At 71.8% G+C, this 54,506-nt stretch carries 55 protein-coding genes (2 of these 55 running past the window's edge); 27 read left to right on the top strand and 28 right to left on the bottom strand.

Translation table 11 applies throughout. The annotated features are described in order from the left end of the window. Positions 1-761, top strand: the 3' portion of a protein-coding gene (locus ACWV17_RS12955) for a class I SAM-dependent methyltransferase (protein ID WP_455359791.1). It extends 31 nt beyond the left edge of the window; only the last 761 of its 792 coding nucleotides appear in the window; the start codon falls outside the window, past its left edge; it ends in the stop codon at positions 759-761. On the opposite strand, the gene ACWV17_RS12960 is transcribed toward ACWV17_RS12955, so the two are convergent. The 3 genes from ACWV17_RS12960 to ACWV17_RS12970 all read right to left on the bottom strand — a co-directional run bounded on the left by ACWV17_RS12960 (position 762) and on the right by ACWV17_RS12970 (position 3,231). After that, positions 762-1,121: an STAS domain-containing protein gene (locus ACWV17_RS12960; protein ID WP_455354801.1), complete on the bottom strand. Its 360-nt coding sequence runs from the start codon at positions 1,119-1,121 to the stop codon at positions 762-764. 75 nt (positions 1,122-1,196) lie between these two features. Beyond that, positions 1,197-2,315: a PP2C family protein-serine/threonine phosphatase gene (locus ACWV17_RS12965; protein ID WP_455359887.1), complete on the bottom strand. Its 1,119-nt coding sequence runs from the start codon at positions 2,313-2,315 to the stop codon at positions 1,197-1,199. Between the two features lie 130 nt (positions 2,316-2,445). Next, entirely contained in the window at positions 2,446-3,231 is a 786-nt protein-coding gene (locus ACWV17_RS12970) for a pentapeptide repeat-containing protein (protein WP_455359888.1), read from the bottom strand. Positions 3,232-3,506: 275 nt separating this feature from the next. Between ACWV17_RS12970 and tgmA the strand changes: the two genes are divergently transcribed. Then, positions 3,507-3,698, top strand: coding sequence for a putative ATP-grasp-modified RiPP (gene tgmA / locus ACWV17_RS12975; protein ID WP_455354803.1), 192 nt, complete (start codon positions 3,507-3,509; stop codon positions 3,696-3,698). Positions 3,699-3,716: 18 nt separating this feature from the next. After that, a complete protein-coding gene (gene tgmB / locus ACWV17_RS12980) occupies positions 3,717-4,646 on the top strand; it encodes an ATP-grasp ribosomal peptide maturase (RefSeq protein ID WP_455359792.1) in 930 nt (309 codons plus the stop codon). A 34-nt stretch (positions 4,647-4,680) separates the two neighbouring features. On the opposite strand, the gene ACWV17_RS12985 is transcribed toward tgmB, so the two are convergent. After that, positions 4,681-5,043, bottom strand: coding sequence for a cupin domain-containing protein (locus tag ACWV17_RS12985; protein ID WP_455359793.1), 363 nt, complete (start codon positions 5,041-5,043; stop codon positions 4,681-4,683). 42 nt (positions 5,044-5,085) lie between these two features. Further along, positions 5,086-5,592, bottom strand: a complete 507-nt coding sequence (locus tag ACWV17_RS12990; protein WP_455359794.1) for a MarR family winged helix-turn-helix transcriptional regulator — start codon at positions 5,590-5,592, stop codon at positions 5,086-5,088. Positions 5,593-5,652: 60 nt separating this feature from the next. Between ACWV17_RS12990 and ACWV17_RS12995 the strand changes: the two genes are divergently transcribed. Beyond that, on the top strand, positions 5,653-6,555 hold the full coding sequence (locus tag ACWV17_RS12995) for an EamA family transporter (protein ID WP_455359795.1): 903 nt from the start codon (positions 5,653-5,655) through the stop codon (positions 6,553-6,555). A gap of 233 nt (positions 6,556-6,788) precedes the next feature. Continuing rightward, positions 6,789-7,442, top strand: coding sequence for a DUF4360 domain-containing protein (locus ACWV17_RS13000; RefSeq protein ID WP_455359796.1), 654 nt, complete (start codon positions 6,789-6,791; stop codon positions 7,440-7,442). Between the two features lie 58 nt (positions 7,443-7,500). On the opposite strand, the gene ACWV17_RS13005 is transcribed toward ACWV17_RS13000, so the two are convergent. Further along, on the bottom strand, positions 7,501-8,229 hold the full coding sequence (locus ACWV17_RS13005) for a class I SAM-dependent methyltransferase (protein ID WP_455354809.1): 729 nt from the start codon (positions 8,227-8,229) through the stop codon (positions 7,501-7,503). A gap of 161 nt (positions 8,230-8,390) precedes the next feature. Between ACWV17_RS13005 and ACWV17_RS13010 the strand changes: the two genes are divergently transcribed. Further along, positions 8,391-9,614, top strand: coding sequence for a phospholipase D-like domain-containing protein (locus tag ACWV17_RS13010; protein WP_455359797.1), 1,224 nt, complete (start codon positions 8,391-8,393; stop codon positions 9,612-9,614). Between the two features lie 42 nt (positions 9,615-9,656). Here the strand turns inward: ACWV17_RS13010 and ACWV17_RS13015 are convergent, their stop codons facing one another. Next, a complete protein-coding gene (locus ACWV17_RS13015) occupies positions 9,657-10,247 on the bottom strand; it encodes a TetR/AcrR family transcriptional regulator (protein WP_455359798.1) in 591 nt (196 codons plus the stop codon). Positions 10,248-10,442: 195 nt separating this feature from the next. Here ACWV17_RS13015 and ACWV17_RS13020 point away from each other — a divergent pair, with 195 nt between their 5' ends. Both ACWV17_RS13020 and ACWV17_RS13025 read left to right on the top strand, forming a co-directional pair. Further along, entirely contained in the window at positions 10,443-11,822 is a 1,380-nt protein-coding gene (locus ACWV17_RS13020) for an FAD-dependent oxidoreductase (protein WP_455359799.1), read from the top strand. Positions 11,823-12,155: 333 nt separating this feature from the next. Beyond that, positions 12,156-13,163 carry a trypsin-like serine peptidase gene (locus tag ACWV17_RS13025; protein WP_455359800.1) on the top strand — a complete coding sequence of 336 codons (1,008 nt, stop codon included), beginning with the start codon at positions 12,156-12,158 and terminating at the stop codon, positions 13,161-13,163. A 10-nt stretch (positions 13,164-13,173) separates the two neighbouring features. Here ACWV17_RS13025 and ACWV17_RS13030 read toward each other — a convergent pair whose 3' ends face one another. Together ACWV17_RS13030 and ACWV17_RS13035 are read right to left on the bottom strand one after the other, a co-directional pair. Beyond that, complete coding sequence (locus ACWV17_RS13030; protein WP_455359801.1) at positions 13,174-13,797, bottom strand: helix-turn-helix transcriptional regulator; 624 nt, start codon at positions 13,795-13,797, stop codon at positions 13,174-13,176. Beyond that, entirely contained in the window at positions 13,794-15,005 is a 1,212-nt protein-coding gene (locus ACWV17_RS13035) for a threonine synthase (RefSeq protein WP_455359802.1), read from the bottom strand. Before ACWV17_RS13035 ends, ACWV17_RS13030 begins: the two co-directional genes overlap by 4 nt. Positions 15,006-15,645: 640 nt before the next feature. On the opposite strand from ACWV17_RS13035, the gene ACWV17_RS13040 reads away from it, so the two are divergent. Continuing rightward, on the top strand, positions 15,646-16,548 hold the full coding sequence (locus ACWV17_RS13040; protein WP_455359889.1) for a S1 family peptidase: 903 nt from the start codon (positions 15,646-15,648) through the stop codon (positions 16,546-16,548). Between the two features lie 75 nt (positions 16,549-16,623). Here the strand turns inward: ACWV17_RS13040 and ACWV17_RS13045 are convergent, their stop codons facing one another. The 5 genes from ACWV17_RS13045 to ACWV17_RS13065 form a co-directional block, all read right to left on the bottom strand. Next, positions 16,624-16,869: a DUF5133 domain-containing protein gene (locus ACWV17_RS13045; RefSeq protein ID WP_455359803.1), complete on the bottom strand. Its 246-nt coding sequence runs from the start codon at positions 16,867-16,869 to the stop codon at positions 16,624-16,626. A 118-nt stretch (positions 16,870-16,987) separates the two neighbouring features. Continuing rightward, complete coding sequence (locus ACWV17_RS13050) at positions 16,988-17,284, bottom strand: YkvA family protein (RefSeq protein ID WP_455354818.1); 297 nt, start codon at positions 17,282-17,284, stop codon at positions 16,988-16,990. A gap of 105 nt (positions 17,285-17,389) precedes the next feature. Next, on the bottom strand, positions 17,390-17,926 hold the full coding sequence (locus tag ACWV17_RS13055; RefSeq protein ID WP_455359804.1) for a GNAT family N-acetyltransferase: 537 nt from the start codon (positions 17,924-17,926) through the stop codon (positions 17,390-17,392). A 10-nt stretch (positions 17,927-17,936) separates the two neighbouring features. Then, complete coding sequence (locus ACWV17_RS13060; RefSeq protein ID WP_455359805.1) at positions 17,937-18,728, bottom strand: GNAT family N-acetyltransferase; 792 nt, start codon at positions 18,726-18,728, stop codon at positions 17,937-17,939. 54 nt (positions 18,729-18,782) lie between these two features. Next, entirely contained in the window at positions 18,783-18,977 is a 195-nt protein-coding gene (locus ACWV17_RS13065; protein WP_455359806.1) for a hypothetical protein, read from the bottom strand. Between the two features lie 146 nt (positions 18,978-19,123). On the opposite strand from ACWV17_RS13065, the gene ACWV17_RS13070 reads away from it, so the two are divergent. From ACWV17_RS13070 to ACWV17_RS13105, 8 genes are all read left to right on the top strand, one after another. After that, positions 19,124-19,522 carry a hypothetical protein gene (locus ACWV17_RS13070; protein ID WP_455359807.1) on the top strand — a complete coding sequence of 133 codons (399 nt, stop codon included), beginning with the start codon at positions 19,124-19,126 and terminating at the stop codon, positions 19,520-19,522. Positions 19,523-19,618: 96 nt separating this feature from the next. Beyond that, entirely contained in the window at positions 19,619-19,846 is a 228-nt protein-coding gene (locus ACWV17_RS13075) for a hypothetical protein (protein WP_455359808.1), read from the top strand. A gap of 55 nt (positions 19,847-19,901) precedes the next feature. Continuing rightward, positions 19,902-20,435, top strand: a complete 534-nt coding sequence (locus ACWV17_RS13080) for a DUF6584 family protein (protein WP_455359809.1) — start codon at positions 19,902-19,904, stop codon at positions 20,433-20,435. Positions 20,436-20,672: 237 nt separating this feature from the next. Next, entirely contained in the window at positions 20,673-23,123 is a 2,451-nt protein-coding gene (locus ACWV17_RS13085; protein ID WP_455359810.1) for a SpoIIE family protein phosphatase, read from the top strand. A 294-nt stretch (positions 23,124-23,417) separates the two neighbouring features. After that, positions 23,418-23,918, top strand: a complete 501-nt coding sequence (locus ACWV17_RS13090) for an XRE family transcriptional regulator (RefSeq protein ID WP_455359811.1) — start codon at positions 23,418-23,420, stop codon at positions 23,916-23,918. A 139-nt stretch (positions 23,919-24,057) separates the two neighbouring features. After that, entirely contained in the window at positions 24,058-24,672 is a 615-nt protein-coding gene (locus ACWV17_RS13095; RefSeq protein WP_455354827.1) for a hypothetical protein, read from the top strand. 8 nt (positions 24,673-24,680) lie between these two features. Beyond that, complete coding sequence (locus ACWV17_RS13100) at positions 24,681-25,934, top strand: MAB_1171c family putative transporter (RefSeq protein WP_455359812.1); 1,254 nt, start codon at positions 24,681-24,683, stop codon at positions 25,932-25,934. Next, positions 25,931-26,548 carry a hypothetical protein gene (locus ACWV17_RS13105; RefSeq protein ID WP_455359813.1) on the top strand — a complete coding sequence of 206 codons (618 nt, stop codon included), beginning with the start codon at positions 25,931-25,933 and terminating at the stop codon, positions 26,546-26,548. Before ACWV17_RS13100 ends, ACWV17_RS13105 begins: the two co-directional genes overlap by 4 nt. Positions 26,549-26,589: 41 nt before the next feature. On the opposite strand, the gene ACWV17_RS13110 is transcribed toward ACWV17_RS13105, so the two are convergent. Beyond that, positions 26,590-26,772 carry a hypothetical protein gene (locus ACWV17_RS13110; RefSeq protein ID WP_455354830.1) on the bottom strand — a complete coding sequence of 61 codons (183 nt, stop codon included), beginning with the start codon at positions 26,770-26,772 and terminating at the stop codon, positions 26,590-26,592. A gap of 108 nt (positions 26,773-26,880) precedes the next feature. Here ACWV17_RS13110 and ACWV17_RS13115 point away from each other — a divergent pair, with 108 nt between their 5' ends. The 3 genes from ACWV17_RS13115 (at position 26,881) to ACWV17_RS13125 (ending at position 32,484) form a co-directional block, all read left to right on the top strand. Then, complete coding sequence (locus ACWV17_RS13115) at positions 26,881-29,598, top strand: SpoIIE family protein phosphatase (protein WP_455359890.1); 2,718 nt, start codon at positions 26,881-26,883, stop codon at positions 29,596-29,598. Between the two features lie 37 nt (positions 29,599-29,635). Then, positions 29,636-32,143, top strand: a complete 2,508-nt coding sequence (locus tag ACWV17_RS13120) for a SpoIIE family protein phosphatase (protein WP_455359814.1) — start codon at positions 29,636-29,638, stop codon at positions 32,141-32,143. Positions 32,144-32,244: 101 nt separating this feature from the next. Beyond that, a complete protein-coding gene (locus tag ACWV17_RS13125; protein ID WP_455359815.1) occupies positions 32,245-32,484 on the top strand; it encodes a DUF6296 family protein in 240 nt (79 codons plus the stop codon). Positions 32,485-32,705: 221 nt separating this feature from the next. Here the strand turns inward: ACWV17_RS13125 and ACWV17_RS13130 are convergent, their stop codons facing one another. From ACWV17_RS13130 to ACWV17_RS13140, 3 genes are all read right to left on the bottom strand, one after another. Next, the gene (locus ACWV17_RS13130; protein ID WP_455354833.1) at positions 32,706-33,140 is read right to left on the bottom strand and encodes a hypothetical protein; all 435 of its coding nucleotides are present in this window, start codon (positions 33,138-33,140) and stop codon (positions 32,706-32,708) included. A 78-nt stretch (positions 33,141-33,218) separates the two neighbouring features. Then, positions 33,219-33,902, bottom strand: a complete 684-nt coding sequence (locus ACWV17_RS13135; RefSeq protein WP_455359816.1) for a hypothetical protein — start codon at positions 33,900-33,902, stop codon at positions 33,219-33,221. Positions 33,903-34,022: 120 nt separating this feature from the next. Continuing rightward, positions 34,023-34,850 (bottom strand): hypothetical protein, encoded by an 828-nt coding sequence (locus ACWV17_RS13140; protein WP_455359817.1) that lies wholly within the window; start codon positions 34,848-34,850, stop codon positions 34,023-34,025. A gap of 139 nt (positions 34,851-34,989) precedes the next feature. Between ACWV17_RS13140 and ACWV17_RS13145 the strand changes: the two genes are divergently transcribed. The 3 genes from ACWV17_RS13145 to ACWV17_RS13155 all read left to right on the top strand — a co-directional run bounded on the left by ACWV17_RS13145 (position 34,990) and on the right by ACWV17_RS13155 (position 38,170). Further along, positions 34,990-35,460, top strand: coding sequence for a cation:proton antiporter regulatory subunit (locus ACWV17_RS13145; protein WP_455354836.1), 471 nt, complete (start codon positions 34,990-34,992; stop codon positions 35,458-35,460). 2 nt (positions 35,461-35,462) lie between these two features. Beyond that, a complete protein-coding gene (locus tag ACWV17_RS13150; protein ID WP_455359818.1) occupies positions 35,463-36,677 on the top strand; it encodes a cation:proton antiporter in 1,215 nt (404 codons plus the stop codon). Positions 36,678-36,805: 128 nt separating this feature from the next. After that, positions 36,806-38,170: a cytochrome P450 gene (locus tag ACWV17_RS13155; RefSeq protein WP_455359819.1), complete on the top strand. Its 1,365-nt coding sequence runs from the start codon at positions 36,806-36,808 to the stop codon at positions 38,168-38,170. A gap of 19 nt (positions 38,171-38,189) precedes the next feature. On the opposite strand, the gene ACWV17_RS13160 is transcribed toward ACWV17_RS13155, so the two are convergent. Next, entirely contained in the window at positions 38,190-38,648 is a 459-nt protein-coding gene (locus ACWV17_RS13160; RefSeq protein ID WP_455354839.1) for a (2Fe-2S)-binding protein, read from the bottom strand. Positions 38,649-38,667: 19 nt separating this feature from the next. Continuing rightward, positions 38,668-40,875: a molybdopterin cofactor-binding domain-containing protein gene (locus tag ACWV17_RS13165; RefSeq protein ID WP_455359820.1), complete on the bottom strand. Its 2,208-nt coding sequence runs from the start codon at positions 40,873-40,875 to the stop codon at positions 38,668-38,670. Between the two features lie 177 nt (positions 40,876-41,052). Here ACWV17_RS13165 and ACWV17_RS13170 point away from each other — a divergent pair, with 177 nt between their 5' ends. Next, positions 41,053-41,304 carry an SCO4226 family nickel-binding protein gene (locus tag ACWV17_RS13170; protein ID WP_455354841.1) on the top strand — a complete coding sequence of 84 codons (252 nt, stop codon included), beginning with the start codon at positions 41,053-41,055 and terminating at the stop codon, positions 41,302-41,304. On the opposite strand, the gene ACWV17_RS13175 is transcribed toward ACWV17_RS13170, so the two are convergent. The 7 genes from ACWV17_RS13175 to ACWV17_RS13205 form a co-directional block, all read right to left on the bottom strand. Further along, positions 41,292-41,861, bottom strand: a complete 570-nt coding sequence (locus ACWV17_RS13175; RefSeq protein ID WP_455359821.1) for a GNAT family N-acetyltransferase — start codon at positions 41,859-41,861, stop codon at positions 41,292-41,294. The two genes, ACWV17_RS13170 and ACWV17_RS13175, sit on opposite strands and share 13 nt — an antisense overlap. A 32-nt stretch (positions 41,862-41,893) precedes the next feature. Next, positions 41,894-42,478: a helix-turn-helix domain-containing protein gene (locus tag ACWV17_RS13180; RefSeq protein ID WP_455359822.1), complete on the bottom strand. Its 585-nt coding sequence runs from the start codon at positions 42,476-42,478 to the stop codon at positions 41,894-41,896. After that, positions 42,475-43,368 carry a DMT family transporter gene (locus tag ACWV17_RS13185; RefSeq protein WP_455359823.1) on the bottom strand — a complete coding sequence of 298 codons (894 nt, stop codon included), beginning with the start codon at positions 43,366-43,368 and terminating at the stop codon, positions 42,475-42,477. Before ACWV17_RS13185 ends, ACWV17_RS13180 begins: the two co-directional genes overlap by 4 nt. Before the next feature lie 114 nt (positions 43,369-43,482). Continuing rightward, positions 43,483-44,472 (bottom strand): methylmalonyl Co-A mutase-associated GTPase MeaB, encoded by a 990-nt coding sequence (gene meaB, locus ACWV17_RS13190; RefSeq protein ID WP_455354845.1) that lies wholly within the window; start codon positions 44,470-44,472, stop codon positions 43,483-43,485. Between the two features lie 4 nt (positions 44,473-44,476). Then, positions 44,477-46,732 carry a methylmalonyl-CoA mutase gene (gene scpA, locus ACWV17_RS13195; protein ID WP_455359824.1) on the bottom strand — a complete coding sequence of 752 codons (2,256 nt, stop codon included), beginning with the start codon at positions 46,730-46,732 and terminating at the stop codon, positions 44,477-44,479. Beyond that, positions 46,732-48,618, bottom strand: a complete 1,887-nt coding sequence (locus ACWV17_RS13200; protein WP_455359825.1) for a methylmalonyl-CoA mutase family protein — start codon at positions 48,616-48,618, stop codon at positions 46,732-46,734. Before ACWV17_RS13200 ends, scpA begins: the two co-directional genes overlap by 1 nt. Before the next feature lie 110 nt (positions 48,619-48,728). After that, positions 48,729-49,616: an ABC transporter substrate-binding protein gene (locus tag ACWV17_RS13205; protein ID WP_455359826.1), complete on the bottom strand. Its 888-nt coding sequence runs from the start codon at positions 49,614-49,616 to the stop codon at positions 48,729-48,731. Positions 49,617-49,775: 159 nt separating this feature from the next. Here ACWV17_RS13205 and ACWV17_RS13210 point away from each other — a divergent pair, with 159 nt between their 5' ends. Together ACWV17_RS13210 and ACWV17_RS13215 are read left to right on the top strand one after the other, a co-directional pair. Continuing rightward, a complete protein-coding gene (locus ACWV17_RS13210; protein ID WP_455359827.1) occupies positions 49,776-50,567 on the top strand; it encodes an SAM-dependent methyltransferase in 792 nt (263 codons plus the stop codon). Positions 50,568-50,739: 172 nt separating this feature from the next. Further along, a complete protein-coding gene (locus ACWV17_RS13215; protein WP_455359828.1) occupies positions 50,740-52,188 on the top strand; it encodes a PP2C family protein-serine/threonine phosphatase in 1,449 nt (482 codons plus the stop codon). A gap of 58 nt (positions 52,189-52,246) precedes the next feature. On the opposite strand, the gene ACWV17_RS13220 is transcribed toward ACWV17_RS13215, so the two are convergent. After that, entirely contained in the window at positions 52,247-53,752 is a 1,506-nt protein-coding gene (locus ACWV17_RS13220) for a DNA-binding protein NsdB (RefSeq protein WP_455359829.1), read from the bottom strand. A gap of 233 nt (positions 53,753-53,985) precedes the next feature. Here ACWV17_RS13220 and ACWV17_RS13225 point away from each other — a divergent pair, with 233 nt between their 5' ends. Then, positions 53,986-54,506, top strand: the start of a protein-coding gene (locus ACWV17_RS13225; RefSeq protein WP_455359830.1) for an aminoglycoside phosphotransferase family protein. The gene runs 622 nt beyond the window's last position; 521 of the gene's 1,143 nt are visible here — the first part of the coding sequence; it begins with the start codon at positions 53,986-53,988; the stop codon falls past the right edge of the window.

Genomic DNA, 54,506 nt, shown 5'->3' on the forward strand with positions numbered 1-54,506 from the left:
AAGCCGAGTCCGTTTCCGTGGACGGCTGGGACTTCTCCTGGCTGGAGGGCCGGGCCACCGAACAACGGCCGTCCTGGGGCTACCAGCGGCTGATGGCCGAAAGGCTCGGCCGGGTGTCCGCCGCCCTGGACATCCAGACGGGCGGCGGCGAAGTGCTCGCCGGGGCCGCGAAGCTGCCCAAGGTGATGGTGGCCACCGAGTCGTGGCCGCCCAACCTCGCGAAGGCCACCCGGCTGCTGCACCCGCTCGGGGCGGTGGTTGTCGCGGACGAGGACGAACCGCCGCTGCCGTTCGCGGACGAGGACGAACCGCCGCTGCCGTTCGCGGACGAGGCGTTCGACCTGGTGACCAGCCGCCATCCGGTGACCGTGTGGTGGCAGGAGATCGCCCGGGTGCTCCGGCCGGGCGGCACGTACCTCTCCCAGCAGGTCGGCCCCTCCAGCGTCTTCGAGCTCGTCGAGTACTTCCTCGGCCCGCAGCCGGCGGAGGTCCGCCGCGCGCGCCATCCCGACGATGCCCGTAAGGAGGCGGAGGCGGCGGGTCTGGAGGTGGTCGACCTGCGGTTCGAGTCGCTGCGGACCGAGTTCTCCGACATCGGCGCGGTGGTCTACTTCCTGCGGAAGGTGGTCTGGATGGTCCCCGGCTTCACCGTCGGGCAGTACCGCGACCGGCTGCGCGACCTGCACGAGAAGATCGCGTCCGAGGGCCCGTTCCTCGCGCATACGACGCGCTTCCTGATCGAGGCCCGCACGCGCGGGTGATCAGACCATGTCGGCGAGGCTCGCCGGCGCCGCGGGCAGGTTGCGGCTGAGTTCCACCAGCCTGCGGGGCTGGTGGAGCCAGTTGACGGCGGCCACCGGAATCCGGCGCGAGCGGCCGAAGTCGTCCAGCCGCTCCAGGAAGTGCAGTCCGGCCGAGTCCATGAAGGCGCACTCCGCCATGTTGAGGACCACGCTGTCCGTACCGGCGGGCAGGGTCGCCAGGGCCGCGTCGAGGTCCCGGACGGATTCGTGGTCGATGTCTCCGCACGGCGTGAGGACGGCGCTGCCGCCGCTGCGGCGGGTGCGTACGTCCAGGGCGTACGAGCAGTCCGGGTGGGACGGTGCTGTCCTTTGCGACATGCCTTCACCGTGTCAGTGACAGACAGGTCTGTCCATCCACCCGCACAAGACCGCACGGGGCACCCGCCGGGCGGTTCAGGAGCCGGCCGGTGCGGGGGCCGGGCGGTACCGGAAACGTGCCGCGAGGACGGCGACGTCGTCCTCGGCGTGATACGCGTCGAGCCGGGTCAGTACCTCGTCCAGGATCTCGTCCACACCGGCTCCGGCGGGCATGCGCAGCCCGGCCAGCCGGGACAGGGACTCGTCGATGTCCTCTCCGCGCCGCTCCACGAGACCGTCGGTGAACATCAGCAGCGTCTCCTCCGGCGTGAGCCGGCGGGTGACGGGTTCGTACCCGCCCAGCCCGGTGCCCAGGGGCGGCCCCACCGGCACGTGCAGTACGTCGGCGGTGCCCTCGCTCGTGAACACCACGGGCGGCAGGTGTCCCGCGCTGGAGAACGTGGCGATGCCGCGCGCGGGATCGGCGCGGACGAGCAGGCAGGTCGCGGGGCGCCGGACGCCGTCCTCGGACACCGCGGCGTCGAGCTGGCGCAGCACGCGGTGCGGCGGCAGATCGGTCGAGGCGACGTAGCGGAGCATGGAGCGGTACGCGTTCATGTCGACCGCGGCGTCGATTCCGTGCCCCATGACGTCGCCCATGACGAGCAGGGTGCGCCCGTAGTGCAGGCGTACGGTCTCGTACCAGTCGCCACCGACGAGGGTGCTGGAGCCGGTCGGCAGATAGCGGGTGGCCAGTTCGAGGTTGGGGTGCGGGCGGCCCGGTTCGCTCAGCAGCGCCCGCTGGAGGTTCAGGGCGGTGCGCTGCGCCGCCGCGTGCCGGCGGGCGTGACCGAGGTGGACGGCCGCCAGCCGTGCCGCGTACTGGACGGTCGCCGTCTCGTGGTCGGTGAGGGGGTCGCCCGCCCGGACGGTGAGCAGGACACCGTAGATCCGGCCGTGGGCGACCAGCGGCACCGGGACGGCCGTCTCCGACTCCAGCAGATGCACCTGGCCGGTCGTCGCGCAACGGCGGGGCGGGGTCTCGGCAGCCGGGGGGTGCTTCGCGGGTGTGTCCTCGGCGAACAGTTCCACCGCCGCGGCGTCGCACAGCCAGGGGCAGACGAACCGCGCGAGTTCCCCACAGGTCGTCCGCTCGTCGAGCGTGGTCCCGATCTGCTCGGCGGCCTGTTCGGTCGCGCGGAGCCGTGCCAGCATCCGCGCATGCTCGCCTTCCCGGTTCGACAGGGCAGCCTCCACGACAGTGCGCGCGCCGCTCCCTGGGGTCAGCGCTGCTTCAGCCATTTCAGCAGGATATGGGTCGTTTGACATGATTTGGCCGGTCCTGTTATGGCCCGGGGCGCCAGTGGGCGGGGCGGCGGAGAGCCGGGGGCAGCCTGGTTGCGGCGTCCCCCTTGGCCGCGTTGAGCTGGGACTGGGTGAGGAAGATGCTTCCGGTGAGGTCGGCGCCGCTCAGGTCGGCGTCCCGGAGGTCCGCCCCGATCAGATCGGCCGCTCGCAGGTCGGCGCCCCGGAGGTCGGCGGCGATGAGATACGCGCCGCGGAGATTCGCGCCCCGCAGGTCGGCCCCCTTGAGCCGGGCGCCGATGAGATCGGCTCCGCGGTGATTCTTCTTGCGGCCCGGTACGCCTGCCCGCACCAGTTCGCCGGCGCGTAGCAGCAGGACGTTGACGTCCGCGCGGAGCGCCGCCACGTCCAGCGCCGCCAGGGTTTCGGCGCTGGCGCGGGTGAGCCGGTCGATCTCCTCCCGCGCGCGGCGCAGATCGGCGTGCAGGGGCCGGGCGGGCGGCAGGGCCAGCGCTTCGGTGAGGTACCAGAGCAGTTCGTGGAGCCCGCGCATGACGGGAAAGACGTCGAACATCTGCCGCGCGGCATGCGGAGCCTGCCGCCAGTCCTGACCTCCGAAGGTGACCTGGGAGACCTTCTGTCCCGCGCCGAAGCAGTCGAAGACGGTGCACCCGGGAAAGCCCTGCTCCCGCAGGCGTGAGTGGATGCCGCAGCGGAAATCGGCGCGCAGGTTCGTGCAGGGCTGCCCGGCGTCCTTGTCGGCCGCGAAGTCGGCGGAGGCCGCGAAGGGCAGGGCCACACAACACAACCCGAAGCAGTCGGACATCAGACCCAGGCGGCTCGCATCGGTGGCGGGGACTTCGGACTCGGGGGACAACGCGCGCGATCTCCTGCCGCAAGGCATGCGCGCTCACTTGCGCGCTCCGGACGAGGCCATTGTCTCCCACCGGCCGGAACCCCTGGGCGGTGTGACCGCCTTCACCCCGCACAGCCCCGGATATGACGGTACGTACTGAGACCATTACCTCGCCGGTACGTACAGTTACGTGTGTGGCTGTTACCTGAGTGGCCGAAGCACACCACGGGGACTGGAGGAGAAGCATGCGACCATTCGCGCTGAACTACGCACTACCGGCCGAGGATTCACCGGACGTCACCCCCTACACCTATGACTCCACCCTGCAGTTGAACGTGCTGCCCGACGGCCGGCCGGCCATCAGCGACCGGGCCGTGCTCCTGGCGGTGGGCGCCACCGCATCCACGGCCGGCTCCAAGACGCACTTCGACGACTGACCGTCCCGGACGCACCCGATGACTGTGCTGATCCTGACCTGCAAACAGGACGTCACCGCGGACATGGTCGTGGCCGAGCTGCACGAACGCGGAGTTCCGCTGGTACGCCTGGACCCCGCCGACCTCCCCGGGGAGGCCGCGCTCTCGGCCGAGTACGTGCGCGGTGACTTCTACGGCCATGTGACGGTCGGCGGGCGGCTGTTGAGCATGGATGCCCTGCGCTCGATCTGGGTCAGGAGACCGGGCGAGCCCGCGGCACACGCACCCGCCCCGTCCGCCTGGCTCACCGCCGAGGCCGGCCAGGCCCTGTACGGAACGCTGTACTCCACCAGCGCGCGGTGGATGAACCATCCCTGCGCGGCGGCGCAGGCCCGGTGCAAGCCGTGGCAGCTGCACGCCGCCCACCGCAGCGGGTTCGCCGTTCCGCCGACGCTGATCACCACATTTCCGCGGATCGCCCGCCAGTTCGCGGCCCAGTACCAGGACATCGTGGTGAAGTCCGCGACCGGGCCGCCCAGCGGCGACGAGCCGACCACCCTGCCGACCACGCGCATAGGACCGGACACCGACTTCGCGGCGGTCACCGCGGGCCCGACGCTCCTTCAGCAGTACATCCCCAAGCGGGCCGACATCCGTCTCACCAGCGTCGGAGGCCGGCTCTTCGCCGCCCGGAAGGCGTCCCCGCCCGGCCAGGTCGACGGCCGCTACGACACGACCGGGCACACCTGGGAGCCCACGGCGGTCCCGGAGCGCATCGCCCGCGCCGTCCACGACTACACCAGGCTCGCGGGCCTGGCGTACAGCGCGTTCGACTTCGCGGAGGACACCGACGGGACCTGGTGGTTCCTCGAATGCAACCAAGGGGGCCAGTTCGGCTTCATCGAGCTGCACACCGGCCAGCCCATCGCCGAGAGCGTGGCCTCCTGGCTCGCGGGCTCCGCCCCGTAACTCTCAGGGTTGACTCTCAGGTGTTCTGCAACTCTCAGGTGTTCTGCGGCTTCGCGTAGTCGGTTATCTCACCGGCCATGTCGTAGACCACGGCCGCCTCGTCCCCGACCACCCAGGCGTCGTGCCCCGGCGAGCACACGAACAGGTCGCCGGGGCCCGCCTCGCCCTCCGTGCCGTCGTCCATCAGGACATGCAGGCGCCCCTCGGCGACGAAGCCGATGTGCGAGAACTGGCAGCTGTCGGTCCCGGCCAGCGGGCGTACCGAATCCGACCAGCGCCAGCCCGGCTCGAACTTGGCCACGCCGAAGTTCATGCCCGGCAGGCTGACGACGTCGAGATGCCCCTTGGGGAAATCTCGGCTCTCGTCGGCTTCTCTGACGTTCTTCATCTCCAGCATGACGTTCCGCTCCCTCCAGGGTGGAAGAACCCGTCATGTCCATCATCGCGCTGGACCCGTGCTGTCGCCCAGCGACTCCAGCAGGTTCCGCAGCGCGTCGGCGAGGGCGTCGCGCTCGGCCGTGCCGAGGGCGGCGAGCAGGCGGTGCTCGTTGGCGATGTGGTCGGGCAGGGCCCGGTCGATGAGCGCGTACCCCTCGTCGGTGAGCGCGACGTGCACGACGCGGCCGTCCACCGCGCTCGGCGTACGCGCCACCAGGCCGCGGCTTTCGAGGCGGTCCAGGCGCTGGGTGATGGCCCCCGAGGTGACCATCGCGGTCCGCATCAGCTCGGCCGGGGTCAGGCGGTACGGCGGGCCGCTGCGGCGCAGTGTGGCGAGCACGTCGAACGACGCGGCGTCGAGGCCGTGCGCGGCGAAGGTACGGCGCAGCTCGGTGTCGATCAGCCGGGAGAGCCGCCTCAGACGCCCGATCACCGCCATGGGGGACGCATCGAGATCGGGGCGCTCGGCGCCCCACTGCTCCAGCACGCGGTCGACGTGATCTGTCATCGGCCCAGCCTAGCGGATCTCTTAGCGGTGAGATAGATTGCCTTAGTGCTAAGAAATCGGATGGGAATCATTCTGGTGACCGCGCTGGCGCCCATCGTCTGGGGCAGCACCTACCTCGCCACCACCGAGTTGCTGCCGCCGGACCGCCCCCTGCTGGCCGCGGTTTTGCGGGCGCTGCCGGCAGGCGTCGTACTCGTCCTGCTCACCCGGCGCCTGCCGCGGGGGACGTGGTGGTGGCGGGCAGGCGTGCTCGGCGCCCTGAACATCGGGGTGTTCTTCGCGCTGCTGTTCGTCGCCGCCTACCGGCTGCCGGGCGGGGTCGCCGCGACCATCGGCGCCGTGCAGCCGCTCCTGGTCGCCGGCCTCTCGGCCGGCCTGCTCGGCCGGCGCCTGACGCTGCGTACGACGGCTGCCGCCGTGGCCGGTGTGGCCGGCGTCGGCCTGCTCGTCCTGCGCGCCGACGCACGGCTGGACCCCCTGGGCGTCGCGGCGGCGGCCGGCGGCGCGGTCGTCATGGCCACCGGGGTGGTCCTGAGCAAGCGATGGTCCTCGCCGGCGCCGCTCCTCGCGGTCACGGGGTGGCAGCTCGTCGCGGGCGGCCTGCTGCTGCTTCCGGTCGCCCTGCTCGTCGAGGGACCGCCCCCTGCGACGCTGAGCACCGCGAACCTGGCCGGCTACGGCTACCTCGCGATCGTCGGCTCCGCGCTCGCCTATGCCCTCTGGTTCCGGGGGATCCGCGCCCTGTCCCCCACCGACGTCACGTTTCTCGGCCTGCTCAGCCCGGTGGTCGCCACCATCCTGGGCTGGCTCGTTCTCGACCAGCAACTCACCGCGGTGCAGGCCCTGGGAGCGCTTGTCGTCCTCGCCTCACTCGTCGCGGGCCAGACACGGAACCCGCCGGTCCCGGCCAGTCGGCCGGTCGAGCAGCGTACCGACGCCGGATTGGCGCGCCGGTCGCTCTGATATTTCCGCGCTCTTTCGAGACCTGTTCCGGCCGATCACTAATTCGGCCGGATCACGCCGGATGACACCGCCGGCGGCGTAATCCACGGCTGGGCGGTCTTCCCAATTCCGTTGCGCGGTGCTGAGATATGCGCGCCACCTCGCAAGCCCCCCGGCTATCCCTTCAATCCGTCCACGCCACGCGGCCGAATATCGCCCCACTCGGCTTCGCGGCGAACGAATGGAGAACACCCATGCGCAGAACTCTGGCTGTCGGCGGCGCTGTCGCGGCGTTATTCGTCTCGGCGACGTCCGCGCAGAGCTCACCCGCGACCCTCGTGGCGCCGCCCGACAAGATCGTGATCGAACTCGCCACCGTCAACGGATCGGGCTGCCCCGAGGGCACCGCCGCCGTGGCCGTCGCTCCCGACAACACCGCGTTCACCGTGACGTACAGCGACTACCTCGCTCAGGTGGGCGTGGGCGCCTCCCCGACGGACTTCCGGAAGAACTGCCAGCTCAATCTGCGCGTGCATGTTCCCCAGGGCTTCACCTACGCCATCGCCAGAGCCGACTACCGGGGATTCGCGTACCTGGAGAAAGGCGCGACCGCCCAGGAGAAGGCGAACTACTACTTCCAGGGCATGCCGCAGACGGTCCACAAAACGCATCCGTTCAAGGGCCCGTACAACGACAACTGGCAGACGTCGGACGAGACCGAGGTCGCCGCGCTGGTGTGGGCGCCGTGCGGTGAGAAGCGCAACTTCAACATCAACACCGAACTGCGCGTCAATGCCGGCACCTCCGATCCGAAGAAGACGACGAGCTTCATGACAATGGACTCGACGGACGCCGGAATCAGCACCATCTACCATCTCGCCTGGAAGGAATGCCCCGAGGGCTCATAACGCCCGGCGCATTTCGCATGCGTGGGGGGTGGGGTCCGGTTCAGGGCTCCGCCCCCGGTCAGGTGCGCCGCGCCACCACGAGGCGGCAGCGCGGGCTGCCGTCCTGACGAATCCCGAACTCCGTCAGGGGGCGGAACTCGACCGCGAACCCGGCGTCCGCCAGCTCGGCCAGCACCTCCGGGAGCCGGAAGGTGCGGTAGTACATGACGAACGTCGGGCGCCACAGCGCATTGCGCACGCGCATCGCCGTATCGAACCCCAACTGCGCCCAGTAGACCAGGGAGCCGGACCGGGGCGGCGCTGCCACGGGGAAGACAAACAGCCCACCGGGCCGGAGCGACGCGTACACCTGGGCGAAGAGCGCGGGCCGCTGCTCCGGCAGGAAGTGGCCGAACGCGCCCAGGCTCAGCGCCAGATCGAAGGCGGGTGCGAAGGGGAGGGCGCGGGCGTCGGCCCGTACCCAGTCCACCACGGGCGCACCGGCGGCCTCCGGCAGCGCGGCCCGGCCCGCCGCGAGCATGCCCGCGCTGAAATCGACGCCGGTGACCCGCTTCCGGCACACCTGCCGCAGCACTCGCATACCGGCGCCCGTACCGCAGCAGACATCGAGCCCCGTGTCGAACGGCCCCAGCGGCCGGAGAGCGCCCACCACCGCGTCCAGCACGGAGTCCGGGGTCCGGAACGGCGTCTGGTCGAACTTCGGAGCGAGCAGATCGTAGCCGCGCTCGATCGAGGAGAGCGCCTGCACGGCCAGTTCGCGGAGGGTGGGACCCGTGGGGGTGAACATCGCGGCCAGTGTAGGTGCTGTCCGGGCGCGGCCGCCGCCCGGTGGGCTGTCGGTGCCGGGGGCATAGGATCCCCGTCGATGGCTGGTGGTGTCCGGTCGCACGCGGGGCAGGAGGACACCGGCAGTGGAGCCGGTTCCCCCGCCCCGACCTAGGTGACGAGATGACAAGCACGCACAATCCACCCGCCGCGACTACCCAGGCGCCCCGCGAGCAGCCTTCCGCGTCGTTCGAGGAGCGCGCGGCGCGCATACGGCGTCGGCTGGAGCGGTTGATCGGCATTGCCGCCACCGAGGGCAATGCCGTGGTTCCGCTGCGCAACGGTGATGAGATCTTCGCCTCGATGCTGGACGGCATCCGCTCCGCCGAGCACACGGTGGACATGATGACGTTCGTGTACTGGCGCGGGGACATAGCCTGCCAGTTCGCCGAGGCACTGGCCGACCGAGCACGGAACGGCGTGCGGGTGAGGCTGCTGCTGGACGGCTTCGGCAGCCGGCTGATCGAGAAGGAGCAGCTGGACGCCATGGAGCGGGCCGGCGTGCAGGTGGCCTGGTTCCGCAAGCCGCTCTATCTGTCCCCGTTCAAACAGAACCACCGCTGCCACCGCAAGGTGCTCGTGGTGGACGAGAGCGTGGCGTTCACCGGCGGCGTCGGCATCGCCGAGGAGTGGTGCGGAAACGCCAGCAACGAGAACGAGTGGCGGGACACCCATGTACGGGTGAGCGGCCCGGCCGTCGACGGGATCGCCGCCGCGTTCGCACAGAACTGGGCCGAGTGCCACGACGAGCTCTTCGACGACCGTGACCGCTTCGTCGGGCACCGTCCGCAGGGCGGCGCGATCGTCCAGGTGGTGCGCGGCTCGGCCAGCTTCGGCTGGCAGGACATGCAGACGCTGATCCGGGTCGTGCTGGAGTCCGCGGAGGAACGGGTGCGGCTGGCCACGGCGTACTTCGCGCCCGACGCGTACTTCATCGAGCTGCTCTGCGCGGCCGCCCGCCGCCGCGTCGAGGTGGAGATCCTCCTGCCGGGGCCGCACACCGACAAGCGGGTCTGCCAGCTGGCCGGCCAGCACTACTACGAAGACCTCACGGCCTGCGGCGTGAAGATCTTCCAGTACCAGCCGACCATGATGCACGCCAAGGTCATCACCATGGACCGGACGGCGGCGCTGATCGGCTCGACCAACTTCAACCGCCGCTCCCTCGACCACGACGAAGAGGTCATGCTCGCGGTCCTGGACGAGGAGTTCACCGCCGTCCTGGACCGCCACTTCGAAGAGGACCTCGCGGTGAGCGAGCGGATCGTCGAGGGGCGCTGGAAGCGGCGCTCGGTCGCCCAGCGGGCGCGCGAGGCCGCCGTCGTGCCGATCCGCCGGTTCCTGTGACCGTTCCGGACTCGGTCCCGCTCCCGGGAGCGGGACCGGTGCTCAGGGTGCGTCGGGCGCGTTCGTGGGCAGCAGGCGCTCCACCATGGTCGCGATCAGGTCGTCGACCGGATACGGGCCCAGCAGACCGGGCGCGGTGAGGTCGTCCACGATCAGGCCGAGCATGGCGAGGTAGAGCAGCGCGACACCGGTGCGGTCGCCGGGCAGGCCGGCGTCCAGGTGGAAGCGGATGTTGCCCTCCAGTTGCTCGCCGAGGAACCGGGTCAGTTCGGTTCGCAGTTCGGGCCGCCGGGTGGCTTCTAGCCGCAGCTCCAGCATGGCCAGGTGCGTACTGCGTTCCCGGCGCATACGGTCCACGAGCTGCCCCAGCAGCGTCGCCGTCATCTCCCGGGAGGGGGGGGCCTGCATGGTGCCGGCGAGCTCGGTCTCGTCCGGGGTCAGGCGCTCGCCGGTGCGGTGCATGACCTGGGCCAGCAGTGCGGCGCGGTTGGCGAAGTAGTTGGACGTCGTGCCGGTGGGCACCCCCGCCTCGGCGTCGACGGCGCGCAGCGTCAGGCCCCGTGAGCCCTCGCGGGCGAGGACTTCGATGGCCGCGTCGAGCAGCGCGGTGCGCCGGGCCGGGTTCTGTCGCACGAGGGCCTCTCCCCACCATGGCATGCGGTCGGACAGCTAAACACTGCAGGCAGAGTACATCAGCTGCAAGCACACCCTAGCAATGCTTGGACTTCCCATAAACGACGCTTATGGGTTCATAGGCCAGAGACGGCTACCGCACGCGTACCACCGGGGCGAGGGTGACGTACGAGACCAGTCGAAGGGAACCTTTCCATGCCCCGACCCCTGAGGGTCGCGATCGTCGGAGCCGGCCCTGCCGGGATCTACGCCGCCGACGCGCTGCTGAAGTCCGAAGCCGCCGCCGACCCCGGCGTGTCCATCGACCTGTTCGAGCGGATGCCCGCCCCGTTCGGCCTGATCCGCTACGGCGTCGCGCCGGACCACCCGCGCATCAAGGGCATCGTCACGGCACTCCACCAGGTCCTCGACAAGCCGCAGATACGCCTGTTCGGAAACGTCGACTATCCGAACGACATCAGCCTCGACGATCTCCACGAGTTCTACGACGCGGTCATCTTCTCGACCGGCGCCGACGCCGACCGGGCTCTCGACATCCCCGGTATCGGCCTCGAAGGCTCCTTCGGCGCCGCCGACTTCGTGTCCTGGTACGACGGCCACCCCGACGTGCCCCGCAGCTGGCCGCTGCACGCGAAGAAGGTGGCCGTCCTCGGGGTCGGGAACGTCGCCCTGGACGTGGCCCGCATCCTCGCGAAGACCGCCGACGAGCTGCTCCCCACCGAGATTCCGCCGAACGTCCACCAGGGACTCGCCGCCAACCAGGCCATGGAAGTCCATGTGTTCGGCCGGCGCGGCCCCGCCCAGGCCAAGTTCAGCCCGATGGAGCTGCGCGAGCTCGACCACTCCCCCACCATCGAAGTCATCGTCGACCCCGAGGACATCGACTACGACGAGGGCAGCACGGCCACGCGACGCGCGAACAAGCAGGCCCACATGGTCGCCTCGACCCTGGAGAACTGGGCGATCCGGGACCCGGGCGACCGGCCGCACAAGCTCTTCCTGCACTTCTTCGAGTCCCCGACCGAGATTCTCGGCGAGGACGGCCGGGTCACCGGACTGCGCACCGAGCGCACCCGGCTCGACGGCACCGGCAATGTCACCGGCACGGGCGAGCTGCGCACCTGGGACGTACAGGCCGTCTACCGGGCCGTCGGCTATCTCTCCTCCGAGCTGGCCAAGCTGCCCTTCGACTTCCTGACCGGAACCGTCCCGCACGAGGCCGGGCGCGTGATCGAGAACGGCGAGCACCTCCCGTCCACGTACGTGACGGGCTGGATCAAGCGCGGTCCGGTCGGGCTCATCGGCCACACCAAGGGCGACGCGAACGAGACCGTCGCGTGCCTGCTCGACGATCACCGGAACGACCGGCTCCACTCGCCCGCCGCGCCGGGCGAGGACGCGGTCGTCGCGTACCTCGACGGCAAGCGTGTGCCCTACACGACGTGGGACGGATGGCACCGCCTGGACGCGGCGGAGCGCGCGCTCGGCGCCGCCGAGGGACGCGAGCGGGTCAAGATCGTCGACCGGGAGGCGATGCTCGAAGCGAGCACGGACCCCGCCACCGGCCGCGCCTGACGGGCCGAGACACGGGGCCCTGTCCGTCCAGGCGGACAGGGCCTCAGTGATCGGACACCGCGTCAGCAGGAACGCGCTGTCCGCGCAGGCGGGGCACGGGGTTCGTCAACTCCCGGTGGTTTACGTCCCGTTGCGCAGATGCCGCTGTGCCCGCTACCGGCGGCAGTGGCGGCGCATTTCTTTGATGCGCTCCTGACAATCACGCCCATTCGTGTCACTCTGCCTCTCGCACTTCGAATCCGCACCCCTCGTCTGCCCGGACCGCTCACACCCCGGTCCGGCCCCCACACGGACCGCGCGGAACCCCGCGGGTCCCTGGCAGAAGGAGTACGCGTGAGGCGTCCCCGTCCCACCGCCGCCGCCGGCACACTGCTCGCCGCGGCCGCTCTGCTCGCCACCGGAGTTCAGGCCACCGCGGCCGGCGCCACCCCGGCGCCGGCGCCCCCGTCACCGGTGGCCGGCCCCGCCGCGGCGACCTCGGCAGCCGCCCAGCAGAAGGTCAGCGGTTTCTGGACCGCCGAGCGCATGCGCCAGGCGACACCGCTGGACCAGATCGCCGTCCGTCCCGGTGCGCTTCAGGAGCCGAGAGCAGCCGGCGCACCCACCACCGTCGCGCCCACCAGCCCGTCGGCGGGGGCCACGTCGACCGGTATCAAGGCCTTCCCCCAGGCCGGCGGGCCCTGGACCGGTGGCGGCGCGGTCGTGAAGACCTCCGGCCGGGTGTTCTTCACCTTCCAGGGCCGCACGGCATCGTGTTCCGGCAATGCCGTGACCAGTCAGAACGCGAGTACGGTGATCACCGCCGGGCACTGTGTGAAGTACCAGGGCAGCTGGCACACCAACTGGGTGTTCGTCCCCGCCTACGACAACGGCCAGGCCCCGTACGGCACATGGACCGCGTCCAAGACGCTGGCCACCCCGCAGTGGGCCGCCAGTGAGGACATCAACTACGACATCGGCGCTGCCGTGGTGAACCCGCTGAACGGCCAGAAGCTGACCCAGGTCGTCGGAGCGCAGGGGCTGCAGTTCAACGGCGGCTACAACAAGGCCATGTACGCCTTCGGCTTCCCGGCGGCCTCCCCGTACGACGGCTCCAAGCTCATCCACTGCAGCGGGAACTCCTCGAAGGACTTCCTGTTCTCCAAGGACCACAGCCTGGGCTGCAACATGACGGGCGGATCCAGCGGCGGTCCCTGGTTCGTCTCGTTCAACGAGTCCACCGGGGTGGGTCTGCAGGTCTCGGTGAACAGCTTCGGCTACACCTTCCTGCCCAACAGGATGTTCGGTCCGTACTTCGGCAACGAGGCGAAGGCGCTCCACGACCAGGCACAGACGTCCTGAGACGCGGCGGTCAGCGCAGGTAGTTGTAGACCGTCGCCCGGGAGATGCCCAGGATCTCGGTGAGCGCCTGTACGGAGTGCTTCACCTGGAGGAAACCCCGCGCCTTGAGGGACCGTACGAGCTCCTTCCTGGCGGCCGGGGTGAGCCCGCGCGGCGTCTGCGCGCGGGCTGCCGCGAACTCCTCGACCACCGCGCCGAGTTGCTCGATGGTGCGGGCCCGGAGCGTCTCGGCGAGCGGCTGCGCCTGCTCGTCGGTCCTGATCAGGTTGTCCAGGCTCTTCGACACACTGGCGAACAGCGACACGTCCAGGTTGAGGCAGAGCGCGGCCACATAGGTCCCTGCGCTGTTCTTGATGCCGATGGACGTGCTCTTGGCCGGGCGGCCGTCCGGGAAGCGGTTGGGGTAGTTCTGGATGACGCCGGGGTAGCCGGGGTCCTGGATACGGGCGAGGCCGAGCTCGGTGGCGGCCTCGCCCACCGCGCGCCCGGAGAGGTTGTTCTCGATCGCCCGGACGGCGTGCCGGGGGTCGCGCAGGTCGTGCAGTACGACCTCGCACAGCCCCGGGAACATCCGGCCGAGAGCGACGGCGATCTTATCGGCTTCCCGCAGCAGCAGCTCGTCCTCGGCGCTCATCCGGCACCGCCCGGCGCCCGGTCGGGGCCTGCCGGACCTTCGGTGCCTCCGGGGCCTTCCGGAGTGAACAGGCGGTTCATCGTGGTGGCGGCCTTCAGGCCCGAACCGGTCAGCAGAACCACCGTGGTCTGTCCCGGCTCGATCGCGCCCCGGGCCCGGAAGACCTCGATCGCCGCGGCAGCGGTCGCGCTGGTGGGCTCCGCGTACAGCCCCATCCCGGCCAGCCGGCGGACTGCGGACTCGATACCGGCCTCGGGGACGGCCGCCATGTCTCCGCCCGACCGCCGGATCGCTCTCAGCACCTCGGGGAGCCGGACGGGCTGCCGGATGGCCGCGCCCTCGGCGATGGTCGGTGCGTACTCGACCGGGACGAGCGTGTCCGATCCGGCGTGGAAGCTCGCGTGCAGGGGCGCGCAGTTGGCCGGCTGGGCGACGAGCAGCCGGGGCCTGCGCGCGATCGCCCCCGCGGCCAGCAGTTCCGAGAAACCGAGGTCGCAGCCCAGTACGGTGCTGCCGGCGCCGGCGACGGTCACGATGTTGTCGGGAGCGGTGAAGCCGAGGTCCTCCCACAGTTCGTACGCGAGTGTCTTTGTGCCCTGCAGGAAGAACGGATGCCAGTTGTGGCCGGCGTAGTACGTGTGGGCGGCCCGTCGCATCGCCTCGGCCGCGGTGGCTTCCCGGCCGCCCGGTACGAGTACGACGTCGGCGCCGTACGCCCTGCTCTGCAGGACCTTCGCCGGCGATGTCGACTCGGGCGCGAGGATCCTGGCCCGGATACCGGCCGCGGCGCAGTACGCCGACACGGAGGCTCCGCCGTTGCCGGAGCTGTCCTCGATCACCTCCGTGACACCCCGCTGTGCGAGCAGGGAGATCATCACGCTGGTGCCGCGGTCCTTGAAGCTGCCGGTCGGGCTGAACCACTCGAGCTTGAACCCGACCTGCTCGCCGTCCCAGGACCTCTCGACCAACGGCGTACAGCCCTCGCCCAGTGAGACGGGGTGCGGGATGTCCGTGGGCAGGGCCCCCCGGTAGCGCCACAGCGAGCGGGTGCCGGTGTCCACGTCGGCGCGGGTGATGCCGGGCAGCGGCCCGACGGTCAGGGGCGCGCCGTCGTCGCCGCGCCAGCGCAGCCCGTCGAGCGGATAGGTCCTGCCGGACCGTTCGTCCAGATAACAGGGCTCAGCGGAGGGTCCCGGCCATGCGTTCATGTTGGCCACGGTGTCTAAAGTTGCACTTTCTGTCAACCTCGGGTTGGTATCCGACACGGCGCGAGAACCGCGAGTCGAATTCCGGACAGCGGTGTCCGGCGGGCGAACGGTGGCGATTGACGCATAACGGTGTCCGTCGGCGCCCGGGCCAACGGCCCCGACCGGCGGGCCCCCGGTCTCGCCGGCCGGCCGGGCGCGTGTGCACCAGCCACCGCGCACGCACCAGAACCGCGCATGTCCGTTGCGGGCCGCGGCGGGTGACACAGCGCCGGATCACAGGAACGCTCAGCAGCGGAAACGGGAAATGGCGTTCCAGTTAAGGGAGTCGGGCGCCTCCCCCAACTCACGCGGACCTTCCGCCACTTGTCTCACCCTTCCGTGCTCCAGCAAACGAGCACCGGGCCTCGCCTCGGTCCTCCGGGACGCGGCCCGGACTCCCGCCGCGGAGGCCGACGGGCCCGGCTCGCAGGCCCTCGACTCGACGCGCGTAGAGCGTCCGAAAGCCGATCTTGCCGTACATCGAACCGGAGTTGAGTATTCCTACCGGCAAGGTTTGTCAGGGTCATGACGTCACTGCCAGGCGTCGCGTCCCGGCCGCCGCGCCGCCGGACCCGCCCACCCAGCGGGCCCCGCCCCCCCCATCGGAGGATGTAGTGAACATCAAGCGCTTCCCCCCCTGCTCGCCGTCGCGACGAGCCTTCTGGCCGTCTCGGCGCTGGCCGCCCCCACCGCTGTCGCGGAGACCCCCGACAACACCCGGGCGACCGCCGCGCAGCTCGCCCGGACGAGCGAGGCCGTGCTCGACGCGGATGTCCCCGGCACCGCGTGGTACGCGGACAAGGCGACGGGCAAGCTTGTCGTCACGGTGGACGAGACGGTCTCCGCGGCCGAACTGGCCGAGCTCAGAAAGGCCGCCGGCGACCGGGCCGGCGCACTCGACATCCGGCGCACGCCCGGCACGTTCAACAAGCTCATCGCGGGCGGCCAGGCCATCTACGCCGGCGGCGGCCGCTGCTCGCTCGGCTTCAACGTCCGCAGCGGCAGTACGTACTACGCCCTGACGGCGGGCCACTGCACCAACATCGGCAGCACCTGGTACACCAACTCGTCCCAGACCACGCTCCTGGGGTCGAGGGCGGGATCCAGCTTCCCCAACAACGACTACGGCATCATCCGGCACTCCAACGCCTCGGCCGCCGACGGCAGGGTCTATCTGTACAACGGCTCCTACCGCGACATCACGAGCGCCGGCAACGCCTACGTCGGACAGTCCGTGCAGCGCAGCGGCAGCACCACCGGCCTGCGCGGCGGGAGCGTGACCGGCCTCAACGCGACCGTCAACTACGGCGGCGGGGACGTCGTCTACGGCATGATCCAGACCAATGTCTGCGCCGAGCCCGGCGACAGCGGCGGCGCGCTGTTCTCCGGCAGCACCGCTCTGGGTCTGACCTCCGGCGGCAGCGGCAACTGCTCCTCCGGCGGCACCACGTTCTTCCAGCCGGTCACCGAGGCGTTGAGCGCGTACGGCGTGAGTGTCTTCTGAAGCTGACGTGCTGAACAGGCCGGTGGGTCCGCGGGGCGGCGGACCCGCCGGTCTCGCGCGTGGCCGGCCGGCCGTTCAGACGACCCGCTCCGGTGCGCCGCCGAGCAGCGAGTCGTCGCCCGTCCGGGCGCCGGGAAGCCGGTAACGGGCGGCGATCAGCGCGGCACTGACGTCGCTCGTCCCGGTCGCCACACAGAGCAGGTAGGCGACGTCCTGGAACTCCCGCCGACTCGCAGGGGTTCCGGCGTCCGCGTGCAGCTCGGCGAGGGACTGGTAGCGCTGGACGAGGTTCCTCAGGATGACGGGGTGGGCCAACAGCACGGTGGGACTCCTCACTTCGGCGGGCAGGCCGGTCGCTCCCACCCGGCTGCCCCGTGCGCGCGCTTCCATGCCCGGCCGGCTGAGCGCGCGTCGGCTGCGCCCGCGTCGTCGGTGGGCGTCACCGAAGCGCGGACGGTGAGGCGCCTTCCCGGTCCGCCGTCGCGTGCAGCGACCTCAGGGCCAGCAGCAGGACGCCGATGTCGTCGAGGAAGACCGGGTCCGGCAGCAGGTCGACCGGGAGCACCACGTAGGCCAGCGCACCCCAGAACGCCCAGCGGCTTCCGGCGGGCACGCCGGCCCGGCGCAGCTCACCGCGTGCCCGTACCAGCCGGACGACCAGGGCGATGACGAATCCGAGCGTGACGGCGGCCAGGACCACCAGGAGCACGACGACGACCTGGAGTTCGGTACTCATGGGCGCTCCCCGTTCGGCCGGCACGTGCGGTCTGCTCTGCTCGGGTACCCGGTCACGGCCCGGGGTATCGCGGTTCCCGGCCACAACACCCGTACGTGCGACTGCTCACGGCAGCGGGCCGCCCACCGGAAGGATGAGTTCCGGCCGGTCCCCCATCACCGCGGGCGGATTCGCGGCCACCGTGCCGGCCGGGACGGCGCCCACGCTGCGGTAGAAGCCCTCGGCGGGCGGGTGGGAGACGATCCGGACGCTCGTGAGCCCGGCGCGGCGCGCCTCGGTCGTCAGGTGCGCGATGAGGCGGCGGCCGATACCGAGCCCCTGGGCGGCATCGGCGACGAACATCAGGTCGAGCTCGGGCGGGGTGAGGACGAGCGCGTAGAAACCGAGCACCAGGCCGTCGGAGCCGACGGCCACGAAGACCTGGTGGGTCTCGATGTAGTCGGGCCCGACCCGGTACCCGGCGACCATCGGGGCGTACGCCCCCTCGTACGCGCCGGAGGTCCGCACCAGCCGGGTGAGCCGCTTGGCATCCCCCGCGACAGCCCGCCGGATGACAGGCGCCCCACCGGGCGACCCACCGCGCGACCCACCGCGCGACCCACCGCGCCCGCCCGCAGTCCCGCTTGTAATCGCCGAAGTCATACAACGAGTATTACCGATCCGCGCCGGACCGGTAGCGGTAGGGGGTGGTGACACCCAGCGGTACGAATCCGAGCCGGCGCAGAATCGGACGGCTCCGGCTGGAGGCATCGACCTGGAGGTACGGGTAGCCGCGGTCGGCGGCGATGCGGGCCCGGTGGGCAACCAGGGCCCGGTAGACACCCCTGCCCCGCCAGGAGGGCACGGTGCCGCCGCCCCAGAGGCCGGCGAAGTCGGTACCCGGGTGCAGTTCCATACGCGCGGCGCAGACCGGCAGGCCGTCGGCCATCGCCACGGTCATGCTGACGGTTTGCGGACTGCCGGCCAGTTGCGCGCGCAGCCTGTTCCGCAGCCCGGAGCTGCTCGTACCGAAGGCCTGCTCGTGCACGTCCGCCACGAGATCGACATCGGCCGGACCGGTCACCGGACGGAGGCGGACACCCTCGGGCAGCTCGGCAGCCATCGGCAGGTCACTGATCTCGGCGACCATCAGGGTCTCCTCCTCCTCGGGCGTGAATCCGGCCGCCAGCAGCCGGCCGGCCAGGTCGCCGGGCCGGTCGTGGGCATAGAGCTTCCATTCGAACGCGCGTCCCAGCGAGGTGAAGTACCGCACCTGCTCCGAGATCGCCGCGTCCGCCGTGGCCCGGTCCAGATCCGACCAGAGGACGCCATTCCAGCCGTCCGCGTCGGCGCCGACCTGGCGGACGAGGCCGCCGGCCCGCTCGACCCGTGCCCCCGGGGCATCGGGCCGAGCGTCCCGCCGCATCTGCCGGTCGAACAGGGCGAGTACCTTGTCGTGATCCATCCGGCCAGTGGAGCAGCGGAGGGGGCACGCGCCAACCGGTTTTCCGGGTGCTACCTACGGCTTCGTGCCGAGGAGCTTTCCCGTCCGGGCCAGGGTGTTCGCGATGTCGATCCGGTCGTCCTGCATCACCCCGACCCTTTCGTGCTCCCCGGCGGGGCCCGGCTCGGCGTGCGCCTGGGCAGCGACGCCCAGCAGGGACGCCGTGGCCAGGGTGCCGGCGGCGACTGCGGTACGGAATGCGGTGCTCATCGGGCGGCTCCGGTGTGAGGTCGGCCGGCGATCCGCCCTGGTGGGCGGTCGCTCCCCGGGACCAACGACGCCGCCCACGCCGTGTGACCCACGAGCGGGGCATCCGAGTGCATGTTCGAACAGGGGTACGATTCCAGGGTGACGACGTGCGATTCTCCCTGCCCAGGCCGGCCGTACGCCCTGCGCCTCCGGCACCGGGCGGCGTGAGCGCCATGGGCGAGGAACGGCCGGCGCTCGCGGACGGGGAGGTGCCGTCGGCACCGCCCACTCCCCCGGTAACGATCGTGCTGTACGACGACCAGGAGCTCGTCGGCAGGCTGCACCGGCGCTGGCAGGCGAACACCGGCGCCTGGATGTACCGGGTGTCGGTGACGCTGTGGTCGACCGTACAGCTGGGCGGCAGGGAGGTCTGCGAGCCGGCCGATGTCGAGTTCGACGTCCCCTCCACGCACGTCAGGCCGGTCGACGGGGTCGATTACCGCGAGGTGCCGATGCGCCGGCACCGGGAAGCGGTCATCCGGGCGCGCACCGGCCGCCGAAGCTGAACCGGACTCGTCCGTTCCGGACAACTGCGGCCCTAGGCGCGTTGTCAGACCCGGCAGGGAAGCTGGAGGTCCAGACTCTTCCCGACGGGAGCCAAAATGATCGCCACCACCCATGAAATCGCCGCGGCTCAGGCGTACCTGCGGCTGCTGCGGACCGCTCGTGCGGTGCTCGACGGTCCGGTGACGACCCCGACGTCCATGCGGATACTGGCCGTTCCGGTGGCCGAGGCGGATCAGGCGCTCCGCGACGCCGAGTTGGCGGGCAACGAGCAGGCGTTCTTCGCGCTGGTCGCCGGTCTCTGCGCGGACCCGTCGCCCCGCTGAGGCGTCCGGGTAATTCGGGCGCGCCCGGCAGGCCCTCCCCGGCACCATGGACGCCATGCCGAGAGAGTCGACCTTGCGTACCGCTGCCGCCGAAACCGCCGCCGGAGACCTGGCGAGTGTGCTCCGCGCCCGTCAGCGGCTCCTGGGTCTCACGGCCTCGTTTCCGCAGGACCTGGAGGTACGGGAGCAGCTCGCCGCCGTCTGCCGGCTGCTCGGCGAGACGGGTCAGGCCGGGCGCTGGAGCTACCTCGGCGAGCACCGCGACCCGGCCGAGACCGCGGCTTTCGAGCACGCGTTCGCCAATGCCGAGGACCGGATGCGGGCACTGCGCTGGGTCGGCCCCGAGTCGGCCGCGGCCACCCCGGTCGCCGCGGGACGGCTGCGGGAGCTGCGGGAGCTGGCCGAGCGGGAGACCGGCCGGGCCCTGGCGTACGAGCGTCCCCGGCGCGGCAGGCCGGGCGAGGCCGAGTCCGAGGAGAGCGGCTGGGTGGGATTCCTCTTCTTCTCCGGCTGCGCGCTCGTGATGCTGCTGCTGGCCGTCGGGCTGGTGACCGCCGTGCGGTTCCTGGTCACTGCCGTCGTCGGCTGAGCCGGCCCGGGCACGTAAGAGCCCCGGCTGGACGGGGGAACCAGCCGGGGCAGTACAGGGGTGTGGGACGCGGGATTTCGCCTGCGGCTTCCACACTTCGGTGAATGATAAACCGCCCGTACGTGTATTTGTCCAGCCGCCTCACCCATATCCGCCCGCCCCGAAATCGTGGCCGCCGACACAGTTGTGCCGTCAGAGCGGCAGCCTGATCATGAGAGGACGGAGAAGGCAGGTGCCATGCGCCCCGTTTACGCAGCCGAGGACGACCTCCGCGGCCCCCTCGACGTCACGCGAGCGGCCACGGCTGCCCTCGATGCCGACGGCATGGTCATTGGATGGAGCCCGGCGGCCGAAGACCTGCTGGGCTATGCGCCGCGCGAGGTGCTGGGAAACCCCTTCGCCCCTCTCATGGCACCCGAGCCCGGGGATCTCCTCACCGAGGACACGGCCGGCGAGGAGGCGCACCTCCGTCGCGGCGAGTTGTGCATGCGGCGCCGTGACGGGAGCCTCGTGGACCTGGCCGCCGCCATGTTCTCGCTCTCCCGCGCCGGCGGCGGGGCCGCCCGGCTGCTGGTCATGGCCGACGCGGCGGACGTCGAGCGCTGGGAGGCGAAGCAGTCGATGCTGCGCGGGCTCGCCACCGAGTCGCCCCTCGGTCTGGCCATCTACAACCCGGCCCTGCGGGTGGTGTGGGCCAACGCCGCTCTCTACGAGGAGATGGGCACCACCGGATACACGTACATCGGGGTGAGCCCCGACGACATGGTGACGCACGCCGAAGTCCTCTCGGCCGAGTACCCGCAGTCCCTGACGGAGGTCATGAGCCGGGTGCTGGAGACCGGTGAGCCCGTCCTCGACCTCCACTACCGCGGGCGGCCGCCTTTCGACCCCGAGCACGACCACGTGTGGTCGTGCTCCTACTACCGGCTGCAGGACGCCCGGGGGACGGTGCTGGGCGCGTGCGAGGAGACGGTGGACATCACCGCTCGCTATCGCGCCCAGCAGCGGCTGGACCTTCTCGTGGAGGCGGGCGAGCGTCTCGGCACCGCGCTGCGCATGGACCACACCGCCCGGGAGCTCGCCGAGGTGACCGTCCCCCGGTTCGCCGACGTGGTCACGGTGGACCTCTGGGCAGCGGTGCTGGAGGGTGAGCAGCCCCCGCCCGGCCCCGCACAGGCGAGCCCCATGATCCGGGTGTGGGCAGGAGACCGTCCCGGAGGCGAGGTGCTGGATCCGGGCGGGACCTCGCTCGTGAAGGGAGCTCCCGTCAGTTATCCGCCGGACTCCCCCCAGGCGCGTTGCCTCGCGTCCTCGGACCGGCCGGTGCTGGAGCGCCTGGCGAACGACAACGGCGCGGAGGGGGCGGCCCCGATGCGCTCGCTCCTCGTCGTACCGCTGCGCTCCGAAGGCGCGACGCTGGGGCTGGTGACCTTCAGCCGGGACCGGAATCCCGCCCCGTTCGACTCCGAGGAGCTGGACCTGGCCGACGAGCTGGCCGCACGGGCCGCCGTGTGCATCGACAACGCCCGCCGCTTCACCCGTGAGCACACCGCGGCACTCACCCTGCAGCGCAGCCTGCTGCCCCAGACCCTGCCGTATCAGACCGCGGTCGAGGTGGCGTACCGCTACCTGCCCGCCGACAACAAGGCGGGCGTCGGCGGAGACTGGTTCGACGTCATCGCCCTGTCGGGGGCGCGGGTGGGACTCGTCGTGGGGGACGTCGTCGGTCACGGCCTGAGTGCCGCCGCGACCATGGGCCGGCTGCGGACGAGCGTGCGCGTGCTCGCTCAGCTGGACCTCGCCCCGGACGAGCTGCTGTCCCGGCTGGACGACCTGATCGGGCAGACCGCCCACGAACGGGCGGCTCTCGGCCCGGGCGACGGCGAGGCGCCGGAGGAGGACAAGGCACTGGGCGCGTCCTGCCTGTACGCGGTGTACGACCCGGTGACCGGACGGTGCCAGATGGCCCGGGCCGGACACCCCCCTCCACTCGTCGTCGAGCCCGCGACCGGCTCCGTCTCGCTGCCCGACCTCCCGGCCGGCCCGCCCCTGGGCACCGGGGTTCTGCCGTTCGAGAGCGTCGAGCTGGAACTGCCCGAGGGCAGTCTCATCGCACTGTTCACCGACGGCCTGGTGCAGACCCACGAGCGGGACATCACCGACGAGCTGGACCGGCTCGGCGCGCTTCTCACCCGGCACACGCGTCCGCTGGACGAGCTGTGCGACGAGGCGGTGGCGACCCTGCTGCCCGGAACGGTGAGCGACGACGCCGCGCTGCTGCTCGTCCGTACGCGCGTGCTCGGCGGCCATCATGTCGCCGGGTGGGAACTGCCCGCCGACCCGGAGGTGGTCGGCCGGGCCCGGTCCGCGGCCGCCGGACAGGTCGCCGCGTGGGGACTCGAGGAGCTGGTGTTCACCACCGAACTGGTGGTGAGCGAGCTGGTCACCAATGCGATCCGGTACGCGTCGGGGCCGATCCAGGTCCGGCTCATCCGTGACAAGACCCTCATCTGCGAAGTCTCGGACTCGGGGCACACCTCCCCGAATCTGCGGTACGCGGGCAGCGACGACGAAGGCGGCCGGGGCCTCTTCCTCGTCGCGCAGATGACCCAGCAGTGGGGAACCCGCTACACACACGCCGGCAAGACGATCTGGGCCGAACAGACCCTGCCGCCCTCCGGACACTGACCGGCCCTCGCCGGATGTGCAGGCGCCCGGAACACGCAGGTGTTCCGGGCGCCTCCCCCCTCGGCCCGCCCCCCGTGGGCAGCGCGGCGTACGCACCCCCGTGACGTACGCCCCGCCGCCCATCAACTTTATTTTACGGGCCACGAGCAATATGCCGAGCGGCTTCCACATCTGTCAAGCAGACTTTACGGTGAGGGGGTGGGTATCCTCCTTCGTAAACTCCGGGGGAACATGAACTCCGAGGGAACATGGCCGCCGTCGGCGACCCGCAGTGTCGGCCGCAAGGGGGACCGAGTGAACAGGGCGACTCCGGCGAGCCGGCGCACCATCGCGCAGCGGCTCGACCATCTGATCGGCACGATCCACCCCCAGGACCGGGGGCCGCTCAGCTACATGGAGATCGCCGAGGGGATCAAGAAGAAGGCGGGACCGGACGGTCCGACGGTCTCGCACGCCACCATCCAGAAGATCCGCAAGGGCGAGATCGTCGACCCGAAGGTGAGTACCCTCACCGTGATCGCCGGCTTCTTCGGTGTTCCCGTGACGTACTTCTTCGACGACGCCGTGGCCAGCCGGGTCGACGCCAAGCTGGAGAAGATCAAGGAGCGAGTCGAACTGACCCGGGCCCAGCAGGAGTTGGCCGAGGTCCTGGAGAACGGTGATGTACGGGACGTGGCGGTGCGGATGAACGGCCTGTCCGTCGGCAGCCTCCGCGCGATCCGGGGCGTGATCGACCAGGCCCGCAGGCTCGAAGGCCTTCCCGAGTCACCCGGCAGCACGCCGCCCGCGAATTGACCGAAACCCAGCGGTAGTCCGCGAGGACCCGCCTTGAGGAACAGCTGTGCGGTCACCTAGGATCCGGGCTGGGGGGAATTCATTCGCGACAGGCTTCGAGGGGGACGGAGCGGGACCGCGCATCGGCCACGAGGATCGCATGTACAAGACGCGCCGCCGCGCCCGTTGTGAGGCAGTCGCCGCCACTCTCGACATACCACGCCCTTTCGATCTCGACGTCCTCTGCGCCCGTATCGCCGCTCAACGCGGCCGCCCGCTGCGCCTGGTACCCCTGGAGGGCGCTCCGGACGGCAGCATGCCGTGCGGGGTCTGGGTGGCCACCAGCAGCGCGGACCTGATCTTCTACGAGCCGGCGACCAGCGCCCTGCACAAGCTGCAGATCGTGCTGCACGAACTGGCCCACCTGCTTCTCGGACACGGAGCGCCGGACGCGGAGCAGCCCGCGTACGCCGGCCGGCTCCTCGGAGAGAGCGTCTGGACCGGGAGTCCGGGGCCGGACGGCGCCCGTACCGGGAGCGCCGACGCGAACGAGGACGAGGACGAGGACGACGAAATCGACCTGGAGCAGGTGCTGCACATCCTCGGCCGTACCAGCTACAGCGACAGCGAGGAAAAGGACGCCGAACTCCTCGCGACGATTCTCAGCGACCGGGTACTCACCGACGAGGCCCCGACCGTTTCCGGCCAGGCCGCCGGGGTCCTGGACCGGCTGAACGACGCCCTCGGCCATCCCATCCGCAACTCCCGCCCGTGAGCGTGCCCGTGGAAAACGCTGTCCTGATCCTTCTGTGGCTGGTCGCGCTGTGGCGCGGCCCCTCCGCGCTGCGCTCGTCCAAGCAGCGCACGCTGTGGGCCGCCTTCGCCGCGCTGACCCTGTCCATGACTCTGCGGAAGCCGGAGGTGATGTACGCGATCGACAGCGCTGCCGGCGTGAACAACCTCTCGACCCTCCTCAAGCACTTCCTGGGCATCACCGCCGCGGCCGCCGTACTGGAGTTCGTGTACGCGATCACGCGCCCCGAAGGCAGTAACGGTGCCCGGCTGCGGCTGTGCGCCGCGGCCGCCACCATGCTCGCGCTGACCGTCCTGTTCACCTTCATGCCCCGGGAGACCGAGGCCGAGGAGTTCTTCGAGAGCAGCACCGGATCCGGGACCGCGACCGTCTACCTGATGGTCTGGCTGACCTACCTGGGCACCGCGATGGCCTCGGCCACCTGGCTGTTCTGGGGCTCCAGCAGACACGCCGGCGCGGGCTGGCTGCGCACCGGGCTGCGGCTGCTGGGCACCGGCACCGCCGCTGGCGTCGCCTACTCGCTGACCCGGGCCGTGTACCTGGTCCTCCGGCTCGTCGGCGCCGTCGACGCCGGCAGCGACGCCGGTGTCAGCGCTGCCACCGACACGATGAAGCACCTCGCCATCGGCCTGATCCTGATCGGCAGCTCGGTCCCCGCCGTCGGGGTCGCCTGGCGGGCGGGCAGGCAGTGGCTCTATCTCAGGCGACTGGCCCCGCTGTGGACGGACCTCACCTCGGCGGTCCCCGAAGTGGTCCTGGGCGAGGAACTGCGCCGCCGGGAGCTCCAGATGCGTCTGCACCGCAGGGTGGTGGAGATCCGGGACGCGATCCTCGCACTCCAGCCGTATGTGTCCGCCGAACAGCGGGACCGCGCGGAGGCGGCCGCCCGGCACAAGGACACCGGCGCCAAGGCCGGCACCGGCGGACGGCACTCGGCGCTCGCCGACGCCTGCTGGGTCGAGGCGGCCCGGCGCGCCAAGCTCGCCGGCCGTGCGCCGCTGACCGACGTGGAGCGGCGGGACTCCGCGTCGGGCGACGGACTCGACCTCGACGCCGAAGCACGGTGGCTCTGGCAGATCGAAGCCGCCCGCCGCGGCGACGTCGTACGGCAGTTCGCGTCCGCCGCACCGGACATGTCCGCGCAGGAGATGTCACCGCAGGACATGCCACCGCAGCACACACCCCCTCAGGAACCGTCCCACCGGGAGACCGCGCCACAGTGACCACGACCACCGACACCACAGCGACCGGCGGCCCCCGCCCGGCGGAGTCGCGCCCCGCGCGGCTCGTCACCGACGGCCTCGAACCGAAGAACTGGATCATCGCGCTGACCCTGCTCGTCGGCTGGCACGTCGACGGCCTCGCGGGGATCGGCTGGGGGCTCTTCGGCGCCGTCTTCGCGGCCGTCATACCCGTACTGTTCATCAAGTTCGGCATCCGCCGCGGCACCTGGGCCGACCGTCACCTCGGCGTCAAGCAGCAGCGCCTGGTCGTCATGGTCTTCATCATCGGCTCCGTCGTCACCGGAACCCTGCTGATGGGCGTCCTCGGGGCGCCGTCGGCGATGGTCGCGCTCATCGCGGCGATGGTGACCACGCTGGTGGTCCTCATGGTGATCACCACGGCGTGGAAGGTTTCGGTGCACGCCGCGGTGTCGTCGGGCAGCGTCATCATCCTGACGCTCACCTACGGCCCCTGGCTGCTCGCGCTCTATCCGGTCGTGGCCCTGGTCGGCTGGTCCCGGATCGCGCTCAGGGACCACACCCCCGCCCAAGTCGTCGCAGGCACCGCGCTGGGCGCCCTGGTGGCGGGGGCGACCTTCGCCCTGCTGCGCTGAACTCCCCAGCGCCAGGGGTACGGATCCGGTCTACGGCAGGTCTACGGCAGGTATTTCTCGACGGCCGCGGCGCCGTCCTTCTCGAGAGCCAGGCGGGCCTTCTCCAGCAGTTCGGGAGTGGGCTCCCGACCGGAGAGCATTACCAGGTCCTCCGGGTCCACCGGGTGCTCCGACCCGGTGTGCAGCACGCTGTCGGGCGTGGTTCCTCCGTCAGGCTCGGGCATGGGAGCCTCCTCGCGTCTCGGTCCCGGTTCCACGGTACGTCGCCCACGGTGCCTCGGCGCGGCGCCCGGTGAGGGGGACCCCGAGTGCGGTGCTAGAAATAAGAGGTGATGGAGCTTTTCCGGCGTTTTGAGCTTCACCCTGCCCGCTGGGGTCTGCGGCGCAGTGTCGCCGCCCAGGTCTTCGGCCTCCAGGTGGTGCTCGTGGTGCTGCTCGTCGCCGCCGCGGCCATCGCGCTGGTCCTCCAGTCCCGTGCGGACAGCGTGCGGGACGCCCGCAACCGGTCGCTGGCCGCCGCTGAATCGTTCGCCCACGCTCCCGGCCTGGTGGCGGCGCTCCGTTCGCCCGATCCCACCGCCGAGTTGCAGCCGCTCGCCGAGGGCGCCCGGATGGGTTCGCATGTCGACTTCATCGCCGTCATGACCACCGAAGGCGTCCGGTACACCGACTCCGATCTGCAGTTGATCGGCAAGCGGGCGGAGGGCGATTTCGGGCGGGCCTTGGCGGGCGAGTCCTTCACGGAGGTCTTCACGGGCGACCCCAACGACGCCGTACGGGCGATCGCCCCGGTGACGGACCGTGCGGGTAACGTCGTCGGCCTGGTCGGGGCCGGCATCGAGATCGGGAATGTCGCCGACATCCTGGACCGCCAGCTGCCGCTGCTCTTCGGCGTCACGATCGGCGCTCTGGCCCTCGCCACCGTCGGAGCGGCTCTGGTCAGCGGCCGTCTGCGGCGCCAGACCCACGGCCTGGGCCCGGCCGAGATGACCCGGATGTACGAACACAACGAGGCGGTGCTGCACGCCGTGCGCGAGGGCGTGCTCATCGTCGGCGGCGACGGCGTACTGCTGATGGCCAACGACGAGGCACGCCGGCTTCTCGACCTGCCCTCCGACGCCGAGCAACGCCTCGTGAAGGACCTGGGGCTCGCGCCCGAGACCGCCGCCCTGCTGACCCGCGGCGCGGCCGTGACCGACGCGGTGCATCTGGCCGGGGACCGGTTGCTGGCGGTCAATGTGCGGCTCACCCAGCCACACGGCGGGCTCGGAGGCAGTGTGGTGACGCTGCGGGACTCCACCGAGCTGCGCGCGCTGGCCGGACGCGCCGAGGTGGCCCGGGAACGCCTGCAACTGCTGTACGACGCCGGGGTCCAGGTCGGGACGACGCTCGACGTGGTGCGGACCGCCGAGGAACTGGCCGAGGTGGCCGTACCGCGGTTCGCCGGCTTCGTCACGGTGGAGCTGCTGGAGCCCGTACTGCACGGCGAGGAGCCGGCCGGGACCGCGACCCGGATGCGGCGCACCGCCGTGCGGGGTATCCGGGAGATCTCCGCGCTGGACCCGGCCGGCACGGTGATCGATGTGGTGCCCGGTACGCCGATGGAGGCGGGGCTGGACTCCGGCCACGCGGTGCTGGAGGCGGACCTGACCACCGCCCAGGGCTGGCGGGCGCAGGACCCGCCCGGGGCGCAGAGCGCGCTGGAGGACGGGTTCCGTTCGCTGCTCACGGTGCCGTTGCGGGCGCGGGGCATCGTCCTGGGCATGGTCAATTTCTGGCGGGCCGAGGATTCTGTCCCGTTCGAGGCGGAGGACCTGTCGTTCGCCGAGGAGCTGGCCACGCGGGCGGCGCTGAGTATCGACAACGCCCGCCGCTTCACCCGCGAGCACACCACCGCGGTCACCCTTCAGCGCAGCCTGCTCCCCCACACGCTGCCGGAGACCGGCGCGCTGGAGGTCGAACACCGCTATGTGCCCGCCCAGGCCGGGGTGGGCGGCGACTGGTTCGATGTCATTCCGCTGCCGGGCGCCCGCGTCGCGCTCGTCATCGGCGATGTCGTCGGTCATGGCCTGCACGCCGCCGTGACCATGGGCCGGCTGCGCACGGCCGTCCACAACTTCTCCGCGCTCGATCTGCCACCGGACGAACTGCTCGGGCACCTCAACGATCTCGTCACGGCGATGGACGAGGGCGAGGCCACGGAGGACGACAGCCGGCAGGTCACCGGCGCCACGTGTCTGTACGCGGTCTACGAATCCGCCTCGGGACACTGCACCCTCGCCCGGGCGGGCCACCCCGGTCCCGCGCTCGCGCGGCCCGACGGCTCGGTGGAGTACCCCGACGTGCCCGCGGGGCCGCCGCTGGGCGCCGGGAACATGCCCTTCGAGGCGACCGAGCTGCGGCTGCCCGCGGGGAGCAGCCTGGTGCTGTACACCGACGGACTGGTCGAGGAACGCGGCCGGGACATCGACGAGGGGATGGAGCAGCTGCGCCTCGCCCTGCGGGAGCCGGCCCGCCTGCAACGGCCCCCGCAGGAGATGTGCCAGGCCGTGTTCGACGTCCTGGTCCCCTCGCGCGGGCAGGACGACATCGCGCTGCTCGTCGCCCGCACCCGGGTGCTGGACTCCGACCACGTCGCCCACTGGAGCGTGGAGTCCGACCCGGCGGCCGTCGCCGCCGTGCGGGCCGACGTCACCCGCCGGCTTGCGGCATGGGGTCTGGACGAGCTGGCCTTCACCACCGAGCTCATCCTGAGCGAGCTGATCACCAACGCCATCCGGTACGGCGCCCCTCCCATCCGGGTCCGGCTGCTGCTCGGTGACGTCCTGGTCTGCGAGGTGTCCGACGCGAGCAGTACGTCGCCGCACCTGCGCCGGGCGGCCACGCTGGACGAGGGGGGACGCGGGCTGTTCCTCGTCGCCCAGTTCGCCGAACGCTGGGGCACCCGGTACACGGCCGAGGGCAAAATCATCTGGGCCGAGCAACCCCTGGGTGAACCCTCCCCCACCGTGTCGCTGGGTGAAGCCTCCCCATGGGGTCTCGGGCTCTGAGGTGCGGGGCATGGGCGGCCTGGAGCATCCTGGCTGTGTGACCCGGTACGGCGCTGCCGGGCGTACCCCGCCGGTCGCGAGCGGGGCGGTGCCCGGGGCAGCGGACAGCAGCGGCCGAGTTCCGGACGAACTCGGCCTGGTGCTCGCACAAGCCGCCGTACAGGCCATTCACGCCGTGGGGGGATACGCCGGCGGCGTCTATCTGCGCTCCGGGACCCCGGGCCTGCTGCGGCTGGCCGTACTCGTCGGACTGCCGGGACCGCTGCTCCGCCCCTGGTGGCGCATGCACGTGAACCGGCCGTTCCCGGTGGCCGAGGCCTACCGCTCGGCAAAGCCCGTCCACCTCGCCGACGCCGAGGAGGCCATGCGGCGCTTCCCCCAGCTCATGGCGGGGCTGCCATTCCCGTTCGGCTCGCTCTACTGCCCGGTGACCAGCGGCCGCGACACATTCGGGGTGCTGGTGGCGCTGCGCCCGGCCACGCCCGGGATCCCGGTCGGGCAGGCCGACGCGAGTCGCATGGAACACGGCGCGCATCGGCTCGGTACCACCCTGGCGGAGATCGCCGCGGACGGCAGGACCGTCGCGTGGGACCGCGAGCCGGCTGTGGTCCAGATGCCCGCGGTGAACGACCAGCAGGTGCGGATCGGCCACTTCCACTGGGAGATCGACAGTGGCGCGCTGACCGGGGACGACGAGTTGTACGCGATCCTCGGCACCGACCCGGCCGGTTTCCCCGGCACGGTCGAGGCCCTGTCCGCGCGGGTGGCGCCGGAGGACGTGTACGGGCTGTGGACCGTGGCCCGGCGGGCGGCCGAGTCCGCCCGGCCGGTGGCGCGCAGGATGCGGCTGCTGGGTACGGACGGCCAGGCGCACCTGGTCGAGCTTTCGTGCCGCCGCGCGCCGCCCGGCGCCGGGTCCGGTCGCCGGCTGACCGGCCACCTGGTGGACCTGGGGACCGGGCCGGTCGTCGCCGAGGCGCCCGACCGGCTGCCGGAAGGCATCTTCTCCCTCGACCGGCTCGGGCGGATCACCTACCTCAACCACAGCGCGGCCGCCCTGCTCGGGCGCGCCCGGCCCGAGCTGACGGGACACGTCCTGTGGGAGGTGCTGCCCTGGTTCGCCCACCCGGCCTACGAGGACCACTTCCGGGCGGCGCTGTTCTCCCACGAATCCGTGCATTTCCTGGCCCACCGCGGTCCGACGGACTGGCTGTCGGTGTCGCTCTACCCGGGCCACGACGGCCTGACCGCGACGGTCACCGCGGCGGAACAGCCGGTGTACGCGCCCGGAGCTGTCCGCGGACCCGGCGACGGACTGGGTTCGGTGACGGACCGAGCGGCCGCGCTGTACCGGCCGGTCGCCCTGGCCATCGCCCTGACGGAGGCCGTCACCGCGCGCCAGGTGTCCGCCGTGGTCACCGAGGAGCTGCTGCCCGCCTTCGGCGGCCGGCAACTGGCCATCTACGTACTGAGCGAGCGGCACCTCTACCTGGCCTGGGAGACCGGGTTCCCGCAAGGCTTCCTCGACCGCTTCGACGGCGTCGCGCTCGATGCCCGGCTGCCCGGCGTCGAGACGCTCACCACCGGACGCCCGCTGTTCTTCGAGTCCATGGAACGCCTGGCCGCCGCCTATCCGGGCATCCCCATGGACGCCCATCTCGGTGCCCGGGCCTTCCTGCCGTTGATCGCCTCGGGGCGCCCGGTCGGCTCCTGCATCCTCGGCTTCGACCAGCCGCGCGGCTTCAGTCCCGAGGAGCGCACGGTCCTCACCGCGCTCGCCGGCCTGATCGCGCAGGCCCTGGAGCGGGCCCGGCGCTACGACACGGAAGCGGCACTGGCGCGCGGTCTGCAGGACGCGCTACTGCCCCACCGGCTGCCCGTTGTCGAGCACGTGGACACGGTGGGGAGGTATCTGCCCGGAACGCAGGGCATGGATGTCGGGGGCGACTGGTACGACGTCATCGACACCGGCCGGGGGCTGGCCCTGGTCATCGGTGACGTGCAGGGTCACGGTGTGGCGGCGGCCGCCACCATGGGGTCGCTCCGCAGCGCGGTACGGGCCTTCGCGCTCGCCGGGCTCGACCCGGGAGCGGTGATGTCCGGCACCAACCGGCTGCTCATCGGCCTCGATCCGGGCCAGTTCGCGAGCTGCTGCTACATCGTCCTCGACCCGGCCACCGGCGCGACGCGGGCCGTACGGGCCGGGCACCCGCAGCCCCTGCTGCGGCATCCGGACGACACGACCGAGGTGCTGGAGCTGTCCGGCGGGGTCGTGCTCGGCGTGGACGCCGAGGCGTGGTACCCCGTCACCGAGCTGGGGCTGGAACCGGGCGCCGTGCTGGCGCTCTACACGGACGGGCTGGTGGAGGAGGCGGGCGCGGACATCGATGTCGGAATCGGCCGGCTGCGCAGCACGCTGGCCGGCGTCGGTTCCGCCCCGCTGACCGACACCGCCGACCGGCTGATCCGCGAGGCCCGGCAGGCGACCGACCGGCCCGACGACATCGCACTGCTCCTGGCGGCCCGCTGGGCGGACACCTCATAGGCCTTGCAGTGGTATCCGGCCACCCCAATAACTCCCGAATGCACCATTTGAGTAAAGAGTCATACGATCGGACGGGGCCCGACGGGACCGAAGGAGAAGTCATGGGGCAGAGCAACACCTACGAACTGGTGTTCAGTGGCACGGACCGCCCTGCCGCGGCGGGCGAGGACCTGGTGGTCGTGCGCCGCAGCGACCGGACGGGACCGGGGGGCCATCCCGTCTACGTGGACGAGACCGGGATCGTGCAGGCGGAGATCAGCGACCGTGCGGAGGTACGGATGATCGCCAGCGGCGGACACCAGGAGCTCCGCGCGGCGGTCCAGGCCCGCCCGGTCGGCTAGGGCCTGTCCGGCCGATCTTGGCCGGGGCCACGACGCCTGGCACGGCACCTCGCCGCGTTGCCGAACTGCCCGAATAGCTCCGCTATTAGGGCACTCCGGCGCCTTGCGATGCACCGCACCAGACGCCGCGTCCTATCCGGCCCTGATCCGCCGGACAGACCCTAGAGAAGTGTCCGGCCGATCACGCCGGGCCCGTCGCCCGGACAGCGCCCGGACACCCTCTACGGATCCTCGTCGTCCATTCCGCTCGCCTCCGCGATTCCGCGCAGCTCGCTGTCCTCCGCGCGGCGGCTGCGCGCCCACTCCCGCAGCTCCTCGAGCTTGGCCGGGTCGTCGGCGGTCTCGGCGTCCACCATGGCGCGGACCGGGTGCCCCGCCTCGTCGACGTCGACCTGGACGAACTGCTGGTCCATCCTTCCGGTCAGCGCGATGGTGATGACCGTCGCCACTTCGTCTCTGAGCGCCGGTGTCACCTTGGCGTCGTCCTCACCGAGGTCGATGTCGATCGTCCCGGTCTCGTGCGCGGAGATGGCGGCCAGGGTGGGCCGGATCATCCTCATCAGCAGTCCGAACTCCTCCGGGGACATACGCGCGCGAAGCGTGTCCACGTACAGCAGTACCGGATGGGCGCCCTCGGGCTGCGGCTCGTTGTCCATCACCGCAGCCTGCCCCGGTGAAGGGGCTTAACCCCTGTTACCCCACGACACCGGCTCACCCTTCACCCGGACCGCCCATCATCCGGCCGACCGGCCGGTGTCGCGGCGACGCAGCGCGGCCCACGGAGCGTTGCGCCGGCCGGTGGCGGCACGCGCCGCGGGCCGGCTGTGCTCGCTGTCCGTACGTTCGGTCGTGGCCAGCTCCTCGAAGAGCGCGCGGGCGCCCACCAGCACCTCGCGCAGCTCCTCCGTCCCGACCTCCCCGTGCTCCTGTCCCTGCGCCTGCCCCTGCGCCTCGGAGGCCCGGCGGGCGGCCATGTGGAGCCGCCGGAAACCGTCGACGTGGTGCGGGTGATGGACGGAGAGTGCGGCGACCTGCGTGTCGTGGGAGTCGTCCGGGAAGCCGCGGTCACGCGCGAGCCGGCCGAGCAACCGGTCCGCATCGGCCACCGCCCGGGCGGGCGAGTCCACGAACTGCTCCTGGACACCCGCCCACGCGGCGACGTACTGGGTGTGCGCCTCGCTCGCCAACGGCCGTACTTCCAGGCTCTCGTGGCGGTGGAGGCGCTCGGCGAGCTCCTTCTCGGCCGCCTTCGTGTCGCCGTCGTGCTGGGTCACGGTCCGTTCGTACTCCGGTCCGAAGCGGCGGCGCAGGTCACGGCCGCTTCCGCCGCCACGGCCGGCAACGAAGGGCCGGGCGACGGCCACGGCGAGGACGAGAACCGCGACGACGAGCAGGATGATGATGACGCCGGTGGACATGGCACGCCTTCCGGTGAACGACCCCGCACGCAGCGGGCTGCCGCCCTCCGTGTTGCCCCGGTGCGCGCCGTCAAACAACGCCGAACAACGCCAAACAGCGGGCATATCGTGGCAGTTCGGTCACGTCTCGCGGGGGCGGGACTCGTACAGCCGGGCGTAGTAGCGGCCCTCGGTCTCCAGTCCGGCCGGGTCCTCGCCGGCGAGCAGGACCGCCCTGAGGGCGTTGCGCTGCTCCCGGCCGCTGGTGAACCGGCGCTGCGGATAACAGCGGGACGGGTCCGTCTCGGTGATCAGGCCGAAGGAGTCCAGGCACTCCACGACCGGTTGGTAGCGGACCGTACGCAGGACGAACGCGCTCACGCGGAGGGGCAGCCGCGCGCACCGCAGCAGCGCCTCGAAGGTGCGCCGGGTGATGTAACCGACACCTCCGGTGACCGTGATCAGCCCGACGCCCGCCATCGCGCGCCGCAGCCCGGGGCTCGGCGGCAGCTCCTCCAGGTTCTCCGCGTACGCCTCGTCGAGCAGGCCGACGGCCCGTGCGTAGCCGACCGCCCGGTCGGCGGTGTCGAGCCCGACGACCGGCGTCGCGTCCGCCCGGCGGTGTGCAGCGTAGAACTCCTCGTCCCGCTCGATCAGTTCCGCCGTGGTCAGTGCCCGCACGCGGTCGTCCGCGTAGTGCGCGTACAGGTCGGCCAGGGTCAGGTCGTGGTTGAGCAGGGCCGCGTTGATGCCGTACGAGCAGCAGAGATCGAGGACGGTCACGGGACCGTCGGTGCCGGCCTCCGCCGCCCGCTGCTGCCGGGTGCGGCGGAAGACAGGCTGGGCGTGGTGCGGAATCTCGTACTCCAGCGGGGCGAGGCGGCGGAAGTACGCGCGGGGGTCCGGCTCGTTGTAGATGTGGTCGAACCGTGTCTTGCCCGGGGTGGTGCCGGTCCGGCTTGCGTTCATGGTGCGTTCCTCCGCCGGCATGATCACGGCGCGGCAACTCGCCGTAAGGTAATGATAAGTTAAAAACGCCGCTCAGCCACGGCGAGCCGCCACAGCAAGCAGCCACGCCACGCCGCACCGACCGTCCCGGGAGGCTGTCATGGGTACCCGCCGAACCTCTCTGCCGGGCGTCGGCACGCAGTACGACTTCACCACCGAGACCGGACGCCACATATCCGTCGTCGTCCACCACGACGGCCGGCGCTTCCTCGGCTTCTACGACGCCGACGACCCGGACGCCTGCGTCCTGTCCGTTCCGCTGTCGTCCGACGAGGCCACCGCTCTCGCGCACCTGATCGACCCGGCCCCGCTCGAAGCGGTCCGGACGAACGTCATCGACCTGGTCACCGAACACGTCCCGGTCGGCGTCCGGTCGCCGTACGCCGGGCGGCTGCTCGGCGACACCCGGGCCCGTACCCGTACCGGCGCCTCCATCGTGGCGGTACTGCGGCGCACCGGAGCCCATCCGTCCCCAGGGCCGGACTTCCGGCTCGCCGCCGGCGACACGCTCGTCGTGGTCGGCACCCGTGAGGGCGTCGACGCGCTCAGCGAGATCGTCACCGGAGGCTGACCGTGCACAACACGACCACGCTGCTGATCGAACTCGGCGCGATCATCCTCGCCCTGGGCCTGATCGGCCGGGTCGCCGGCCGGATCGGACTGTCCCCGATACCCCTCTACCTGCTCGCCGGTCTCGCTTTCGGCCATGGCGGGCTGCTGCCGCTGGCCGCCAGCGAGGACTTCGTGGCCGTCGGCGCCGAGATCGGTGTGATCCTGCTGCTCCTGCTCCTCGGCCTGGAGTACAGCGCCTCCGAACTCGTCGGCAGCCTCAGAACCCAGTACCCCTCCGGCGCCGTCGACTTCGTCCTCAACGCGCTGCCCGGAGCGGTCGCCGCGCTGATCCTGGGCTGGGGGCCGGTGGGCGCGGTCGCCCTGGCCGGCGTCACCTGGATCTCCTCCTCCGGGGTCATCGCCAAAGTCCTCACCGATCTGGGCCGGCTCGGCAATCGCGAGACCCCCGTGATCCTGGGCATCCTCGTCATCGAGGACCTCTCCATGGCCGTGTACCTGCCGTTGCTCACCGCCCTGCTCGCCGGGGTCGGGCTGGCCGGCGGCAGCATCACCCTGCTGATCGCGCTCGGCGCGGTGGGTGTCGTCCTCTACCTCGCGCTCCGGCACGGGCGGCTGATCAGCCGCGCGGTCTCCTCGGACAATCCGGAGATGCTGCTGCTGGTCGTCCTGGGGCTGACCGTCCTGGTGGCGGGGATCGCCCAGCAGCTCCAGGTCTCGGCGGCGGTCGGCGCGTTCCTCGTCGGGATCGCCCTGTCCGGCGAAGTGGCCGAAGGGGCGCGCAAGCTGCTCACCCCGCTCCGGGACCTGTTCGCCGCGGTGTTCTTCGTCTTCTTCGGGCTGTCGACCGATCCCGCGGCGATCCCGCCGGTTCTGCTGCCCGCGCTGGCACTCGCGCTCGTCACCACGGTCAGCAAGATCTTCACGGGCTGGTACGCGGCGCGCCGCGCGGGCATCGGCCGCCGCGGCCGGCTCCGGGCGGGCGGCACACTCGTCGCACGCGGCGAGTTCTCCATCGTGATCGCGGGGCTGGCGGTGGGCGTCCAGCCACAGATCGGGCCGATCGCCACTGCGTACGTACTGATCCTGGTCGTCCTGGGGCCCTTGGCCGCCCGCTGGACGGAGCCGGTGGTGACCCGGTTGCGAAGACGCCGGGCGGTGAATGGGCGCCGCTCGTCGTCGGAGGTCCAGGAGCCCGTGAGCAGCACACAGGTGTGAGCGGTACAGCGGTACAGCGGCAACGGAGGCTTGCGGCCCGCCTGTTGGGCAGTCGGGCCGCTGTCTCGGCACGGGCACGCGGCCGCCGCGCCGACGCTCCCTGGCGGCGGCCGCGGTTCCGCGATGTGATGGGGGCCATGACCTCTCGGACCACGGGAACACCCCCTGTCACCGCGCCCGTCCGCGGCCCCCGCAGGCTGCCGGGCCTCGGCAACCTGCCCGCCTTCGCGCGCGACCCGCTCGGCTTCTTCACCCGGCTGCGCGGCCGCGGCGATGTGGTCGAGTGGCGGCTCGGGCCGCAGCGCGCCCTGTTCCTGTCCCGGCCCGAGCACATCGGGGAGCTGCTCACCGGCATCGAGACCGTCTTCCGCCATCCCGAACTCGGCTGGGCCTTCAGGCTCGTACTCGGCGACGGCGTCGTCACCTCGGAGGGGCCGGCGTGGCGCCGTAAGCGGGCCCTGGTCCAGCCAGCCGTGCGCCCGCGCCAGGTCCGCGCGTACGCCGGGACGATGACCGAATGCGCCACCGAGCTGGCCGGGACCTGGTCTCCCGGTCAACAGATCGACGTACGGCGGGAGATGCTGGCGCTCACCCAGCGCATCGCCGTACGCACCCTCTTCGGCGGTGACACCGCCGGGCGCGAGGACGTGATCGGGCCGGCCATGGACGTCGCCCAGCGCGCGATCGGGGACGAGTTCCGCGGCCTCACGCTGTTTCTGCCGCCCCGGGTCCCCACCCCCGGCCGCCGCCGGCTGAAGGCCGCCGTCGCGGTCATCGACCGCGAGGTCGCGCGCGTGACCGGGGAGCGGCGCCGGATGGCCGAGGAGCGTGACGACCTGCTGAGCAGGCTGCTGGCCGCGCGCGACGAGGACGGCCTGCCGCTCACCGACAAGGAGGTCCGGGACGAGGCGGTCACCCTCTACATAGGCGGCCACGAAACCACCGGCACCACCCTCACCTGGGCCTGGTACCTGCTGTCCCGCAATCCCGGCGCCCGTGCCCGGCTGACCGAGGAGCTCGACCGAGTACTGGCGGGGCGCGCGCCGTGCTTCGACAATCTGGGCCGACTGCCCTGGACCGAGCAGGTGGTGAAGGAGACCCTGCGGCTCTACCCTCCCGTATGGCTGATGACCGGCATCGCCCAGGACGGATCCACCCTGGGCGGACGGCCCGTCAAGCCTGGCACCGTACTGTGGTGCAGCCAGTGGAGCACGCACCGCGACCCCCGCTGGTTCCCGGACCCCGAGGCGTTCCGGCCCGAACGCTGGGCGGCCGGTGCCTCGCCCGCCGTGCCCGACCATGCCTGGTTCCCGTTCGGCGGCGGCGCCCGGGCCTGTCTGGGGGCGCGGTTCGCCATGGTGGAGGCCGTGCTCGTGCTGGCCACGCTCGCCCGGCGCTTCCATCTCGACACCGGTCCCGGGGATGTCCCGCCCAGGACGGGACTCACGCTCCAGCCGGGACGCCCGGTCCGCGCGTCGGTGCGTCCGGTCTGACCGACCGGACACCTCCCGGTCAGGCCATTTTCCGCGCCGCGCTCCGGATCGCCTCACGGATACGGAAGTAGGTGCCGCAGCGGCACACGTTCGCGATCGCGTCGATGTCCGCGTCCGTCGGGTTCTTCGTACGCTTCAGGAGCGCCACCGCGGCCATGATCTGACCGGGCTGGCAGTACCCGCACTGGGCGACGTCCTGCTCCAGCCATGCTTCCTGCACCGGGTGCAGTCGTTCGCCGTCCGCGAGGCCCTCGATGGTGGTGACCTCACGGCCGGCCGCCTCGGAGACCGGCACGACACACGGCCGTACCGCCTCACCGTCCAGATGGCTGGTGCAGGCCTTGCATACGTCGATGCCGCAGCCGTACTTGGGCCCACGGATGCCGAGCAGGTCGCGCAGGGCCCACAGCAGGGGCAGGTCGTCGGGCGCGTCGACGGTGACGGACCGGCCGTTGACGGTGAAGGTGTGGGACGGCATGGCGGGCTCCAGGACCTGGCTAGCGCGGGAACGGGGTGAAGTCGACGTCGAAGTCGACCGGGAACCGGCGGGGCCGGGTGCCGGTCGCCCGGGCGTAGGCGTTGGCGATCGCACCGACCGCGGCCGGCACCCCGAGCTCTCCCGCTCCGCCCGGCTCGCCGGTGGCGGGCAGGACGAAGATCCGGACATCGGGCGGCGAATCCTTCTGCCGCGCGTAGTGGAACTGCGAGTAACTGCCCTCCAGCGGCAGCCCCTTGTCGATGTGCAAGCCGGCCCGGAGCGTGGTGGAGATGGCGTCCGTCAGCCCGCCCAGCAGCTGCGCCTCCAGCCCGCGCGGATTGACCGGCCGGCCGACGTCGACGGCGATCACCGCCTTGGTGACCCGCGGACGGGCGCGGTCCCGCGCGTCGATCTCGACGAGGCAGGCCGTACGCGACTTGTACTCCTCGTGGAAGCCGACGCCCTGGGCGCAGCCGGCGGGCAGGTCCCGGCCCCAGTCGCCCTCCGCGGCCACCTTGTCCAGCACGGCGCGCTGTGCGGCCGTCTTCAGGAAGGCGCGCCGGAACGCCACCGGGTCCTTGCCCAGCTTGGCGGCGAGCTCGTCGACGACGATCTCCTCCGCCCCGCGCGTGTTGGCCGAGTACACCGAACGCCACGACGCGGTGGGCATCTTCAGGGGCACCTCGGTGAGCACCTGGGTGGTCAGGCCGAAGTGGTAGGGCGACTTCACCGTCGTCAGGAAGAGGGTCTGCGCGAAACCGGCGTTGCCGATGCCCGGCGGCAGGCTCGCGGCGGTCGCGGTGAGGATCTCGCCGAGGCCGTGCCGGAAGTCGGTCTCCACGGCGGCGACCCGGTGCTCGAAGGAGAGCACCTGGCCGAGCACGAAGGTGGCGCGGATCTTGTGGTGGGTGGCGGGGCGCATCCGTCCGTGCCGCGTGTCGTCGATCCGGGACCACATCAACCGTACCGGCCGCCCGCTCGCCCTGGACACCTGGGCGGCTTCGAGCGCCGCGTCGAAGAACAGCCGCCGGCCGAAGGATCCGCCGGCCTGCACGACATGGACGGTGACCTTGTCCACCGGCAGTCCGAGGGCCGCCGCGATGGTCTGCTGGGCGACGATGGGCGACTTCAGCCCGGACCAGACCGTCGCCCGGTCGGCCCGGACGTCCGCGACGGCCGAGTTGGTCTCCAGCGGTGCGTGGCTGACAAAGGCGAAATCGAACTCGGCGTCGAGATGGGCGGTGAGGAGCGGGGGTACGACCAGGGGCGCGGTGGCCGCCCGGAGCCGTGCGCGGATGCCGTCGTCGGAGAGCGAGTCGACGGTGCCGGGACCCCAGGCGACGTCCAGGGCGTTCTTGCCGTCGAGGGCCTGGCCGAAGGTCTCGGCGACCACGGCGACGCCCGTCGGGATGACGACGACGTCGAGGACGCCCGGCATGGCCCGGACCGCGGCTTCGTTGCGTACCGCCCGCACGGTGCCGCCGAGCGTGGGCGGCCGGCGCACCATGCAGGGCTTGGCGCCCGGGACATCGAGGTCGAGGGTGTACTCCTGGCGGCCGGTGACCATCGCCCGCGCGTCGATACGGGAGGTCGGGGTGCCCACGAGTGTGTGCGCGGACTCCGGCTTGGGAGTGGCGGTCAGTGCGCCGAGGGCGGGCGCGGCGGCCGCGGCGGCCAGGGATCCGTACCCGGCGGTGCGGCCGTCCGGTGCGACGACGGCGCCGTCCCGGGTCACCAGCTCGCGCGCCGGTACGGCCCACCGCTCGGCGGCCGCGGCGACCATGCGGGCCCGGGCGGCCGCCGCGGTGTGCCGTACCGGGTCGTACAGCGAGCGGATGGAGTTGGAGCTGCCGGTCAGCTGGTTGAACAGCAACTCCGGCCGGGCGTCGTCGAGTTCCACCCGGACCCGGGCCAGTGGTACGTCGAGTTCCTCGGCCACCAGCATCGCGACGGCGGTCGTCAGCCCCTGGCCGACCTCCTCGCGGGGCAGCCGGAACCGTACGAGGCCGTCCTCGTCGATCCGCAGGACCAGCATGCCGGCGGTCGGCGCCCCGGCCAGGATCAGCACGTCCCCGAGGTCGACCAGATCGGCCGGAGCGGGTGGCGTGGGTACGACGGCGTGGGCGGTGGGCGCCGCGACGCCGTCGAGTCCGAACCGGGTGGCCACGGCCAGCGTCGGTGCCGCGACCAGATAGGTGAGGAACCGGCGTCTGCCGTGATCCGCCATGAGAGCTCCGCCCCTCGCCCGCCCCGCCACCGGAGTCTCTCCGGCGCTACCGGCAGGTAGCGTACCGACTCCGCACCGTCCGGCGGGAGTGATCGGGCTGTCGGATCGCACCTGGGCGGTGGCGCGCGCACCATGGAAACAGGCAACCGGCCGACGACGAACCGGAGGTGGCGGGCGATGACGAAGTACATGGATGTCCACCACGGCATGCAGGGCATTACGGCCGAACAGCTCTCGGCGGCGCACCGCGCGGACGTCGCGATCGAGAGCGAGGAAGGGGTGCACTTCGAGCAGGCATGGGCGGACCCGGAGTCGGGAACGGTGTACTGCCTGTCCGAGGCTCCCTCGAAGGAAGCGGTGATGCGGATCCACGAGCGGGCCGGCCACCCGGTCACCGAGGTCAACCCGGTGCCGCTCTACGTCTCGTAGCGGCTGTCCCGGGGCCGCGGCGGCTGTCGGGTGAGCCGCTTGTAGTAGAAGCTGCAGTCCTGAAGGGCGCCCGCCGGGTCGGCGGCGTAATCGGGGACGATGCCGTAGCGGGTCCAGCCGGTGGCGCCGTAGAGGTGATCGGCGGCGCTGCCGGTCTCGGTGTCGAGCATCAGGAGGGTGACTCCGGCGTGTACGGCGGCCTCTTCGGCGGCGGCGAGGAGTGCCCGCGCGAGGCCCCGGCCGCGCGCGTCGCGGTGGACCACCAGCTTGACGATCTCGGCGCGGTGCCGGCCGTTGGGCTTGGGGTTCAGGGCGAGGCTCACGGTCCCCGCGATGCCGTCCGGGCCGTCCGCGACCCAGACGGTGAGGCTGCCGTCGGCAACCGCGGGCAGCAGGCCGAGCCACCAGGCCGCCGCCGCGTCCTGGTCGAAGGGGGCGTCGGGCGGGGACAGGAAGCCGAGCGACGCGCCGCCGTCCACGGCGTCCGTGAGGAGGTCGGCGAGGTTCCTCACGCTGCCGCGGAAGCCTGCGGCGGACAGGCGGGTGACGGTGTACATCGGGGTGCTCCTTCGGGGGCCCGGCGGCCGGCTCAGGGCTGGACGATCAACACGGCGTAACGGACCGGGGCGGGACCCGGGCAGCGGAAGCGCGAGCGGCCCCACAGCCGGAACCGCAGGCAGTCCCCCGCCCGGAGCGCGTGCACTGCGTCCCCCGCGGTGACCTCAAGCTCGCCGTCCAGCACCCAGATGTGCTGCTCCAGGCCCGGAACGGGCGGTCCGTCGTACGAGATGTCCGCGCCCGGCCGCAGGACGCCCTCGACGACCTCGCCCCGGAGCCCGGGGCTGGGCGGCGACACCGACCGCCGGATGAAGCCCGACGCCTCGTCCCGCCACACCGACTGGCCGTCGGACCGGACCAGTTGCGGCGACTCCGACTCCACCTCGGCCAGCAGCCGGGACATGGTGCGCTCGTACGCGGCGCACAGCTTGCCCAGCAGCGCGGCAGTCGGACTGATCTCCGCCCGCTCCAGCCGCGACAGCGTGGAGCGGCTCACGCCGGTGTGCCGTGCCAGTTCGTCCAGCGACCAGCCGCGCTCCACCCGGAGCTCGGCGAGCCGGCTCGCCAGTCGGCTCTCGACCTGGTCCTCAGAAACCTGGCCCTCAGAAGTTCTCACAAACGAGAATCTATCCCAGATTCGGGATCGCCGACCAGGGACTGCGTGAACGGCATCCGGGCGAGTGCCACCGCGCCGAAGGCGATCAGCCCGACACCGAGCAGCTCGGGCAGCAGCCACCAGCCGGCCCGGACGTGCTCCTCGTAGAGCGTCACGCCGAGAGTCAGACTCACCAGCGCGTCGCCCAGGGTGAGTGCGGGCTGGGAGGCCACGAGGGGGCCTCCCTGCATCGCGTGTTCGAACAGCAGCAGGGCGCACAGGCCCGCCGCCCCGAAAGCGTAGGTCTGCCACGCGGTGAGAAAGGCACCCAGACCCTCGTCGTCCAGGATGTGGGTGGCGGCCTTCATCAGCGCCGCGGTCAGCGAGTACCCGATGGCCGTGGCCGCGCCGAGGCACGCCGCACGGAACCGGCCCGGGGGCCGCCGCAGAGCGGCCACGGCGAGAGCCGCCATGGCCGCCACGCAGAGGACCAGGGCGGGGATCCACCGGTCGAGTGGTACGTGCGTACGCTCCCCGGACGGTGAAGCCGCCGCCAGGGCGATCCCGAGGCCCACCACCACGCAGGCCACGGCCACCCAGCCGGCGCGGGGCAGCCGATGGTGCATCAGCAGCGAGGCGACCAGCAGCGCGAGCGGCAGCTCCAGCACGAACAGCGGCTGAACGAGCGACAGCGGCCCGGTCGCGAGGGCCACCGCCTGGCAGACGCCGGCGGCGACGACGGCGCCGATGCCGGCCAGCCAGACCGGACGCCTCAGCAGGTCGAGCAGCAGGCCCGGCCGGAAACCCTCGGACTGTGGCACGGTGAGCGCGGCACTGCGCTGCAGCACGGTGGCGAAAGCGTTGCTGAGTGCCGCGGCCACCGCGAAGACGACCGGCAGAAGTACGCCCATACGCCGTATGACCTCCAGCCGGGCCCGGTGGCATGACAACCCCTCTGCCATGGTCACCCGGCACCGGCCGCCGCGCAGCCGCGACGGCCGTGCCGCGGGCGGCGGCGCGTTCGCTCAGCCGGGCAGTTCGAGCGCGCCGATCAACCGGTCGGCGGCCAGCGTCGCGGTCAGTGCCCCGTCGCGGACCTGCTGTTCGAGCTCCGGGGCGAGCCGGCGCACCCCGGGGTGCGCGCGCAAGTGGTCCAGCAGGTGGTCGCGGACCATCGTCCAGGTCCAGTCGACCTGCTGGTCGCTGCGCTTGCGGGCCAGCCGGCCGCTCGCGTCCAGTACGGCCCGGTGCTGCTCCAGCCGGTCCCACACCGCGTCCAGTCCGCTGCCCTCCCGCGCGCTGCAACTGAGCACCGGAGGCGTCCACGCGGCGTCGGCCGGATGCATGAGGCGCAGCGCACCGGCGAGTTCACGCGCGGCGGACCTGGCGTCTCGCTCGTGCGGTCCGTCGGCCTTGTTGACGGCGATCACGTCGGCCAGCTCCAGCACACCCTTCTTGATGCCCTGGAGCTGGTCACCGGTCCGCGCGAGGCTGAGCAGCAGGAAGGAGTCCACCATGTTGGCGACCGCCGTCTCGGACTGGCCGACGCCCACGGTCTCCACGAGCACCACGTCGAAGCCGGCGGCCTCCACCACGATCACGCTCTCCCGGGTCGCCCGCGCCACACCTCCGAGCGTGCCCGAGGTCGGCGAGGGCCGGACGAACGCCGCCGGGTCCACCGCGAGGCGCTCCATCCGGGTCTTGTCGCCCAGAATGGAGCCGCCGGTCCGGCTGGAGGACGGGTCCACCGCGAGTACGGCGACCCGGTGGCCGCGGCCCGTGAGGAAGGTGCCGAGCGCGTCGATGAAGGTGGACTTCCCCACCCCCGGGACACCGCTGATGCCGACCCGGCGCGCCGCGCCGGCGTGCGGCAGCAGCGCGGTCAGCAGCCGCTGCGCCAGCTCCCGGTGGTCGGCCCGGGTGGACTCGACGAGCGTGATGGCGCGGGCGATGTACGCCCGTGAACCGTCCAGCACGCCCTTGACATAGGTGTCGATGTCGATGGTGGGTGGCATCGGCTCACCGCTCGTGGCCGGGAGCGGCCGGCTCGTGGCCGAGCGCGGCGGCCAGGGTGCTCACCAGGTCGTGGGCGGCATCCGGGATCACCGTGCCGGGCGGGAAGACCGCGGCGGCTCCGGCCTGGTGGAGCGTCTCGACGTCCTGCGGCGGGATCACACCACCCACGACGATCATGATGTCCTCCCGGCCCTCGGCGGCGAGCTGCTCGCGCAGCGCCGGTACGAGGGTGAGGTGCCCGGCCGCCAGCGAGGAGACGCCGACGATGTGCACGTCCGCCTCGACGGCCTGCCGTGCCACCTCCGCCGGGGTCTGGAAGAGCGGGCCGACGTCGACGTCGAAGCCCAGGTCGGCGAAGGCGGTGGCGATCACCTTCTGGCCGCGGTCGTGGCCGTCCTGGCCCATCTTGGCGACCAGGATGCGGGGCCGGCGGCCCTCGGCCGTCTCGAACGCCTCGACCAGGCCCCGGGTGCGCTCGACGGCGGGCGAGCTGCCGGCTTCGTTGCGGTACACACCGGAGATGGTACGGATCTGCCCGGCGTGCCGGCCGTACACCTTCTCCAGGGCGTCGGAGATCTCACCGACCGTCGCCTTCGCGCGGGCGGCGTCGACGGCGAGGGCGAGCAGGTTGCCCTCCAGTCCCCCGTCCCGGCCGGCGCCGCGCTCCGCGGACGCGGTCAGCGCCCGCAGCGCCTCCTGGCAGGCCGCCTCGTCCCGCTCCGCGCGCAGCCGGCGCAGCTTCTCGATCTGCTGGGCGCGCACGGAGGAGTTGTCGACCTTCAGCACGTCGATCTGCTCGTCGCTGTCCACCCGGTACTTGTTGACACCGATGACGGGCTGCCGGCCGGAATCGATACGCGCCTGGGTACGGGCCGCGGCCTCCTCCACCCGCAGCTTCGGGATGCCGGCGTCGATGGCCTTCGCCATGCCGCCGGCCGCCTCGACCTCCTCGATGTGCTGCCAGGCGCGGCGGGCGAGATCGTGGGTGAGCCGCTCGACGTACGCGCTGCCGCCCCAAGGGTCGATCACCCGGCAGGTGCCGGACTCCTGCTGGAGCAGCAGCTGGGTGTTACGGGCGATGCGGGCGGAGAAGTCGGTGGGCAGCGCCAGTGCCTCGTCCAGTGCGTTGGTGTGCAGCGACTGGGTGTGCCCCTGGGTGGCGGCCATCGCCTCCACACAGGTACGGGTCACGTTGTTGAAGACGTCCTGGGCGGTCAGCGACCAGCCGGAGGTCTGGCAATGGGTGCGCAGCGAGAGCGACTTGGCGTTCCTGGGCTCGAAGCGCCTGACCAGCTTGGCCCACAGCAGGCGGGCCGCGCGCAGCTTGGCGACCTCCATGAAGAAGTTCATGCCGATCGCCCAGAAGAACGAAAGGCGCGGGGCGAACGCGTCCACATCCAGTCCGGCGTCCAGCCCGGCCCGCAGGTACTCCACGCCGTCGGCGAGGGTGTAGGCCAGCTCCAGGTCGGCCGTGGCTCCGGCCTCCTGGATGTGGTAGCCGGAAATGGAGATGGAGTTGTAGCGCGGCATCTTCTGCGAGGTGTAGGCGAAGATGTCCGAGATGATCCGCATCGAGGGCTGGGGCGGATAGATGTAGGTGTTGCGGACCATGAACTCTTTGAGGATGTCGTTCTGGATGGTCCCGGCCAGCTTCTCGGGCGGTACGCCCTGCTCCTCGGCGGCCACGATGTACAGCGCGAGAACGGGCAGCACCGCGCCGTTCATCGTCATCGACACGCTCATCCGGTCCAGCGGGATGCCGTCGAACAGCTGCCGCATGTCGTAGATCGAGTCGATGGCGACACCCGCCATACCGACGTCACCGGTGACCCGGGGGTGATCGCTGTCGTATCCGCGGTGGGTCGGCAGGTCGAAGGCGACCGACAGGCCCTTCTGTCCGGCCGCGAGGTTGCGCCGGTAGAAGGCGTTGGACTCCTCGGCGGTGGAGAAGCCGGCGTACTGCCGGATCGTCCACGGCTGGTTGACGTACATCGTCGGGTACGGGCCGCGCAGATACGGCGCGATGCCCGGGTACGTGGACAGGAAGTCGAGGCCCTCCAGATCCTGCCCGGTGTACAGCGGCTTGACCCCGATGCCCTCGGGGGTCTGCCACACCAGCTCGTCCTCGCCCTTGCCGGTGCTCTCCTTCAGGGCCGTACGCCACTGGTCCGCACCCTGGCCGGGCGTGGCGTCGTCCGGGTCCAGCTCGACGCCGGAGAAGTCGGGGACCGCTCCCGGCTGTTCCGTACCGGCCTGCATCACGCCACTCCCAAGTCATCGAGTACGGAAGAGAGAACAGCCACCGCGTCGCCGCCCGCGAACACGAACGCGTCGACTCCGGCCCGCTGGAACTCCTCGCGGTGTTCGCCCGGCCGCCCGGCGAGGAACACCCGGCGTGCTCCCGCGGACTTGAGAGCCCCGGCAACGGGCCCGGCCTGCTCGGCGTAGAGCTTGTCGCTGGAACACAGGAACGCGACCGCGGCGCCGCTGCGGGTGAACGCCCCGGCGGCCGACGACGGGTCGACCGAGACGGGATCGTGCACGGGCTCGATCCCGCCGGCCTGGAGGAGGTTGGCGGCGAACGCCGCGCGCGCCGTGTGCGCCGCGGCCGGTCCCAGCGCCGCCAGGAACACCCGCGGGCGGGCTCCGGTGGCGGCCAGATGGGCGTCGGAGCGGGCTCGCAGGGCTTCGAATGCCTCGTCACGGCGGACCCGCGGCAGGCCGCCGGCCTCCTCGGCCGGTGCCGGCTCCCGCTCGACGGGGGCCTCCGCCAGGTTCGGGAACTCGCTCACGCCGGTGACGGGCTCGCGCCGGCGGGCCAGTTCACCGGAGCGGGTCTCCCAGGTGCTCGCCAGCCGCTCGGCCACCAGTCCGCCGCGCAGCGCGGCCGCCTGGCCGCCCGCCCGCTCGATCTCCTGGAACCAGGACCATGCCGCGCGGGCGAGTTCACCGGTGAGCTGCTCGACGTACCAGGAGCCGCCGGCCGGGTCGACGACCCGGGCGAGGTGCGACTCCTCCACCAGGATCGTGGAGGTGTTACGGGCGATCCTGCGGGCGAACGCGTCCGGCAGGCCGAGCGCGTGGTCGAACGGAAGCACCGTGACGGCGTCGGCGCCGCCGACTCCGGCGCCCAGCGCGGCGACCGTGGTCCGCAGCATGTTCACCCACGGGTCGCGGCGGGACATCATCACCGAGGACGTCACCGCGTGCTGGCGCTGCGCACCGGCCTCGGGCGCGCCGCAGGCGTGCGCCACCCGGGCCCACAGCCGCCTGGCGGCACGGAACTTGGCGATGGTCAGGAACTGGTCCGCGGTGGCCGCGTACCGGAACTCCAGCTGTGCGCAGGCCGCCTCGACGGACAGTCCGGCCGCGGTGAGCTCCCGCAGGTAGGCAACGGCGGTGGCGAGCGAGCAGCCCAGCTCCTCGGCGGCGGACCCGCCGGCCTCGTGATACGGCAGCGCGTCCACGGTGAGGGCCCGTACGCCCGGGAAGTCGCGGTGGCACAGCTGGGCCAGGGCGGCGGCCGCGGCCGACCGCTCGTCCAGGCCGGACTCCCGGCCGGTACGCGCCACATGGCCGAGCGGGTCGGCCCCGAGGTTGCCGCGTGCGTCCCGCGCCGGCACCTGGCGCTCGGCGTAGAGCCGGAGCAGCTCGCGCCCCGCGGGGTCGAAGTCGGCTCCCGCGTCCAGCACGACGGGTGCCAGGTCGAGGTAGACGCCGTCCAGGGCGGCACTCAGACCGGACACCGGCACACCGGCGGCGCCCACGGACAGCCACAGGGAGGTGACCCCGTTCTCGAGGTCGGCGAGAACGGCTTCGTTGGTCCGGGCGGGGTCGCGCCGGGCGTGCCGCTGCCGTACGTCCCAGCCCGAGACGACACCGCCCTCGGGCCTGCCCCCTCGGGTGAACGGCGCGAAGCCGGGGTAGCCGAGGTCGCCGCCACCGGTGGGCGGCGCGGTGTACAGCGGGCGGGTGGAGAGCCCGTCCTGGAGCGCAGTGGACAAAGCGTCCTCGGCCGCCGTCCCCGAGACATCTTGGGCGCCCGACTTGCGCAGCACGCCTTCGACAAGGCTCTGCCACTGCTCGTGGGTCGCGTCCGGGAATTCGGCGGCCAGGGAGAGCCCGTCGTCAGGCATGACCGTCATGCCCGCATGCTAGGCCAGCGCCCTGACGCCTCAGCAGGGTCGACGACTGTGACCTTGCACTCTTCGGTCCCGGCCGGCCCGGTCGGGCCGGTCCGGGCGGCGGCCCGCTCTCAGGACCTGGCGCGCCCGGACGCCTCGACGGCATCGGTCACGGTGTGCAGGAAGCGCGCGTGCGCGGCATGGCTGCACGGGACCTCCGGATTCCACGGCACCAACCGCGCCCGCTCCTCGAGCGCGCGCCAGTCGGGCACGCCGTGGAGCTCCTCGACGGGGCCGGCGTTCGCCCGGGCGTCGGTGAGCACGATGTCCGGTTCCAGCGCCACCACGTCGGCCCATCCGGTCGTGGACCAGCCGGTGCCGGGACCCGGTGCCGGTTCCACCAGCGTGACGCCCAGGTCGGTGAGCGCCCGCAGGTCGGGCCAGGCCGGTGGCCTGGCGAGGTGGACGGAGTCCGGGCCGGCGGGTGAGAGGGCCAGCACGCGGGGGACGGGGGCCTGGTCGGCCGCGGTCCGCAGCCGGTGCGTGGCGCGGTCGAGTTCCGCTTCGGCCGGCGGGCCCGCCTCCGCTCCGAGCGAGCGGGCGAGTGCGGTGAACCGGTCGCGCAGTTCACCGAGCGAGCGTCCCGGGCCGACGTCGATGACGGCCACCGGCACGCGTTCCTCGACGTGCTTCGCCGTCTCGGCGTCGATGCCGTAGACCTGTCCGCCGCCGTACGTGACGGCCACCACCAGGTCGGGCGCCACGCGCAGCAGCGCGTCGGCGTCGAGTGCGCCGCCCGAGCCGAGATAGGCGAGGTCCGCGAGTGGTAACGAGCCCGCCTTCACGGGGTCGGGGCCGTCGCCGTCGTGGAGGGAGCCGAAGAGACCGGCCGGCCGTATGCCGTGGTCGAAGAGGGTCGCGCCCGCCTGTATGTACGCGACGACCCGCACCGGTGGGCGCGCAGCCGCGGCCAGGTGCCCGCGGTCGTCCAGGAACTGCCAGTCGGTCTGCCGCCCCATGAGATCCCCCCTGTCGGGTGATGACGGCTCTCCTTTACGCCGCCAGCGTGTCTCTGCCCCATGAGCGGGCCGCCCACGCCTGGCGGACACCGCGCGTGGCGCGCGCGCCGGCGATATTCGCTGTCCGCACCGGGAGCCCGGCGGCTAGCGTCCCCGCTCATGACCGACACCGACCTCCCGCCCCGGCTCTCCCGGCTCACTTTCCACGGTCCGCTCTCCGAGGCCCGCGCCGCGCGGCTCGTCTCCCGGCTCACGACGCCGCTCACGACGCGGCTCACGACCGTCGGCGGCCCTGCCACCGTCCTTGACATCGGTTGCGGCTGGGGCGAGTTGATGCTCCGTATCCTCGACGCCGCGCCCGGCGCCACCGGTCTCGGGATCGACCTCGACGCCGTCGATCTGGCTCGCGGACGCAAGAACGCCGCGGCCCGCGGACTCGCCGCACGCGTCGAGTTCGCCGAGGAGTCCGCCCGTGATACGGCCCGGGGACCCGCCGACCTGGTGCTGTGCGTCGGTGCCGGGCAGGCCCTCAGCGACGCCGAGCCGCCGCGTCAGACCGCCGAGGCGCTGCGCGCCCTGCGCCGGATGGTCGCGCCCGGCGGCCGGGTCCTGTTCGGCGAGGGCTTCTGGGAGCGCGCTCCCTCGCCCGCCGAACTGGCCGCCATGTGGCCCGACGCCCGCGCGCACGACCATCAGGACCTTGCCGGTCTGGTGGCGGCGGCGGTCGAGGCCGGGTTCCGTCCGGAGTGGATCGAGACGGCGAACAACGACGAATGGGAGGAGTTCGAGTCCGGTTACCAGGCGGCCGCGGAGGAGTGGCTCGCCGGCCATGCCGATCACCCCTCGGCAGCGGCGACCCGGGAGCGGCTGGACCGGCACCGTGCGTCCTGGCTGCGTGGCTATCGCGGTATTCTCGGGCTCGCCTATCTCACGCTGGTTCCGGTCGGCTGACCAGGCGGCACAGGATCGTTGGGCAAGGTCACCGGAAGTCCTTTGGCATATGCCAGAGGCACCACCGTAACGGGTGTTGCCGAATCCCTTACACGCCATCGCTGCCTGTGCAACAGTCGTCACTGGTCCTCTCGACGGACCTGGCCGTACCGCGCCTGTATCGGAGTACGAGATGCCGTCCCATCTGTTCGCGGACCGTCACGCCGCACAGCCACCGGAGCACGGCTCCCTGGACGCACTGATCACGCAGACCCGCAGACTGCGCGGAGGCGTGGACGCGGTGCGCCGCGATGCCGTGGTGGACGACGACGATGCGCAGGGCCGCTGGCAGCGGGCGCTGTGCGACCTGGCGGTCCATCATCTCGATGATCTGGGCGAGCACTTGGGACAGCTCAAGGAAGGGCTGCCGCCCCCGCGCGCCGAGGAGACGGCCGCGGCGCCACCCCTCTCCGGCGCGGTGACGCCGCCCGGGTCCGGGCAGGGTTCTCTGCTCAGCCGGGTGGGCAGCGCGGAGTGGAATCTGCTCAACGACGAGGTGAGCTGGTCCGACGAGCTGTTCCAGATCTTCGGGCGCTCGCCGGAGAACGGTCCGCTGTCGCTGGACGAACTGCCGTCGATGCTGTTCGCGGAGGACCAGGGTGTGCTGACCGCCATGGTCACGGACTGCCTGGTCGACGGGAAGCCGATAGACGGTGAGTTCCGCATCGTGCGCACCGACGGCTGCGTGCGGACGCTGCACATGATGGGCGAGCCGGTGCTCGACCAGGACGGTGGCACCGCGTCCATGTGGGCGGTCCTGCGCGACGTCAGCGAACTGCGCCGCAGCCAGCGGACGGTGCGCGAGACCCGTGACTCGCTTCAGCGCCAGCAGCAGATCGCGCAGACCGAGCACCGGCTCGCAGTGGAACTCCAGGAGGCCGTACTGCCGCCCTGGCGCGGCCCCGTGCAACTCCCGCAGGGCGGGCCGGGCGCGCTGGATCTGGCCGCGCACTATCTGCCGTCGGCCAGCAGCGCGTTGATCGGCGGCGGCTGGTACGACGCGCTCGAACTGCCCGACGGCCAGTCGATGCTCACGGTCGGAGACCTGACCGGGCACGGTGTGACGGCCACCTCCGGGATGGCGATGCTGCTCGGGGCACTGCGCGGAATGGCGGTGGCGGGCATTCAGCCCGGCCCGCTGATGGGCTGGCTCAACCAGCTCCTCGAAACCTCGGTGCAGCCGGCGCTGGGCAGCGCGGTGTGCTGCCGCTACAACCCGGCGACCCGGACGTTCAGCTGGTCGCAGGCCGGCCACCCCGCCCCGCTGCTGTTCCGCGGCGGGACGGGGCGGGCGCTGGCACCGCCGGAGGGCGTACTGCTTGGGGCGACCTCCGGTGCCACGTACGGGCAGGCCGAGGAACAGCTCCGGCCCGGTGATGTGCTGGTGCTGCACACGGACGGACTGTCGGCCCGGAGTGTGCAGTTCAGCGAGACGGGCGGGCCCGACCGGCTGCTGGCTCTCGCACCGCGCTTCGCCGTGGCGCGCAGCGCGCAGGAGTGCGTGCGGGCGGTCGTGGAGGAGTTCGGTGAGACCGAGCGCGAGGACGACGCGTGTGTGCTGGTCGCCCGGATCGGTTCGTAGGCGTACGTCCTGATCGGTTCGGCCAGTTCGGCCAGTTCGGCCAGTTCGGCCAGTTCGGTCAGATCTCCGAGGTCCTGCTCCTCCTGGCCGGGCTCTTCGGCAGAGCCAGCTGAATCTCCTCGCGCAGGTCCTCGATCTTCGCGTAGCCCGCGTACTGGCCGGTGAGCCGGTACATCTCGCGCAGCCGGTCCCAGGTGCGGTGCGAGGAGGTCTCCCCCATCGACACCAGGGCCAGCCTCGCGTAGCGGTCGGCCTGTTCGGGGTCGTCGGCGATGAAGCAGGCCGAGGCGAGCGAGATGTAGTCGAAGATCTTCGAACGCTGCCGGCCGTTCTCCCGGAGCTTGAGGGCCTCCTTGGCGTGCCGCTGCGCGGTGGCCGCGGCGGAGGGATCGTGCTCCGCGAGCGTACGGAAGGCGAGCGCCTGCATGCCGTGCATGTCCGCCTCGTCGAACATCTGCATCCAACTGGGCGGCGGTACATCGCCCTTGTCAGAGACGAAGAGTTCCTCCGCCTCGCCGAGGGTGCGCCGCATCGCCTGGCCGCGTCCCATCGACGCCTGCGCCCAGGCCTCGATGGTGTGCAGCATGGCACGGGTGCGCTGCAGCGTCTGCTCGCCCGAGCCGGACTTGGCGAGCTTCATCAGGTCCAGGGCGTCGTCCGGCTTGCCGAGGTGGACCATCTGCCGGGCAGCCCGGGAGAGGGCTTCGCCCGCGCGGGGCCGGTCGCCGCCCTCGCGGGCCGCGTGGGCGGCGATCACGAAGTACTTCTGGGCGGTGGGTTCCAGGCCCACGTCGTGGGACATCCAGCCCGCGAGCACCGCCAGGTTGGCGGCGACGCCCCAGAGGCGGCGCTGAAGATGGTCGGGGTGGTGGTAGGCGAGCATGCCGCCCACCTCGTTGAGCTGCCCCACCACGGCCTTGCGCTGGAGACCGCCGCCACGCGACGCGTCCCAGGCGCGGAAGACCTCGACCGAACGCTCCAGTGCCTCGATCTCCTGCGACCCGATGGGGGCGGCCTCGTAGCGGTCGAACCCGGCGGGGTCGGCGTTCAGGGGATCGTCGAAACGGGGGGCGCCCGAAAGGGAGTCGGCGGTGAGGGACGGATCGGTGTGGAGCCAGTCGTGCATGGCGCTGCTGAGTGCGGAGCCTGCGGCGAGCGCGGCGCCCGCGCCCACCAAGCCGCGTCGGTTGAGCATGAGGTCCATTCCCGTGAATTCGGTGAGGACCGCCGCCGTCCGTTCGGGCGCCCACGGCAGGCCGTCGGGGTTGTCCGGCTTCCCGACGTCGCGCCGTCTTGCTGTACGCCCGTGCCGGCCGAACCCGAGGTCCTCGATGGTCACGACACGGCCGAGTCGCTCGGTGAACAGAGCTGCCAGCACCTTGGGCACGGGATCGCGGGGCGATTCGCCCATGTCGATCCAGCGCCTCACCCGCGAGGTGTCGGTCGCCAGCTGCGGGTGGCCCATGGCCGCCGCCTGCCGGTTGACCAGTCTCGCGAGTTCGCCCTTGGACCAGCCGGCGAGGCCGAACAGGTCGGACAGGCGGGTGTTGGGTTCTCCGGTCACTTCAAGCCCCCAGGTTCTCGGCTGAGTTCGACATTAACCCCCTGTCAGATGCGCTGGGACTATTCGCCAGGGTTCGCCAGGGTGCGCCAGATGGTGTGCCACCCGCGGGCGGGTGTCAGGTAGGAACGCGCCACCCCGTCCGGCGGCCGGACCGCATTCCCCAGGGTGAAGTACGGCCGCCGGCCGGGGCAGCGCACGTAACTTGTCGGCGCACGAAGGGATCTGTACCACCCATGTACACAGCATCGTCCTCCGTGTCCGCCCCGCCCCGGCCGCACCGTTCCTTCCCGGCGGGCAGCGGTCCCTATCTCGACCCCAACCGTCCGGCAGCCGCCGCACTCACCGCCGGCCGGCCGCGGCGAACCCCGGGGCCAGGCACCCAACCCCTCAGCGGGAGACTCGACTTGTCCGGCCCCCAGGGCGGGCAGTTGCGCACGGCGATCGCCTCGGTGCACCGCATCTGCCCGGAGTTCAATCCGGTCCAGGTACTGCGCCGCAGCGGACGGTCCGTACTGCTCGTCGGCACCACAGGCCGCTCGACCGCGGTCGCCAAGTGTTTACTGGACCACTCCCCCGCGTGGGCCGAGCGGTACCGGCACGAAATAGCGGCGTACCGCGCCTTCGTCCGGCACCGTCCGCCCGTGCGGGCGCCGCGGCTCATCGCGGCGGATCCCGAGAACTGCACGCTGGTGATCGAGCGGATGCCGGGCCGGGTGGCGGCCCTCCAGCGACACCCCGCCGAGGCTCCGCCCCG

This window comes from Streptomyces mabaensis (assembly GCF_053763515.1).

Excerpts from the sequence above, each read along its gene's own strand:
- ACWV17_RS13030 (WP_455359801.1), bottom strand. The coding sequence starts at position 13,797 with ATGAGCGCCGAGGACGAGCTGCTGCTGCGGGAAGCCGATAAGATCGCC.
- ACWV17_RS12985 (WP_455359793.1), bottom strand. The coding sequence starts at position 5,043 with ATGCTGGAGATGAAGAACGTCAGAGAAGCCGACGAGAGCCGAGATTTC.
- ACWV17_RS13110 (WP_455354830.1), bottom strand. The coding sequence starts at position 26,772 with ATGCCCGAGCCTGACGGAGGAACCACGCCCGACAGCGTGCTGCACACC.
- ACWV17_RS13205 (WP_455359826.1), bottom strand. The coding sequence starts at position 49,616 with ATGGGGCGGCAGACCGACTGGCAGTTCCTGGACGACCGCGGGCACCTG.
- ACWV17_RS13125 (WP_455359815.1), top strand. The coding sequence starts at position 32,245 with ATGGGGCAGAGCAACACCTACGAACTGGTGTTCAGTGGCACGGACCGC.
- tgmB (WP_455359792.1), top strand. The coding sequence starts at position 3,717 with ATGACTGTGCTGATCCTGACCTGCAAACAGGACGTCACCGCGGACATG.
- ACWV17_RS13160 (WP_455354839.1), bottom strand. The coding sequence starts at position 38,648 with ATGCCGTCCCACACCTTCACCGTCAACGGCCGGTCCGTCACCGTCGAC.
- ACWV17_RS13175 (WP_455359821.1), bottom strand. The coding sequence starts at position 41,861 with ATGTACACCGTCACCCGCCTGTCCGCCGCAGGCTTCCGCGGCAGCGTG.
- ACWV17_RS13095 (WP_455354827.1), top strand. The coding sequence starts at position 24,058 with ATGTACAAGACGCGCCGCCGCGCCCGTTGTGAGGCAGTCGCCGCCACT.
- ACWV17_RS12995 (WP_455359795.1), top strand. The coding sequence starts at position 5,653 with ATGGGAATCATTCTGGTGACCGCGCTGGCGCCCATCGTCTGGGGCAGC.
- ACWV17_RS13170 (WP_455354841.1), top strand. The coding sequence starts at position 41,053 with ATGACGAAGTACATGGATGTCCACCACGGCATGCAGGGCATTACGGCC.
- meaB (WP_455354845.1), bottom strand. The coding sequence starts at position 44,472 with ATGCCACCCACCATCGACATCGACACCTATGTCAAGGGCGTGCTGGAC.
- ACWV17_RS13035 (WP_455359802.1), bottom strand. The coding sequence starts at position 15,005 with ATGAACGCATGGCCGGGACCCTCCGCTGAGCCCTGTTATCTGGACGAA.
- ACWV17_RS13055 (WP_455359804.1), bottom strand. The coding sequence starts at position 17,926 with ATGACTTCGGCGATTACAAGCGGGACTGCGGGCGGGCGCGGTGGGTCG.
- ACWV17_RS12990 (WP_455359794.1), bottom strand. The coding sequence starts at position 5,592 with ATGACAGATCACGTCGACCGCGTGCTGGAGCAGTGGGGCGCCGAGCGC.
- ACWV17_RS13130 (WP_455354833.1), bottom strand. The coding sequence starts at position 33,140 with ATGGACAACGAGCCGCAGCCCGAGGGCGCCCATCCGGTACTGCTGTAC.
- ACWV17_RS13200 (WP_455359825.1), bottom strand. The coding sequence starts at position 48,618 with ATGACGGTCATGCCTGACGACGGGCTCTCCCTGGCCGCCGAATTCCCG.
- ACWV17_RS12970 (WP_455359888.1), bottom strand. The coding sequence starts at position 3,231 with ATGTCCGACTGCTTCGGGTTGTGTTGTGTGGCCCTGCCCTTCGCGGCC.
- ACWV17_RS13085 (WP_455359810.1), top strand. The coding sequence starts at position 20,673 with ATGCGCCCCGTTTACGCAGCCGAGGACGACCTCCGCGGCCCCCTCGAC.
- ACWV17_RS13000 (WP_455359796.1), top strand. The coding sequence starts at position 6,789 with ATGCGCAGAACTCTGGCTGTCGGCGGCGCTGTCGCGGCGTTATTCGTC.
- ACWV17_RS13210 (WP_455359827.1), top strand. The coding sequence starts at position 49,776 with ATGACCGACACCGACCTCCCGCCCCGGCTCTCCCGGCTCACTTTCCAC.
- ACWV17_RS13060 (WP_455359805.1), bottom strand. The coding sequence starts at position 18,728 with ATGGATCACGACAAGGTACTCGCCCTGTTCGACCGGCAGATGCGGCGG.
- scpA (WP_455359824.1), bottom strand. The coding sequence starts at position 46,732 with ATGCAGGCCGGTACGGAACAGCCGGGAGCGGTCCCCGACTTCTCCGGC.
- ACWV17_RS13165 (WP_455359820.1), bottom strand. The coding sequence starts at position 40,875 with ATGGCGGATCACGGCAGACGCCGGTTCCTCACCTATCTGGTCGCGGCA.
- ACWV17_RS13065 (WP_455359806.1), bottom strand. The coding sequence starts at position 18,977 with ATGAGCACCGCATTCCGTACCGCAGTCGCCGCCGGCACCCTGGCCACG.
- tgmA (WP_455354803.1), top strand. The coding sequence starts at position 3,507 with ATGCGACCATTCGCGCTGAACTACGCACTACCGGCCGAGGATTCACCG.
- ACWV17_RS13155 (WP_455359819.1), top strand. The coding sequence starts at position 36,806 with ATGGGGGCCATGACCTCTCGGACCACGGGAACACCCCCTGTCACCGCG.
- ACWV17_RS13010 (WP_455359797.1), top strand. The coding sequence starts at position 8,391 with ATGACAAGCACGCACAATCCACCCGCCGCGACTACCCAGGCGCCCCGC.
- ACWV17_RS12965 (WP_455359887.1), bottom strand. The coding sequence starts at position 2,315 with ATGCTGGCACGGCTCCGCGCGACCGAACAGGCCGCCGAGCAGATCGGG.
- ACWV17_RS13080 (WP_455359809.1), top strand. The coding sequence starts at position 19,902 with ATGCCGAGAGAGTCGACCTTGCGTACCGCTGCCGCCGAAACCGCCGCC.
- ACWV17_RS13050 (WP_455354818.1), bottom strand. The coding sequence starts at position 17,284 with ATGAGTACCGAACTCCAGGTCGTCGTCGTGCTCCTGGTGGTCCTGGCC.
- ACWV17_RS13145 (WP_455354836.1), top strand. The coding sequence starts at position 34,990 with ATGGGTACCCGCCGAACCTCTCTGCCGGGCGTCGGCACGCAGTACGAC.
- ACWV17_RS13020 (WP_455359799.1), top strand. The coding sequence starts at position 10,443 with ATGCCCCGACCCCTGAGGGTCGCGATCGTCGGAGCCGGCCCTGCCGGG.
- ACWV17_RS13005 (WP_455354809.1), bottom strand. The coding sequence starts at position 8,229 with ATGTTCACCCCCACGGGTCCCACCCTCCGCGAACTGGCCGTGCAGGCG.
- ACWV17_RS13075 (WP_455359808.1), top strand. The coding sequence starts at position 19,619 with ATGATCGCCACCACCCATGAAATCGCCGCGGCTCAGGCGTACCTGCGG.
- ACWV17_RS13135 (WP_455359816.1), bottom strand. The coding sequence starts at position 33,902 with ATGTCCACCGGCGTCATCATCATCCTGCTCGTCGTCGCGGTTCTCGTC.
- ACWV17_RS13140 (WP_455359817.1), bottom strand. The coding sequence starts at position 34,850 with ATGAACGCAAGCCGGACCGGCACCACCCCGGGCAAGACACGGTTCGAC.
- ACWV17_RS13215 (WP_455359828.1), top strand. The coding sequence starts at position 50,740 with ATGCCGTCCCATCTGTTCGCGGACCGTCACGCCGCACAGCCACCGGAG.
- ACWV17_RS12960 (WP_455354801.1), bottom strand. The coding sequence starts at position 1,121 with ATGTCGCAAAGGACAGCACCGTCCCACCCGGACTGCTCGTACGCCCTG.
- ACWV17_RS13185 (WP_455359823.1), bottom strand. The coding sequence starts at position 43,368 with ATGGGCGTACTTCTGCCGGTCGTCTTCGCGGTGGCCGCGGCACTCAGC.
- ACWV17_RS13115 (WP_455359890.1), top strand. The coding sequence starts at position 26,881 with ATGGAGCTTTTCCGGCGTTTTGAGCTTCACCCTGCCCGCTGGGGTCTG.